General features: G+C 74.2%; 50 protein-coding genes and 1 pseudogene (2 of these 51 cut by a window edge). 26 read left to right on the plus strand and 25 right to left on the minus strand.

Annotated elements, in window-relative coordinates; genetic code table 11:
• From FXF65_RS07615 to FXF65_RS45130, 3 genes are all read left to right on the plus strand, one after another.
• Positions 1-105, plus strand: the 3' end of a protein-coding gene (locus FXF65_RS07615) for an IclR family transcriptional regulator (RefSeq protein ID WP_246198409.1). It extends 735 nt beyond the left edge of the window; only the last 105 of its 840 coding nucleotides appear in the window; its start codon lies off the left edge, out of view; it ends in the stop codon at positions 103-105.
• A 51-nt stretch (positions 106-156) separates the two neighbouring features.
• Positions 157-1,317, plus strand: a complete 1,161-nt coding sequence (locus FXF65_RS07620) for a 4-hydroxybenzoate 3-monooxygenase (RefSeq protein WP_148349021.1) — start codon at positions 157-159, stop codon at positions 1,315-1,317.
• Positions 1,318-1,437: 120 nt separating this feature from the next.
• A complete protein-coding gene (locus tag FXF65_RS45130) occupies positions 1,438-2,334 on the plus strand; it encodes a phosphatase PAP2 family protein (protein WP_342787288.1) in 897 nt (298 codons plus the stop codon).
• 26 nt (positions 2,335-2,360) lie between these two features.
• Here the strand turns inward: FXF65_RS45130 and cphA are convergent.
• Together cphA and FXF65_RS07635 are read right to left on the minus strand one after the other, a co-directional pair.
• A pseudogene (gene cphA / locus FXF65_RS07630) lies at positions 2,361-4,922 on the minus strand (cyanophycin synthetase); the annotation flags it as partial.
• A 2-nt stretch (positions 4,923-4,924) separates the two neighbouring features.
• Positions 4,925-5,764, minus strand: a complete 840-nt coding sequence (locus FXF65_RS07635) for a cyanophycinase (RefSeq protein WP_148349023.1) — start codon at positions 5,762-5,764, stop codon at positions 4,925-4,927.
• Positions 5,765-5,886: 122 nt separating this feature from the next.
• Between FXF65_RS07635 and FXF65_RS07640 the strand changes: the two genes are divergently transcribed.
• Entirely contained in the window at positions 5,887-6,552 is a 666-nt protein-coding gene (locus tag FXF65_RS07640) for a QsdR family transcriptional regulator (RefSeq protein ID WP_187412166.1), read from the plus strand.
• An 81-nt stretch (positions 6,553-6,633) separates the two neighbouring features.
• A complete protein-coding gene (locus FXF65_RS07645) occupies positions 6,634-7,992 on the plus strand; it encodes an ABC1 kinase family protein (protein ID WP_187412167.1) in 1,359 nt (452 codons plus the stop codon).
• Between the two features lie 37 nt (positions 7,993-8,029).
• Here the strand turns inward: FXF65_RS07645 and FXF65_RS07650 are convergent, their stop codons facing one another.
• Positions 8,030-8,875, minus strand: coding sequence for a siderophore-interacting protein (locus tag FXF65_RS07650; RefSeq protein ID WP_148349024.1), 846 nt, complete (start codon positions 8,873-8,875; stop codon positions 8,030-8,032).
• 169 nt (positions 8,876-9,044) lie between these two features.
• Between FXF65_RS07650 and FXF65_RS07655 the strand changes: the two genes are divergently transcribed.
• From FXF65_RS07655 to FXF65_RS07675, 5 genes are all read left to right on the plus strand, one after another.
• Positions 9,045-9,509: a nuclear transport factor 2 family protein gene (locus FXF65_RS07655; protein WP_246198410.1), complete on the plus strand. Its 465-nt coding sequence runs from the start codon at positions 9,045-9,047 to the stop codon at positions 9,507-9,509.
• 223 nt (positions 9,510-9,732) lie between these two features.
• The gene (locus tag FXF65_RS07660) at positions 9,733-11,415 is read left to right on the plus strand and encodes a thiamine pyrophosphate-binding protein (RefSeq protein WP_148349025.1); all 1,683 of its coding nucleotides are present in this window, start codon (positions 9,733-9,735) and stop codon (positions 11,413-11,415) included.
• An 81-nt stretch (positions 11,416-11,496) separates the two neighbouring features.
• Entirely contained in the window at positions 11,497-12,342 is an 846-nt protein-coding gene (locus tag FXF65_RS07665; protein WP_148349026.1) for an MIP/aquaporin family protein, read from the plus strand.
• Positions 12,343-12,370: 28 nt separating this feature from the next.
• Positions 12,371-13,888, plus strand: coding sequence for a glycerol kinase GlpK (glpK, locus tag FXF65_RS07670; protein WP_148349027.1), 1,518 nt, complete (start codon positions 12,371-12,373; stop codon positions 13,886-13,888).
• A 96-nt stretch (positions 13,889-13,984) separates the two neighbouring features.
• Entirely contained in the window at positions 13,985-14,842 is an 858-nt protein-coding gene (locus FXF65_RS07675; protein ID WP_148349028.1) for a S1 family peptidase, read from the plus strand.
• 23 nt (positions 14,843-14,865) lie between these two features.
• Here FXF65_RS07675 and FXF65_RS07680 read toward each other — a convergent pair whose 3' ends face one another.
• Entirely contained in the window at positions 14,866-15,654 is a 789-nt protein-coding gene (locus FXF65_RS07680; protein ID WP_148349029.1) for a SigB/SigF/SigG family RNA polymerase sigma factor, read from the minus strand.
• A 393-nt stretch (positions 15,655-16,047) separates the two neighbouring features.
• Between FXF65_RS07680 and FXF65_RS07685 the strand changes: the two genes are divergently transcribed.
• Positions 16,048-16,449 carry a DUF2267 domain-containing protein gene (locus FXF65_RS07685; protein WP_148349030.1) on the plus strand — a complete coding sequence of 134 codons (402 nt, stop codon included), beginning with the start codon at positions 16,048-16,050 and terminating at the stop codon, positions 16,447-16,449.
• Positions 16,450-16,467: 18 nt separating this feature from the next.
• On the opposite strand, the gene FXF65_RS07690 is transcribed toward FXF65_RS07685, so the two are convergent.
• The 3 genes from FXF65_RS07690 to FXF65_RS07700 form a co-directional block, all read right to left on the minus strand.
• Positions 16,468-17,145 (minus strand): SDR family oxidoreductase, encoded by a 678-nt coding sequence (locus FXF65_RS07690; protein ID WP_148349031.1) that lies wholly within the window; start codon positions 17,143-17,145, stop codon positions 16,468-16,470.
• A 74-nt stretch (positions 17,146-17,219) separates the two neighbouring features.
• Complete coding sequence (locus FXF65_RS07695) at positions 17,220-18,458, minus strand: glycosyltransferase (RefSeq protein ID WP_148349032.1); 1,239 nt, start codon at positions 18,456-18,458, stop codon at positions 17,220-17,222.
• A gap of 161 nt (positions 18,459-18,619) precedes the next feature.
• Positions 18,620-20,062 carry an MFS transporter gene (locus tag FXF65_RS07700; RefSeq protein ID WP_148349033.1) on the minus strand — a complete coding sequence of 481 codons (1,443 nt, stop codon included), beginning with the start codon at positions 20,060-20,062 and terminating at the stop codon, positions 18,620-18,622.
• Between the two features lie 108 nt (positions 20,063-20,170).
• On the opposite strand from FXF65_RS07700, the gene FXF65_RS07705 reads away from it, so the two are divergent.
• Complete coding sequence (locus FXF65_RS07705) at positions 20,171-21,043, plus strand: helix-turn-helix transcriptional regulator (protein ID WP_222868466.1); 873 nt, start codon at positions 20,171-20,173, stop codon at positions 21,041-21,043.
• 19 nt (positions 21,044-21,062) lie between these two features.
• Here FXF65_RS07705 and FXF65_RS44435 read toward each other — a convergent pair whose 3' ends face one another.
• Positions 21,063-21,467, minus strand: a complete 405-nt coding sequence (locus FXF65_RS44435; RefSeq protein WP_222868429.1) for a DUF6343 family protein — start codon at positions 21,465-21,467, stop codon at positions 21,063-21,065.
• Positions 21,468-21,530: 63 nt separating this feature from the next.
• Entirely contained in the window at positions 21,531-22,556 is a 1,026-nt protein-coding gene (mgrA, locus tag FXF65_RS07715; RefSeq protein WP_148349035.1) for an L-glyceraldehyde 3-phosphate reductase, read from the minus strand.
• 141 nt (positions 22,557-22,697) lie between these two features.
• Between mgrA and paaZ the strand changes: the two genes are divergently transcribed.
• Both paaZ and FXF65_RS07725 read left to right on the plus strand, forming a co-directional pair.
• Positions 22,698-24,755, plus strand: a complete 2,058-nt coding sequence (gene paaZ / locus FXF65_RS07720) for a phenylacetic acid degradation bifunctional protein PaaZ (RefSeq protein ID WP_187412168.1) — start codon at positions 22,698-22,700, stop codon at positions 24,753-24,755.
• 51 nt (positions 24,756-24,806) lie between these two features.
• Positions 24,807-25,751 carry a LysR family transcriptional regulator gene (locus FXF65_RS07725; RefSeq protein WP_148349036.1) on the plus strand — a complete coding sequence of 315 codons (945 nt, stop codon included), beginning with the start codon at positions 24,807-24,809 and terminating at the stop codon, positions 25,749-25,751.
• Here FXF65_RS07725 and FXF65_RS07730 read toward each other — a convergent pair.
• Genes FXF65_RS07730 through FXF65_RS07740 form a run of 3 tightly spaced genes read right to left on the minus strand, consistent with a single transcriptional unit; the run spans position 25,711 to position 29,560 of the window.
• Positions 25,711-26,871 carry a Glu/Leu/Phe/Val family dehydrogenase gene (locus FXF65_RS07730; protein ID WP_148349037.1) on the minus strand — a complete coding sequence of 387 codons (1,161 nt, stop codon included), beginning with the start codon at positions 26,869-26,871 and terminating at the stop codon, positions 25,711-25,713. The two genes, FXF65_RS07725 and FXF65_RS07730, sit on opposite strands and share 41 nt — an antisense overlap.
• Positions 26,864-28,018 carry an NAD(P)/FAD-dependent oxidoreductase gene (locus FXF65_RS07735; protein ID WP_148349038.1) on the minus strand — a complete coding sequence of 385 codons (1,155 nt, stop codon included), beginning with the start codon at positions 28,016-28,018 and terminating at the stop codon, positions 26,864-26,866. Before FXF65_RS07735 ends, FXF65_RS07730 begins: the two co-directional genes overlap by 8 nt.
• Before the next feature lie 9 nt (positions 28,019-28,027).
• Positions 28,028-29,560: an aldehyde dehydrogenase family protein gene (locus FXF65_RS07740; protein ID WP_148349039.1), complete on the minus strand. Its 1,533-nt coding sequence runs from the start codon at positions 29,558-29,560 to the stop codon at positions 28,028-28,030.
• A gap of 225 nt (positions 29,561-29,785) precedes the next feature.
• Here FXF65_RS07740 and FXF65_RS07745 point away from each other — a divergent pair, with 225 nt between their 5' ends.
• On the plus strand, positions 29,786-31,921 hold the full coding sequence (locus FXF65_RS07745; RefSeq protein ID WP_148349040.1) for a thiamine pyrophosphate-dependent enzyme: 2,136 nt from the start codon (positions 29,786-29,788) through the stop codon (positions 31,919-31,921).
• A gap of 89 nt (positions 31,922-32,010) precedes the next feature.
• Entirely contained in the window at positions 32,011-33,933 is a 1,923-nt protein-coding gene (locus tag FXF65_RS45805; protein WP_148349041.1) for a glycine betaine ABC transporter substrate-binding protein, read from the plus strand.
• On the opposite strand, the gene FXF65_RS07755 is transcribed toward FXF65_RS45805, so the two are convergent.
• The 4 genes from FXF65_RS07755 to FXF65_RS07770 are packed head-to-tail and all read right to left on the minus strand — an operon-like array spanning position 33,919 to position 38,624.
• Positions 33,919-34,662, minus strand: coding sequence for an ABC transporter ATP-binding protein (locus tag FXF65_RS07755; RefSeq protein WP_425458741.1), 744 nt, complete (start codon positions 34,660-34,662; stop codon positions 33,919-33,921). The genes FXF65_RS45805 and FXF65_RS07755 overlap by 15 nt on opposite strands.
• Complete coding sequence (locus FXF65_RS45145; protein WP_148349042.1) at positions 34,659-36,422, minus strand: branched-chain amino acid ABC transporter ATP-binding protein/permease; 1,764 nt, start codon at positions 36,420-36,422, stop codon at positions 34,659-34,661. Before FXF65_RS45145 ends, FXF65_RS07755 begins: the two co-directional genes overlap by 4 nt.
• Positions 36,419-37,318: a branched-chain amino acid ABC transporter permease gene (locus tag FXF65_RS07765; protein WP_148349043.1), complete on the minus strand. Its 900-nt coding sequence runs from the start codon at positions 37,316-37,318 to the stop codon at positions 36,419-36,421. The genes FXF65_RS45145 and FXF65_RS07765 overlap by 4 nt, the downstream gene beginning before the upstream one ends.
• A gap of 10 nt (positions 37,319-37,328) precedes the next feature.
• Entirely contained in the window at positions 37,329-38,624 is a 1,296-nt protein-coding gene (locus FXF65_RS07770; protein ID WP_187412169.1) for a branched-chain amino acid ABC transporter substrate-binding protein, read from the minus strand.
• Between the two features lie 156 nt (positions 38,625-38,780).
• On the opposite strand from FXF65_RS07770, the gene FXF65_RS07775 reads away from it, so the two are divergent.
• The 8 genes from FXF65_RS07775 to FXF65_RS07810 all read left to right on the plus strand — a co-directional run bounded on the left by FXF65_RS07775 (position 38,781) and on the right by FXF65_RS07810 (position 46,745).
• The gene (locus FXF65_RS07775; RefSeq protein ID WP_148349045.1) at positions 38,781-39,758 is read left to right on the plus strand and encodes an ornithine cyclodeaminase family protein; all 978 of its coding nucleotides are present in this window, start codon (positions 38,781-38,783) and stop codon (positions 39,756-39,758) included.
• Between the two features lie 82 nt (positions 39,759-39,840).
• Complete coding sequence (locus FXF65_RS07780) at positions 39,841-40,443, plus strand: helix-turn-helix domain-containing protein (protein WP_222868430.1); 603 nt, start codon at positions 39,841-39,843, stop codon at positions 40,441-40,443.
• A 61-nt stretch (positions 40,444-40,504) separates the two neighbouring features.
• Complete coding sequence (locus FXF65_RS07785) at positions 40,505-41,665, plus strand: NAD(P)/FAD-dependent oxidoreductase (RefSeq protein WP_148349047.1); 1,161 nt, start codon at positions 40,505-40,507, stop codon at positions 41,663-41,665.
• Entirely contained in the window at positions 41,662-41,964 is a 303-nt protein-coding gene (locus FXF65_RS07790; RefSeq protein ID WP_148349048.1) for a (2Fe-2S)-binding protein, read from the plus strand. The genes FXF65_RS07785 and FXF65_RS07790 overlap by 4 nt, the downstream gene beginning before the upstream one ends.
• Positions 41,961-43,391 (plus strand): FAD/NAD(P)-dependent oxidoreductase, encoded by a 1,431-nt coding sequence (locus tag FXF65_RS07795; RefSeq protein ID WP_148349049.1) that lies wholly within the window; start codon positions 41,961-41,963, stop codon positions 43,389-43,391. Before FXF65_RS07790 ends, FXF65_RS07795 begins: the two co-directional genes overlap by 4 nt.
• Positions 43,388-44,317, plus strand: a complete 930-nt coding sequence (locus FXF65_RS07800) for a dihydrodipicolinate synthase family protein (protein WP_148349050.1) — start codon at positions 43,388-43,390, stop codon at positions 44,315-44,317. The genes FXF65_RS07795 and FXF65_RS07800 overlap by 4 nt, the downstream gene beginning before the upstream one ends.
• Positions 44,317-45,318 (plus strand): proline racemase family protein, encoded by a 1,002-nt coding sequence (locus FXF65_RS07805; protein ID WP_148349051.1) that lies wholly within the window; start codon positions 44,317-44,319, stop codon positions 45,316-45,318. Before FXF65_RS07800 ends, FXF65_RS07805 begins: the two co-directional genes overlap by 1 nt.
• Positions 45,319-45,332: 14 nt before the next feature.
• Positions 45,333-46,745, plus strand: a complete 1,413-nt coding sequence (locus FXF65_RS07810; protein WP_246198411.1) for an aldehyde dehydrogenase (NADP(+)) — start codon at positions 45,333-45,335, stop codon at positions 46,743-46,745.
• A 9-nt stretch (positions 46,746-46,754) separates the two neighbouring features.
• Here FXF65_RS07810 and FXF65_RS07815 read toward each other — a convergent pair whose 3' ends face one another.
• Genes FXF65_RS07815 through FXF65_RS07825 form a run of 3 tightly spaced genes read right to left on the minus strand, consistent with a single transcriptional unit; the run spans position 46,755 to position 50,105 of the window.
• The gene (locus FXF65_RS07815) at positions 46,755-48,134 is read right to left on the minus strand and encodes an NADP-dependent succinic semialdehyde dehydrogenase (RefSeq protein ID WP_148349053.1); all 1,380 of its coding nucleotides are present in this window, start codon (positions 48,132-48,134) and stop codon (positions 46,755-46,757) included.
• A 52-nt stretch (positions 48,135-48,186) separates the two neighbouring features.
• Positions 48,187-49,218 carry a lactonase family protein gene (locus FXF65_RS07820; protein ID WP_148349054.1) on the minus strand — a complete coding sequence of 344 codons (1,032 nt, stop codon included), beginning with the start codon at positions 49,216-49,218 and terminating at the stop codon, positions 48,187-48,189.
• A 53-nt stretch (positions 49,219-49,271) separates the two neighbouring features.
• Entirely contained in the window at positions 49,272-50,105 is an 834-nt protein-coding gene (locus FXF65_RS07825; protein ID WP_148349055.1) for an acyl-CoA thioesterase, read from the minus strand.
• A 245-nt stretch (positions 50,106-50,350) separates the two neighbouring features.
• Here FXF65_RS07825 and pgi point away from each other — a divergent pair, with 245 nt between their 5' ends.
• Positions 50,351-52,009 (plus strand): glucose-6-phosphate isomerase, encoded by a 1,659-nt coding sequence (gene pgi, locus FXF65_RS07830; RefSeq protein ID WP_148349056.1) that lies wholly within the window; start codon positions 50,351-50,353, stop codon positions 52,007-52,009.
• Between the two features lie 98 nt (positions 52,010-52,107).
• Here the strand turns inward: pgi and FXF65_RS07835 are convergent, their stop codons facing one another.
• The 6 genes from FXF65_RS07835 to FXF65_RS07860 form a co-directional block, all read right to left on the minus strand.
• Positions 52,108-52,374, minus strand: a complete 267-nt coding sequence (locus FXF65_RS07835) for an EF-hand domain-containing protein (RefSeq protein ID WP_148349057.1) — start codon at positions 52,372-52,374, stop codon at positions 52,108-52,110.
• Positions 52,375-52,432: 58 nt separating this feature from the next.
• On the minus strand, positions 52,433-53,176 hold the full coding sequence (locus FXF65_RS07840; protein WP_148349058.1) for a sugar isomerase domain-containing protein: 744 nt from the start codon (positions 53,174-53,176) through the stop codon (positions 52,433-52,435).
• Positions 53,169-53,642 carry a PTS sugar transporter subunit IIA gene (locus FXF65_RS07845; RefSeq protein ID WP_148349059.1) on the minus strand — a complete coding sequence of 158 codons (474 nt, stop codon included), beginning with the start codon at positions 53,640-53,642 and terminating at the stop codon, positions 53,169-53,171. The genes FXF65_RS07840 and FXF65_RS07845 overlap by 8 nt, the downstream gene beginning before the upstream one ends.
• On the minus strand, positions 53,639-53,941 hold the full coding sequence (locus FXF65_RS07850; RefSeq protein WP_148349060.1) for a PTS sugar transporter subunit IIB: 303 nt from the start codon (positions 53,939-53,941) through the stop codon (positions 53,639-53,641). Before FXF65_RS07850 ends, FXF65_RS07845 begins: the two co-directional genes overlap by 4 nt.
• A gap of 38 nt (positions 53,942-53,979) precedes the next feature.
• Positions 53,980-55,413 carry a PTS ascorbate transporter subunit IIC gene (locus tag FXF65_RS07855; RefSeq protein WP_148349061.1) on the minus strand — a complete coding sequence of 478 codons (1,434 nt, stop codon included), beginning with the start codon at positions 55,411-55,413 and terminating at the stop codon, positions 53,980-53,982.
• A 151-nt stretch (positions 55,414-55,564) separates the two neighbouring features.
• Positions 55,565-56,296, minus strand: coding sequence for a GntR family transcriptional regulator (locus tag FXF65_RS07860; protein ID WP_148349062.1), 732 nt, complete (start codon positions 56,294-56,296; stop codon positions 55,565-55,567).
• A 127-nt stretch (positions 56,297-56,423) separates the two neighbouring features.
• On the opposite strand from FXF65_RS07860, the gene FXF65_RS07865 reads away from it, so the two are divergent.
• Positions 56,424-56,823: the beginning of a hypothetical protein gene (locus FXF65_RS07865; protein ID WP_148349063.1), read on the plus strand. Its footprint extends 926 nt past the window's final position; 400 of the gene's 1,326 nt are visible here — the first part of the coding sequence; the start codon lies at positions 56,424-56,426; its stop codon lies beyond the right edge, outside the window.

The raw sequence follows: 56,823 nt of genomic DNA on the forward strand, positions 1-56,823 counted from the left end.
CTGCCGCCGCTGACGACGGCGGTGCGCGCCCTGTCCAGGGACGTGGCGCAGCACTGGAACGGTCATCCCGACATCTTCTCCGCGGAGCGGAAGACCGGCGCCTGACCCCGGTACCGGCGCGCGCGAGCGCCGCCGGGCGGAGCATGAGGAGGTTCGATGCGTACCCAGGTCGCGATCATCGGCGGCGGCCCGGCGGGACTGCTCCTGTCCCGGCTCCTGCACCGCCAGGGGATCGACTCGGTGGTGCTGGAGAGCCGCGACCGCGACTACGTCGAGCACCGGCAGCGCGCCGGGATGCTGGAGCAGGGCACGACCGACGCGCTGCGCGAGTGCGGCGCGGGGGAGCGCCTCGACCGGGAGGGGCTCGTCCACCACGGGCTGGAGCTGCGGTTCGGCGGCGCGGGGCACCGGGTCCCGATCACCGACCTCACCGGCCGGACGGTGACCATCTACGCGCAGACCGAGATCGTCAAGGACCTCGTCGCGCTGCGGCGGGCGGACGGCGGCGACGTCCGGTTCGAGGCCGAGGTCGTCGGCCTGGACGCGTCCGCGCCCAGCGTCACCTTCCGCAGTGGGGGCCGGACGCACACTCTGGAGTGCGACTACATCGCGGGCTGCGACGGGTTCCACGGCGTCAGCCGCCCGGCCGTGCCGGGCCTGCGGACGTTCTCCCGCGAGTACCCCTTCGCCTGGCTCGGCATCCTCGCCGACGTCCCGCCGTCCACCGAGGAGCTGATCTACGCCAACCACGACCGCGGGTTCGCGCTGCACAGCCTCCGTTCGCCCAAGGTCAGCCGCCTCTACCTCCAGGTGTCCCCGGACGAGGACATCGCCGTGTGGCCCGACTCCCGCATCTGGGACGAGCTGGCGACCCGGTTCGCCACCGACGACGGCTGGACGCTCCGCGAGGGCCCAGTCACCGACAAGTCGATCACGCCGATGCGCAGCTTCGTCGCCGAGCCGATGCGGCACGACAGGCTGTTCCTCGCGGGGGACGCGGCGCACATCGTCCCGCCGACCGGGGCGAAGGGGCTGAACCTTGCGGTGTCCGACGTGATCATCCTGGCGCGGGCGCTGGCCGAGCGGTACGGGTCCGGCTCGGAGACGCTGCTGGACGGCTACTCCGCCGCGTGCCTGCGGCGCGTCTGGCGGGCCGAGCACTTCTCCTACTGGATGACGACGCTGCTGCACACCGACCCGGCCGCGAGCACGTTCGAGCGGCGGCTCCAGCGCTCCCACCTGGAGTACGTGGCCTCCTCGGCGGCGGCCGCGACGTCCCTGGCGGAGAACTACGCAGGACTGCCCATCGCGGGATGAGATGGACGTCACGCGAAATGGCAGCGTCTGAAATTCTGCCATTGCGGCAAGATCGGACTACCGTGGGCGGATGACGTTCGCCTCCCCAGCGCCGCAGGGGGCCTCCGGCCGGGCCGCGCGTTGAGCCTGCTCGACCGGCCGCGCCGGGAGCCCGCGACCCCGGCCGCGCCACGCGGACCGTCGCGTCCGCCCTGGTCGGCCCGCCTTTCGTTGGCCCGCCTCCCCTGGCTGACGCGCCTGCGCCGCGCGGACGGCGGACGGCCCCGGCCGATCCGCGAGCTGCTGCTGATCGTCGCGCTGTTCGCCGCGTACAAGCTCGGCCGCCTGTTCGCCGCCGGCCGCGTCGGGGAGGCGTTCGGCAACGCCCGCGACGTCTGGCACCTGGAGCGGACGCTGCGGCTGCCGTCCGAGACCGGCGTCCAGGACGGGCTGATGCAGAGCGACGTCCTCGTCCACGCGGCGAACTCCTACTACGCCTTCGTGCACTTCCCGGCGGCGGTGGCGTTCCTGCTGTGGATGTACCTGCGGCGGCCCGGCCACTACCGGTGGATCCGCCGCGTCCTCGTCGGGCTGACCACGGCGGCGCTCGGCCTCCACCTGCTCGTCCCGCTCGCGCCGCCGCGCATGCTCCCCTCGACCGGGCTGATCGACACGGCCGCCCGGTTCGGGCCCGCGGTGTACGGGGCGCCGCAGAGCGACACGATCGCCAACCAGTACGCGGCGATGCCGTCGCTGCACATCGGCTGGGCGGCCGTCATCGCGGTCGGGCTCGTCGTCACGTCCCGGACGCGCTGGCGGTGGCTGTGGCTCACGCACCCGGTCGTGACCGTCGCGGTCGTCGTCGCCACCGCCAACCACTACTGGCTGGACGGGGTCGTCGTGCTGGCGCTGCTCTCGGTCACCGTGCTGCTGCTCCGCCCGCCCGCCTCCGAACACGTCACCGCCTCCGCAGGGGCGGGGGACTCCGAAACCGATGGCTCCGCGCCCAGCGTCTCCAGCAGCTCCAGGACGGGCTGAAGCTTCTCGTACAGCAGCAGGACCGGCTCTCCGGGCGCGGCGATGTCCAGCGCCGCCGCCACCGCGCCCTTCAGGTCGCCCGCCGGGTGGACCCGCACGTCCGGCCTGGCCTCCCGCAGCCCCTGGACGATCAGCCGCGTCATCTCCCCGGACCGGCGTCCGCGCAGGTCCTCGTCCTCGTAGACGACGACCCGGCCGAACGTCGCGCCGAGGGCTCGCGCGGTCTCGTCGACCAGTTCGTCGGACCGGTCGCCCGGCAGCGTGACCGCCGCGACGCCGCCGCCCCGCCACCGCCGCGCGACGAGCTCCCCGACCGCGGCGACCGCCGCCGGGTTGTGCGCGTAGTCGACCAGGACGGGGTTCTCCCCGACCTGGTACACGCAGCCCCGCCCCGGGTTGAGGGTGTGCGGGTCGAACGTGCGCAGCGCCCGCGCGACGACGTCGACGGGGACGCCCAGCGCGCGGACGGCGGCGACGGCGGCGAGCGCGTCGGCGACGACGTGGGCCGCGTGCCCGCCGAACGAACCGGCGATGTCCTCCACGGGCAGGACGCGGGTCCTGCGGTCGCCGTGCGCCTCGGTCAGCCAGCCGTGCTCGGCGTAGTAGCCCACGCCGCCGTCGCGTAGATGGTCGACCAGGACGGGCGCGTCCGCCGACGGTGCGAAGTAGCGCAGTTCGGGCGCCCGCTCCCGCACCAGCGGGCGCTCGGCGAGCCGCGCCGTCGCCGGGTCGGCGGCGTTGAGCACGAGGTGCCCGCCCGGCCTCACCTCCTCGGCGACCAGCGCCTTGATCTCGGCGAGGTCGTCCACGGTCTCGGTGTCGTCCATGCCGAGGTGGTCGCGGGTGACGTTGGTGACGACGGCGACGTCCGCGCGGTCGTAGCCGAGGCCCCGCCGGACGATCCCGCCGCGCGCCGTCTCCAGCACGGCCGCGTCCACCGACCGGTCGCCGAGCACCATCTCCGCCGACCGGGGCCCGGACGCGTCCGACAGGTGGACCAGCCGCCCGCCCACGAACACGCCCTCGGTGCTGGTCATGCCGGTGCGGCGGCCGTCCAGCTCCAGCATGTGCGCGATCATCCGGACGGTCGTGGTCTTGCCGTTCGTCCCCGTCACCGACACGATCGGCACCCGCGACGGGGTCCCGGCCGGGTACATGAGGTCGATGATGTCGCCCGCGACGTCGCGTCCCGCGCCCTCGTGCGGGGCGAGGTGCATGCGCAGCCCCGGCGCGGCGTTGACCTCCAGGATCCCGGCCGCGCCGCGGTCGGCGGGCGGCGGGGAGCCGATGTCGGGCAGCCGCAGGTCGATGCCGCACACGTCCATCCCGACGGTCGCGGCGGCCCGCACGCACATCTCCGCGACCTCGGGGTGCGTCTCGTCGGTCACGTCCCGGCTCGTCCCGCCGGTGGACAGGTTCGCGTTGCGGCGCAGCCGCACCCGCTCCCCGTCCGCGGGCACCGACGCCGGGCCGTGGCCCTGCCGGGCGAGCAGGCCCAGCTCGGTCGGCCCGAGCACGAGCCGGGTCAGCGGGCGGTCGTGCCCCTCGCCGCGCGCCGGGTCGGCGTTCACCCGCGCGACCAGCGCGGCGACCGTGGCGGAGCCGTCGCCGGTGACGCACGCGGCGGCCAGCTCGGCCGCCGCGACCACCCGGCCGCCGACGACGAGGACGCGGTAGTCCCTGCCCGGGATGTAGGACTCGACGAGCACCTCGCCCTCGTCCCCGGCGGCGGACGCGAACGCCGCCACCACCTCCGCGGGCTCGGTCAGCTCGATGTGCACGCCCTCGCCCTGGTGCCCGGCCAGCGGCTTGACCACGACCGGGCCGCCGATCTCGCGCAGCACGGCCAGCGCCTCCGCCGGGGACGCCGCGACCCGCCCCTCCGGGACGGGCACGCCCGCGTCGGCGAGGACGCGGTGCGCGAGCCGCTTGTCGCCCGCGACCTCCATCCCGATCGCGGACGTGCCGTCGGTCATCGCCGCCCACACCGTCCGGCGGTGCCGGCCGTAGCCGAGGCGCAGCAGGTTCAGGGCGCCGACCCGGCGGACCGGGACGTCCCGGCGGCGCGCCGCCCGCGCCAGCGCGGACGTGCTCACCCCGAGCCGCTCGCCCTCGTGCGCGGCGCGGATCCGGGCGAGGTCGGCGGAGAGGTCGGGCGCCGTCCCGGCGAGCGCGCCGGTCACGGTGCGCAGCGCGAGCGCGATCAGCATCTCGACGACCGCGCTGCCGGACGGCTCGTCCCGCGGGCACTCCAGGATCACGTCGTACTCGGACGGCCCGCCCGCGCGCACCGTCCGGCCGAAGAACACCTCGCGGCCGATCAGCCCGGACAGCTCCAGCGTGACGTGCTCGGTGACGTGCCCGAAGTAGGTGCCGCGCGCCATCGCGGCGAGCAGCCCGCCGGGGCGGCCCGCCGAGCAGTGGTGCGTGCCGAGGCCGGGCAGCGCGTCCACCAGCCGCTCGGCGAAGCCGGGGTGGTCGGTCGTCTCGTGCCCGGTCAGGCCCTGGAGGTCGAGCCGCGCGATCGCGACGGGACGGGCCAGGTAGACGTTCGGGCCGCTCAGGCGGCGCACATGGTCGAGCCGCACGGCTAGTCCTCCTCCTGCACCGGGCCGCGCATGTCGCCGAGCGCGGGGAGCTTGTCGTTCATCTGGAACGCGCAGCCGGCGGGGAGCAGGTGCAGCGACACGTCGAGCATCGCCATCGGCTCGTCGTCGGAGGCGGCGTAGGCGATCGTGGACTGGCCCGCGTCCACGACGGTGACGACGCCGGTGCCGACGACGTCGAACCGCCCGTCGCCGACGACGATCGCGGTGTCCTCGTCGATGCCGACGCCGAGCAGCCGGGTGTCGAGCGCGATGCCGCTCATCAGCCGCGGCAGCCGCCCCCGCTCGTTGAAGTGCATGTCGATGAGGACGTTGTCGAGCAGCCCGAGCCCCGGCCCCACCTTCACGCTGGACGCGGCGACCTCGTGGCCGTGGCCGCCGAGGATCATCCAGTGGCCCATCGCGGTCGCGCCCGCGCTCGTCCCGGCGATGACGAGGCCCTCCTGGTCGAGCCGCCGCTGCAGCAGCTCGTTGGTCCTGGACCCGACGAGGGTCCGCAGCCGCGACTGGTCGCCGCCGCTGAACAGCACCCCGGTCGCCGCCTCCAGGGCCCGCAGCGTCGCCGCGTCGTCGGCCGCGGCCCGGCCGAGCAGGCGCAGCTCCCGCACCGAGGTGACGCCGAGCCTGCCGAACACGGCGCTGTACTCCTCGGCGACCTCCTCCGGCACCTCGGTGGCCGTCGTGACCACCACGATCCGCGCGTCCTCGCCGCCCGCCAGCTCGGCGAACGTCTCCAGGGGCCCGGACCCGCAGGTCCGGTTCTCCGCCCCACCGATGATCAGCAGCCGGCCCTTGCGTCCGGCCCCCCGCAGATTCTGCTTCACACCTGCTGACTACCCCTGATGACCCCGTGTAGTCCCCGAGTGACGGTGGGGCACCGACCGCTCGCGCGGGGGCGGGCGCGCCTCGCCGGAACCCCCGCGGGGCCGTGTGTCATGCTGTTCGGATGAGCGGCAGCCCCGTCGCCCCGGACCCGCCCTTACGACCCCCGTCCCCGCCGTCCGCCCGCCGGCCGGGACCCGAGACCGCGGTCGCCGCGGCGTCCGCCCGCTACCTGCGCGGCGAGCCGATCGACATGTCCGCGCTGGCCGCCGAGCTGGGCGTCGGGCGCGCCACCCTGTACCGCTGGGTGGGCGGCCGCGACCGCCTCGTCGGGACGGTCCTCGCCGAGATGACCGAGCGCACCTACCGCGTCGCGGCGCGGGGCGTCGGCGGCGCGGGGCCCGAGCGGATCCTCGCGGTGCTCGACCGGTTCATGCGCGCGGTCGTGGACGCCGAGCCGCTCAAGGCGTTCACCGCGCGCGAGCCGCGCCTCTTCCTCCGGCTCGCCACCATGCCCGGCGTGATCGAGGACCGCGCCGCCGACCTCCTCACCCGCGAGCTGCAGGCCGAGATCGACCGCGGGGCGCTGCGCGTCTCGCTGCCGACCCGGACGCTCGCGCAGGCGATCGTCCGCGTCGCCGACTCGTTCATGTACGCCCACTACCTGGGCGGGAACCGGCCGGAGATCGAGCGGGCGCTCGAGGTCGTCGAGCTGATGCTGGGCCCCTGCGGGACCACCGGACCGGACTCGCCGGGAATCTCCGGGACGTCCTGGACAGTTCTTCTTTAAGGCGGGTATTGACCATTTCGTGGCAAATCTCCGCCATGAGAGGGTGTATTGGACGCAACGTCGAACGAGGGGCGGCCGGCCGTGAACGACATCCCCCGCCGCGCGGTGACGCGGACCGCCAAGCTGGCGACCCTGCCGCTCGGCTTCGCCGGGCGCACCGCGCTCGGATTCGGCAAGCGGACGATCGGACGTCCCGCCGAGGCCGTCGCGCTGGAGGTGCAGCGCCGCACCGCCGAGCAGCTCTTCGCCGTGCTCGGCGAGCTGAAGGGCGGCGCGATGAAGGTCGGCCAGCTCCTCTCGATCTTCGAGGCCGGGCTGCCCGAGGAGGTCGCCGGGCCGTTCCGCGCCAGCCTCACCCGGCTCCAGGAGTCCGCCCCGCCGATGCCCGCCGCCACGACCCACAAGGTCCTGGCCGAGTGGCTCGGGGACGACTGGCGCGACTACTTCGACGCCTTCGACGACCGCCCGGCGGCGGCCGCGTCCATCGGGCAGGTCCACAAGGCCGTCTGGCACGACGGCCGGACGGTCGCGGTCAAGGTCCAGTACCCCGGCGCCGCCCAGGCCCTGATGAGCGACTTCAACCAGATCTCCCGGCTCAGCCGCCTGTTCACGCCGCTGTTCCCCGGCGTCGAGGTCAAGCCGGTCGTCGCCGACCTGAAGCGCCGCCTGGAGAAGGAGCTCGACTACGTCGACGAGGCCCGCGCGCAGACCGCCTTCCACGACGCCTACGCGGACGACCCCGACTTCGTCGTCCCCGCCGTGGTCGCGCAGGCGGGCAACGTCCTGATCACCGAGTGGCTGGACGGCACGCCGCTCGCCAAGGTCATCGCCGACGGCCCGCAGGACCGGCGCGACCGCGCGGGCCTGCTGCTGTTCCGCTTCCTGCTGTCCGGCCCGGCCCGCTGCGAGATGATCCACATCGATCCGCACCCGGGCAACTTCCGGCTCCTGGACGACGGGCGCCTCGGCGTCCTGGACTTCGGCGGCGCCGCCCACGTCCCCGCCGAGCTGCAGTGGTCGATCGGCCGCCTGCTCCGCATCGGCACCCTCGGCGACCCGGACGAGATCGTCGACGGGCTGCGCGCGGAGGGGTTCCTCTCGCCCGACGCCGAGGTCGACCCCGAGGAGGTCGCCGACCTCGTCGGCCCGCACGCCGCCCCGTTCGCCGTGGAGCGGTTCCGCTACTCGCGGGAGTGGATGCGCGAGCAGACCGCGCGCGGGTTCGGACTCGCCGCGGACATGCGCCCCGGCTCGCTCGCCCGCCAGTTCCGGCTGCCGCCGCAGTACCTCGCGGTCAGCCGCGCCCTGTCCGGCTGCGGCGGCGTCCTCTGCCAGCTGGAGGCCGAGGGCGCCTACCGGGCCGAGGCCGAGCGCTGGCTCCCCGGCTTCGCCGACGACGGCGGCCCCGACCTGGACGACCGGACCGAGGCCACCGCCTGAGCGGGCCTCCGTCCGGCCTCAGTCCGGTCTCACGCGATCACGCGAGGGCGCGGGCCTCTTCCTCCTCGACCGCGCGGTTCCAGTCGCGCTTGCCAGCCTGCCAGCCGTCCTCGTCGCGGCCGCGCCGCCAGTAGCCGGAGATCGACAGCCGGTCCATCGGCAGGCCCCGCTCGACCCGCAGGTGCCGCCGCAGCGCCTTGACGAAGCCCGCCTCGCCGTGGACGAAGGCGTGCACGTCCTCCGACGGGAACTCCAGCCGCTGGACGGCGTCCACCAGCAGGTCGCCGACCGCGCCGCCGCCGCGGTGCAGCCAGACGATCTCCGCGTCGCCCGGCGTCGGCAGGTCCTGCTCCTCCTCCGGCCCCGCGACCTCGACGAACACGCGGACGGGCGCGCCGTCCGGGATCCGCTCCAGGGACGCGCCGATCGCGGGCAGCGCGCTCTCGTCCCCGACCAGCAGGTGCCAGCCTGCGTCCGCGCGCGGCGCGTACGCCCCGCCGGGACCCGTGAACAGGATCTCCTCGCCCGGGCTCGCGCTCGCCGCCCACGGCCCGGCGAGCCCCTTGTCGCCGTGGTGGACGAAGTCGATGGTCAGCTCGCCGGCGCCGGCGTCCCACGCCCGGACGGTGTAGGTCCGGGTGGTCGGCCACTGCTCGCGCGGCAGCTCGGCGCGGATCCGGTCCATGTCGAACGGCTCGGGGTAGGCGGCGCCGGGCCGCGGGAACAGCAGCTTCACGTAGTGGTCGGTGAACTCGCCCGCGCCGAATCCGGCGAGGTCGGGTCCGCCGACGACCACGCGGATCATGTGCGGCGTGAGGCGCTCGGTGCGCAGCACCGTCGCCCGGTTGAGCCTGCGCCCCTTGCGCGCCGGTTCCGTCGCCATTCGGCCCTCCGCTGGTCCGGGTCCTAGTACTTAGGGAAGCCTAACCTGCAACTCGTCCGAAATGTTCCGTGAAATCGCCCACGGCGCGTCCGGAAAGCGGCGGGCGGGGCCGCGCGGCCCCGCCGCGTTACGGTCGGGTGGACGGCCCGGCGACAGGACGGTGAAACGGTTGGCGCTCATCAGGACGACGATGACGGACGAGCAGCGCAAGTCGGTGGCGCTGGAGTACCTCAAGGGCTTCGACAACGGCGGCGTGACCTCCGACGGGTCCCCGCTCCTCGACCTGTTCGCCGACGACGCGCAGGTGTATTTCCCGAAGTGGGGCCTCGCCACGGGCAAGGACGAGATCGCCCGGCTGTTCGGCGACGTCGGCGCGACGATCACCTCGATCCGGCACCACTACGCCGGGTTCAACTGGATCCTCACCGGCGCCGACACGCTCGTCTGCGAGGGCACCAGCCACGGCGAGCACCGGGACGGACCGTGGCGGGCGGGCGTCCCCGAGTGGGGCGCCGGCCGGTGGTGCGACGTGTTCGAGATCCGCGACTGGAGGATCCAGCGCGTGTTCATCTACCTCGACCCCGACTACGCGGGCGCCGACACCGCCCGCTACCCCTGGCTGGCAGACGAGTGACATGCGGCGAGCGGCGGGCGGCCTGCGCCGGGTGACACTCCGAACAGGCTCATCTGCGGTACGTTCGGGAGGCCTCGCGCGACCCCCAGCCCGTCCGCGCCGCCGGAGGAACGATGTCCGTGCCCGTCCAGTCTCCCGCCCCTGGCCGCCCCGCTCGCGGCGGCTCCGTCCCCGGTGGCGCCGTCCCCGGCGGCTCCGTCCGCGTGCTCGCGCCGGTCCGGCGATGAGGGTCGCGGAGGCCGTCGGGGAGGCCATCGCGCGGTTCGGCGCCGACACCGTGTTCGGCGTCGTCGGCAGCGGCAACTTCCACGTCACCAACGCGCTCGTCGCCAACGGGGCCCGGTTCGTCGCGGCCCGGCACGAGGGCGGCGCCGCCACGATGGCCGACGCGTACGCGCGGGTCGGCGGCGGGCTCGGCGTGGTGACGGTCCACCAGGGGCCCGGCCTCACCAACGCGGTCACCGGCCTCGCCGAGGCCGCGAAGAGCCGCACGCCGCTGCTGGTCGTCGCGGGCGAGGTCGCCGCCGCCGCGGTCCGCTCCAACTTCCGGATCGACCAGGCCGCGATCGCGGCGGCGGTCGGGGCCGTCCCCGAGCGGGTCCACTCGCCCGGCACCGCGCTCGCCGACGTGGCCCGCGCCTGCCGGACGGCGGTCGCCGAGCGCCGCACCGTCCTGCTCGGCCTGCCCCTCGACATCCAGGACGCCGAGCACCCCGGCTCCGCGGCGGAGCAGCCGCCCGTCCCGCACCGGCCGCGCCGCGCGCAGGTGCCGCCGCTGCCGGTGCCGCCGGCCGGCGCGATCGCCCGGCTCGCGGACGCGCTGCAGGACGCCGAGCGCCCGGTGTTCATCGCCGGGCGGGGCGCCCGGCTGAGCCGCGCCGCCGAGCCGCTCGCCGAGCTCGCCCGGCGCTGCGGGGCGCTGCCCGCGACGTCCGCCGTCGCGCGCGGCCTGTTCCAGGGCGACCCGTTCGCCCTGGACGTGTCCGGCGGCTTCGCCACCCCGGCCGCGGCCGGCCTGATCGCGGGCGCCGACCTCGTCGTCGGCTGGGGCTGCTCGCTCAACTCGTGGACGACCCGGCACGGCGCCCTCGTCGGGCGCGGCGCGACCGTCGTCCAGGTCGACGTCGACGCCCGCGCCCTCGGCGCGCACCGCACGGTCGACCTCGGCCTGATCGGCGACGCCGCCGAGACCGCGCGGGCCGTGTCCGCCGAGCTGGAGCGGCGGGGCCACACGTCCACCGGCTACCGCACCCCCGAGGTGGCGGAGCGGCTCGTCCGCGAAGGGCGCTGGCAGGACGTCCCCTACGAGGAGGACCCGCCCGGTGAGGACGGCCCCCGCATCGACCCCCGGACGCTGACGATCGCCCTCGACCGGATGCTGCCGTCGGAGCGGACCGTCGCCGTCGACTCGGGGAACTTCATGGGGTACCCCGCGATGTTCCTGGACGTCCCCGACTCCGACGCCCTCGTGTTCACCCAGGCGTTCCAGGCCGTCGGGCTCGGCCTCGCCACCGCGATCGGCGCGGCGGTGGCCCGTCCCGACCGGCTGACCGTCGCGGCGCTCGGCGACGGCGGCCTGCTGATGGCGGTCGCCGAGCTGGAGACGGCCGTCCGGCTCGGCCTCGGCCTGCTCGTGGTCGTCTACGACGACGAGGCGTACGGCGCCGAGGTGCACCACTTCGGGCCCGGCGGGCACCCGCTGGACACGGTCACCTTCCCGCCCGCCGACCTCGCCGCCGTCGCGCGCGGGTTCGGCTGCGCGGCGGCGACCGTCCGGGGCCCGGACGACCTCGCCGCCGTGGCGGCCTGGCTGGACGGGCCGCGCGACCGTCCGATGCTCGTGGACGCCAAGGTCGCCCGCGGCCGGGCCGCCTGGTGGCTGGAGGAGGCGTTCCGGGGACACTGATCATGTTTCCCCGCCTGCTCATGGGAACGATCAGCGGCACGATCGACTGTGGCCGCGGTCACGTATCCCGGAGGAGGACAGATGGCGCGAGTGCAGCGGCTTCCCACGCTCGCCGTCGAGATGATGGCCGAGTTCGCCGGGACCCTGATCCTGATCCTGTTCGGGGTGGGCGTGGTCGCGCAGGCCGTCGCCGCGAGCGGGCTCGGCCCCCCGCAGAGCCTCGGCGGCCACGACAGCATCGCCTGGGCGTGGGGCATCGGCGTGACGCTCGGCGTGTACGTGGCGGCGCGGCTCAGCGGCGGGCACATCAACCCCGCCGTCACCCTCTCGCTCGCGGTCTTCAAGGGCTTCCCCTGGCGGAAGGTGCTCCCGTTCTGGTTCGCGCAGTTCCTCGGGGCGTTCATCGCCGCGCTGATCGTCCGGTGGGACTACAGCGAGATCCTCCACAAGTTCGACCCGGGCCTGACGGCCAAGACGCAGTTCGTGTTCTCCACCATGCCCGGCAACGGGACCCTGCCGGTCGGCCTCTGGGGCGGGTTCCGCGACCAGGTGATCGGCACCGCGATCCTGCTGTTCCTCGTCCTCGCGCTCACCGACCTGCGCAACGCGCCGCCGCTCGCGAACATGGCGCCGCTCATCATCGGGCTCATCGTGGTCGCGATCGGGATGGCGTTCGGCTCGGACGCCGGGTACGCGATCAACCCGGCCCGTGACCTCGGCCCCCGGCTCGCCCAGTTCATCACCGGATACGACACGGCCTGGCGAGATCAGTACGGAAACCTGTATTTCTGGGTGCCGATCGTCGGACCGCTGATCGGCGGCCCGATCGGCGCCGGGCTCTACATCCTGCTCATCGGGCGCAACATCCCCGAGGACGGGGAGGGCGAGGTGCCCACGAGGCCCGAGCCGGAATACGACGTTTCCTGACGGAGATCGCGCAGAAGGGAAAGAGTCCATGGCCGACTTCGTCGGGGCGCTTGACCAGGGCACCACGAGCACCCGTTTCATGGTCTTCGACCACGGCGGCAACGAGATCGCGCGCCACCAGCTCGAACACGAGCAGGTCCTGCCTCGGGCCGGGTGGGTGGAGCACAATCCCACTGAGATCTGGGAGCGGACGCGCGCCGTCATCCAGGTGGCACTGAACAAGGCGCACCTGGGCTTCGGTGACCTCGCGGCTTTCGGGATCACCAACCAGCGTGAGACGACCGTGGTGTGGAACCGGCGGACGGGACGTCCGTACTACAACGCGATCGTCTGGCAGGACACCCGCACCGACCGCATCGCCGCCGCCCTGGAGCGCGACGGGCGCGGCGACATCATCCGGCACCGCGCCGGGCTTCCACCCGCCACGTATTTCTCCGGCGGCAAGATCCAATGGATTCTGGAGAACGTCGACGGCGTGCGCGAGGCGGCCGAGAACGGCGACGCCGTGTTCGGCAACATCGACACGTGGGTGCTGTGGAACCTGACGGGCGGCGTCGACGGGGGCGTGCACGTCACCGATCCGACCAATGCCAGCCGCACCATGCTCATGGACCTAGAGACCCTCAACTGGGATGACGAACTTCTGTCGTTCTTCGGGATTCCGCGCTCGATGCTGCCGGAGATCAAGCCGTCGTCCGCGCCTGAGCCGTACGGGGTGACGCGCCGTGACGGCCCGCTCGGCGGTGAGGTCCCGCTGACCGGCATCCTGGGCGACCAGCAGGCGGCGACGGTCGGGCAGGTGTGCTTCGCGCCGGGGGAGGCCAAGAACACCTACGGCACCGGCAATTTCCTGCTGCTCAACACGGGTGAGGAACTGGTCAGGTCCAAGGCCGGGATGCTCACGACCGTCTGCTACAAGTTCGGCGACTTCGCGCCCGTGTACGCGCTGGAGGGGTCGATCGCGGTGACGGGCTCGGCGGTGCAATGGCTGCGCGACCAACTCGGCATCATCTCCGGCGCCGCGCAAAGCGAATCACTGGCCCGCCAAGTCGACGACAACGGCGGCGTCTACTTCGTCCCCGCCTTCTCCGGCCTCTTCGCCCCCTACTGGCGCTCGGACGCACGCGGAGCCATCGTCGGACTGTCGCGCTACAACACCAACGCCCACCTCGCCCGCGCCACCCTGGAATCCATCTGCTACCAATCCCGCGACGTCGTCGAAGCCATGCGCGCCGACTCGGGTGTATCGCTGGACGTCCTCAAGGTCGACGGCGGCGTCACCGCCAACGAACTGTGCATGCAACTCCAAGCCGACATCCTCGGCGTCCCGGTGTCGCGCCCCGTCGTCGCCGAGACCACCGCCCTCGGCGCCGCCTACGCCGCCGGACTCGCCGTCGGCTTCTGGACCACCACCGACGAACTCCGCCAGAACTGGAACGAAGACAAGCGCTGGGAACCCACTTGGGACGAGGAGCAGCGCCAAAGCGGCTACGCCGGGTGGAAGAAGGCCGTGGAGCGTACCTACGGCTGGGTCGAGGTCGACTGAGCGTGGCGATCCTTCACTGAGTGTAGGCAGGTCGTCTAGAATCCGCCTGGACAGCGTCGCCCCGGCCGCTCCCGACGGCCCGCCGAGAGGATTCCCATGACCAGGCGCTTCGCCGCAGCCGTCGCCCTCGCCGCCATCGGGGCCGGGACACTCGCCGTCGTCGGACCGGCGCAGGCCGCGCCCTCGCGGACGGCATCCTCCCGGCAGGCGCCAGCGAGGGCGGAGGTCGACTTCACCGGGATCGTCGCGCTCAGCAACTGCTCGGGATCGCTCGTCCGGGGGCCGCGGTCGCGCGACACCGACGCGGCGCTCGTCCTGACGAACGGCCACTGCCTGGAGACGGGCATGCCGAAGGGCGGGCAGGTCATCGTCGACCAGGACTCGTCCAGGACGTTCACGCTCCTCGACCGGACGGGCCGGAACGACCTCGGCACCCTCCGCGCCACGAGGGTCGAGTACGCGACGATGACCGACACCGACGTCACCGTCTACCGGCTGAACACCACCTACGCCGCCATCCAGCGCAGGTACGGCGTCCCGGCGCTGCGGCTGTCGACGGCCAGGCCGCATGACGGCGCGGAGATCCGCGTGGTCTCCGGCTACTGGCGGACGATCTACGGCTGCCGCTCCGACGCGACCGTCCACCGGCTGCGCGAGGCCGGCTGGACGTGGAAGGACTCCATCCGCTACCGGCCCGAGTGCGAGACGACCCACGGCACGTCCGGCTCGCCGATCGTCGACGTCCAGACGGGGCAGGTCACCGGGATCAACAACACCGGCAACGACGACGGCGAGCGCTGCACCCTCAACAACCCGTGCGAGGTGGACCGGAGCGGCAGGGTGACCGTCCGCCGCGGCGCCCACTACGGCCAGCAGACGTACCTGCTCGCCCGCTGCCTCGGCCCGGACAGCGACGTCGTCCTGAGCAGGGACTGCGCGCTGCCCACCCCGTAACCCCGGGGCCACCCGGGTCGGTGTCAGCGGTCCGCGAGGAGCCCGGCGCGGAGCCGCTCCAGCGTGGCGCGGAGCAGCCGCGACACGTGCATCTGCGACAGGCCGATCTGCTCGGCGATCTGCGTCTGGGTCTTGTTGCCGAAGAACCGCAGCAGCAGGATCGTCCGCTCGCGCTCGGGCAGTTCGTCGATCAGCGGGGCGAGGGCGTGGCCGTCGATGAGGGCGTCGAGCGCCGGGTCTTCCCTCCCGAGGTGCTCGCCGACCGTGCCGGAGTCGCCGCTCGGCGCCCCGTCGGCCGGGGCCTCGAGCGACAGCGGGCGGTAGGCGTCGCACGCGGCGATGACCTCGGCGGTCTCCTCCTCGGTGAGGCCCATCCGCGCGGAGATCTCCGTGGTCGTGGGGGAGCGGCTGTGCTCGCGGGTGAACTCCTGGACGGTGTGCTGCAGCACCGGCCGCAGCTCCTGGATGCGGCGCGTCACCCGGACGCCCCAGGTCTTGTCCCGGAAGTGCCGCTTCACCTCGCCGGTCACCACCGGGTAGGCGTAGGTGACGAAGCGGTCGCCGATCACGGGGTCGAACCGGTTGATGGCCTTGACGAGGCCCAGGTAGGCGACCTGCTGGAGGTCGTCGAGAGGTTCCCCACGGTCGGCGTACCGGCGCGCGACGCCCCTGACGAGCGGGGCGTGGATGTCGACGATCCGGGCTCGGAGACGCTCGCGTGCGGGGTCGCCGTCGCGGAGCTCGTTCATCTCCGCGAGGAGCGTCTCGGTCTGGCCGTCGTCGAACCGTCCGGTGGACTGCGCCGACGTCATGCGGGGTCGTCTCCCTTCGGACGAGACCGGGCGAGCCGGGGGGCGATCGCTCGGTCCCGTCCCTCTACCCTCCGATCGGCCCGTCACACGGACGCTCCGCCGAGGAGGCGCGGAAGGCGCGGGGGAGAGGTGGGGAAACGTGGCGCGGCCCAGGCTCGCAGCTGGGAGCACATGGCGCCGAGCCGACGAGTGGGCCGCGAGATGACTCTGCCCATCCCGCCTTCTCGGTAAACCGATAGGTGTCTGAAGTGTCGCGCCCCGGCAAGGCGACCTGACCGGCCGGGCCAGGGTGATCCAAGGACCCGGACGTTTTCGGCGGAACGTTAATAACCGGGCATTTCGGGAAGCTCCAGCAGTTCAGGCTGGACAGGCGGGATGGGAAGGAGTGTCCACATGAGGCACGAAGCGTTCATCGGCCAGGTGCAGGACCGTGCCCGCCTCTCCGGGCACGGCGAGGCGGAACGGGCGACCCGCGCGGTGCTGGAGACGCTCGGCGAGCGGATCCCGGAGGGGCTCGCCGACAACCTCGCGGCGCAGCTGCCGCACGAGATCGGCGAGCATCTGCGCCGCACCGAGGTCTACGGCGGGGCCGGGTCGGGCGAGCGGTTCGACCGGCACGACTTCATCGAGCGGGTCGCCGCCCGGTCGGGGACGGACGAGCCGCGCTCGGCGTACCTGGCGCGGGTCGTGCTGGAGGTGACCGACGAGGCCACGCAGGGAGGCGTCACGCGGAAGGTCCGCGAGAGCCTCCCCGCCGACATCAGGAGCCTGGTGACGGCCGGACACACCGGCTGACACCCACAACGCGCGAGATCACGGCCACGAGGGCTCGCGGGACGGGCAGACCACCATCTCCCGCGTCTCGCAGCCGTCCGGCCGGGACAGCGCGAACGCGATCGCGGCCGCCACGTCTTCCGGCCGGTCGAGCGGGACGTCCGCGCCGGGCCGGTCGCGTTCGGCGCGGCCCTCGTAGAAGGCGGTGTCCATGCCGCCCGGGACGATCATCGTGACGGCGACCTTCCCGGCCAGCTCGGCGGCGAGGGCGCGGGTGAACCCGACGACGCCGAACTCGGCCGCGCAGTACGCCGTCGCGTCCCGCGCCGCCCGGAGCCCGAGCGTGGACGCGACGGTGACGATCCGTCCGGGCGGCTCGTTCTCCAGGTAGGGGAGCGCGGCGCGGATGACGGCGGCCGTGCCGAGCAGGTTCACCTGGACGACCCGCTCCCAGTCCTCGGCGGGGACCTCGCACAGCGTCCCGTAGGCGTCGATGCCCGCGGCCGTCACGACGGCGTTCAGCCCTCCGGCGGCGCGGGCGAGGCCGTGCACGGCGCGCTCGGCGCAGCGGCGGTCGGCGAGGTCGGCCTGCATGTGCTCGACGTCGTCCTTCGGCGGATGCCGGTCGAGGACGAGCGGGCGCCCCCCGTCGGCGGCCACCCGCCGCGCGACCGCCGCGCCCAGCCCGCTGGCGCCTCCGGTGATGAGGACGTTCATACCGCGTCTCCCTTCGTCGTGGACGGCAGGCGCGCACTCGGGCGCCTTTGGGGGGAGTTCGTGGGGCGTACCGGTCATGCCGCGACGTCGCTGAGCGCGGCGGCGTCCCGGTAGACGGCGACGGTCCGGGCGGCGACGCGGGACCACGCGTAGTGGACGCGCGCCCGGTCCCTTCCGGCAAGCCCCATCTGCGCGCGCCGCGCCGGGTCCGTGAGCAGCGCGCGGATCGCGACGGCCGCGGCCTCCGGCTCGCGCGGCGGGACGAGGACGCCGGTGATGCCGTCCACGACCGTGTCGAGGTGGCCGCCGACGGCGCTCGCCACGACGGGCGCGCCGCAGGCCATGGCCTCCAGCGGCACCATGCCGAACGGCTCGTACCAGGGCAGTGCGACGACGAGGCTGGCCGAGCGGAGCAGCGGCGGCACCTCGGTGTGCCCGACCCGGCCGGGGAAGCGGACCCGGCCCGCGACCCCCGCGTCCCGCGCGATCCGCCGCAGCCGGTGGACTCCGGGGTCGCCGTCCACGCGTGCGGGGGGCGGGCCGCCCGCGACGATCAGCTCGGCGTCCGGCAGGTGGGCCAGTGCCCGGACGGCGGTGTCCACGCCCTTCCGCTCGACGAGCCGCGACAGCACGACCAGCCGATACCGCCCGCCGCCGTCGGCCTCGCGGCACTCGTCGCCGTCCGGGGTGAACAGGCCGACGTCGACGCCGCACGGCACCACCCGGACGCGGCCCGGCGGCACGCCGATCGCGGCCAGCTCGGAGACCTCGTCCGAGCAGGTGGCGATCACCCTGTCCGCGGCGCGCCCGATCGCCCGCTCCAGCCGCACCCGGGACGCCGGGCTGGTGTCGCCCGCGCCCCGGTGGCGGCGCATCACGGTGCCGAGCGCGTGGTAGGACTGCACGACCGGCACGCGCCGCGACCCGGCCGCCTGCGCGGCCTGGATCGCGGCGAGCCCGCTCATCCAGTGGTGGGCGTGCACGACGTCCGGCGGGTCGGTGGCCCACCGGCGCTCCAGGTGCCGCCCGAAGTCGTGCATCCAGGGGAGCAGCGCGTCCTTCGCGATCCGCTCCGCCGGGCCCGCGGGGACGTGCTCCACGGTCACGCCGGGCGCGAGCCGCACCCGCTCGGACCGCGCCGGCGCGTCCCGCCGCGTGTACACGGTGACGTAATGGCCTTGCCGTCCCAGCTCGGCGGCCAACTCGGCGACGAACACGCTTTGCGCGCCGTCGGCTCCGGAGCGCCCTCTCCCCGCCGGTCCGCCTCCGGCGGCGAGTGGGCTGGCGTGTTCGGAGACCATCGCGATCCTCATCGCACTACCTCCTGGAGATCTCACCGCCATTCACACAGGAAGCGGGGGGATGAAGCGGATTCGACATTGCCTGTGTCGATCGTCCTAAACGCCGGAGTCCCGAAAGCCCGCTGGTGAACGGCGTGTCAGGCGGCGGGCGTATCGGCGTCAGGCGGTCGGCGTCAGGCGGCGGGCGCCGCCGTCCGGCCGCGCGCCAGCCGCAGCGCGCACACCGCGCCGAAGAGCGCCGCCCCGGCGAGGGCCCAGCCCGTGCCGTACTCGGCGTGCCGGGTCGAGGCGCCGGACTCCGCCAGCGTGAGGAACAGCGTCCCGATGGTGGCGATGCCGACGACCTGGGCGATCTGCATGAGCGTGAGCAGCAGGCCGCTGGCGTCCGCCGCGTCCTCGGGGGCGACGTGCCGCAGCGCGGTCGTCATGATGATCGGCATCACGCCGAGCCCGAACCCGATGACCATGGTGAGCAGCTCGTAGGGGAGTCCGCCGCCGGCGAGCGGGCCGACGCACAGGTAGCCCACGGCCGCGATGGCGAACCCGGCCGGGACGGCGGGCCGGTGCCAGCGCGCGGGCAGCCGCTGCCAGTTGAGCCCGACCAGGGCGAACGCGGCGACGCACGGCACGAAGGCGAGGCCGGACTCGACCGGCGACAGCCGCAGGTCGCCCTGGAGGTGCAGCGTGGTGGTGAACAGGAACGAGCCCCAGCTCCCCGGCCCGAACAGCATGGCGACGCACGCGGGCACGAGCAGCGGAGCGCGGAGCACGCGCGGGGAGATCAGCGGGCGTCCGCCGGTGGCGGCGACGCGGCGCTCGACGGCGACGAAGGCGGCGAGGAACATGGCGCTCGCGGCGAGCGAGGCCCAGCCCCACAGCGGCCAGCCGAGCTCGTGCCCCATGATCAGCGGGACGACGAACAGCAGCACCGCCGGGGCGAGGGTGAGCAGGCCGGGCAGGTCCAGCTCGGCCCGCAGGCCCGTGGTCCGGGGCGGGACGTCGTCGGCGGGCAGCGTGCGCGGCGACGCGAGCAGCAGCGCGACGCCGATCGGGACGTTCACGAGGAACACCGTCCGCCAGCCGGTGCCGAACAGGTCGGCGCTGACCAGCAGGCCGCCCGCCGCCTGGCCGACGACGACGCCGCCCGCGATGACCGCGGAGTACACACCGAGCGCGCGCGCCCGTGCCGCGCCGGTGAAGTTCCGCTGGATCATCGACATCACCTGGGGCGTCAGCAGCGCCGCGCCGATGCCCTGGAGGAACCGGAACACCACCAGGGCGCCCGTGGTCGGCGCCAGCCCGCAGGCCAGGGACGCGACCGTGAACCCGACGAGCCCGGCGTGGTACATCCGGCGGTGCCCGGCGATGTCGCCGAGCCGCGCGCCGGTGATCAGCAGCACGGCGTAGGAGATGATGTAGCCCGCGACGACGAGCTGCAGCCCGGAGCCGGAGGCGTGCAGGTCGGCGCGCAGCGTCGGGAGCGCGACGTTGACGATGCTCACGTCCAGGATGGCCATGAACTGGCCGAGCAGGATGACGGCCAGCGCGAGGCGGCCGGGTCCGTTCCGCGTCCCCCGTTCGGGAACAATCCCGCGCAGATCGGTTGCTTGTGTCATGGGTACGATCTTTGCGGGCAACGGGTACCGGTAACGAGAGCCTGGTGATACTGGTACTGACAGCACCTGGCAACGACGGCGGACCGGATGCATCCTGGGGGCGTGACGATGACCACCGCGCAGACCACCACCGCGCCGCGCCGCAGGACGGAGCTGGCCGCGTTCCTGCGCAGCAGGCGCGAGCGGATCACGCCCGAGGACGTCGGGATGCCGCCCGGCCCGCGCCGCCGCACCCCCGGCCTGCGCCGCGAGGAGGTCGCACAGCTCGCCGGGGTCGGCGTCACCTGGTACACGTGGCTGGAGCAGGGCCGTCCGATCAACGCGAGCACCCAGGTGCTGGACGCGGTGGCCCGCACCCTCCGGCTCGACGGCGCCGAGCGCGAGCACCTGTACCGGCTCGCCGACATCCCCGAGGCGACCGTGGACGAGGAGGCCGACACCCTGCCCGCCGAGGTCCAGGGCATCCTGGACGCGCTCGTCCCGATGCCCGCCGCGGTGGCGAACGGCCGGTCCGACATCCTCGCCTGGAACGCCGCCTACGCGGCGATCTTCCCGCACATCGTGGCGGCGCGGCCGTGCGAGCGGAACTCGCTGTGGATGGTGTTCACCCTGCCGCCGTGCTGCAACCCGGTCGTGAACCTGGAGGAGGCCGCGCCCGGCCACGTCGCGGTGTTCCGGCACCGGTACAGCCGGCACCTGGGCGAGCCGGGCTGGAAGGAGCTGGTCCGGCGGCTCCAGGAGGCCAGCCCCCAGTTCGCCCGGCTGTGGGCGTCGCACGACGTGGCTCTGCCGGGGCAGAGCGACAAGGTGTTCCGGCACCACGCCGTCGGCGTGATCCGGACCCGCACCACGAACATGGAGATCACGGCGTCCCCGGACGCGCGGCTCGTCGTGTACACGCCGACCGACGAGGAGAGCCGCGAGCGGATCGGGTGGCTGATCGCCAACCCGGACGCCGCCGCCGTCGACCACTCCCACTGAGCGCCCGGCCGCCGCGCCGTCAGGTGCGGGACCGGCGCGCGATCACGACCAGGTCGAGCGCGGCGATCAGGGCCACGCCCGCGCAGATCGCCGCCGCGGCCCAGGCGCCGTCGCCGCCGCCGGACTGCGCCCGCACGGCGAACAGGACGGCGGCCGCGGCCGTCCCGACCAGCGCGATCCCGGACAGGATCGCGCGCAGCCGCAGCGGGCTCCGGGCGGTCAGCGGCTCGCGGCCGCTCGGCTGCCCGTGCGGGTATGGGCCGTGCGAGCCGGGGCCGTGCCAGTCCGGGTCGCGCCACTCGGAGTACTCCGGCCCGGGTTCGCCGCGGCCCCGGTCGTCCCGGCCCCGCTCGTCCCCGCCGGGCTCGTCCCGCTCGGGTTCCGGTCGCTCGGGCTCGTCCATGGGCTGCTCGTGCCCCGTCACGCCCGGACGATGCGTCCGGCACCGCGTCCGGCACCGCGTCCGAGACCCGCCTGAAACCGCAGGTCACCCCGCGCTGGACGCCGCCCAGATGTTGATCCCCGCCTCGACCGCGTCCCGGTCGATCGCGGCGAGCTCGTCCGCGCTGAGCTCCGGCGCGTCGAGCGCGGCGAGGTTCTCCTCCAGTTGTGCGACGCTGCTTGCGCCGATCAACGCGGAGGTGACGCGGCCGTCCCGCAGCGCCCAGGCGAGGGCGAGCTGCGCGAGCGACTGGCCCCGCCCCTTGGCGATCTCGTTCAGCGTGCGGACGTGCCGGACGTTCTCCTCGCTGAGCAGGTCGGCGGAGAACGACGTCCCCTTGCTGGCCCGCGACCCGGCCGGGACGCCGTCGAGGTACTTGTCGGTCAGCATCCCCTGCGCCAGCGGCGAGAACGCGATGCAGCCCGCGCCCTCCCGTTCGAGCGTGTCGAGCAGGCCGCCCTCGATCCAGCGGTTCAGCATCGAGTAGGACGGCTGGTGGATCAGCAGCGGCGTCCCCATGTCCCGCAGGATGGCGGCGGCCTCGGCGGTGCGCTCCGGCGAGTACGACGAGATCCCCGCGTACAGCGCCTTCCCGGACCGGACGGCCCGGTCGAGCGCCCCCATCGTCTCCTTAAGCGGCGTGTCCGGGTCGAACCGGTGGCTGTAGAAGACGTCGACGTAGTCGACGCCCATCCGCCGCAGCGACTGGTCGAGGCTGGCGAGCAGGTACTTGCGGGACCCCCACTCGCCGTACGGGCCCGGCCACATGTCGTACCCGGCCTTCGTCGAGATGACGATCTCGTCCCGGTAGGGCGTGAAATCTTCCCGGAAGATCCGGCCGAAGTTGGTCTCGGCGGAGCCGTACGGCGGGCCGTAGTTGTTGGCCAGGTCGAAATGCGTGACGCCGAGGTCGAACGCGCGCCGCAGGATCGCCCGCTGGACGTCCAGCGGCCGGTCGTCGCCGAAGTTGTGCCACAGGCCGAGCGAGATCGCCGGGAGCCGCAGCCCGCTGCGCCCGCACCGCCGGTAGGTCGCCCGCTCGTATCGTCCGCCGTCCGCCGCATAGGTCATGGTCGGGAGTATTCCAGGGCGGGCCGGGCACGGCGCCGCGCGGGCGTCCGGGGCGGCGCGAGTACACAAAGGATCCGGTCGGCGGCTGTCATCTCTGCCATGCGTGAACGGGGCGCGGAAGTGGCAAGGTTACTCAGAGATATGGACGAGGAGGTCCCTGTGGTCGCGCTGCGCAGTTACGTGTCGGGTTCCTGGCATGCTCCGGAGGACGAGGGGGCGCCGCTGCACGACGCCGTCACGGGCGAGGAGGTCGCCAGGATCTCCTCGGCGGGGATCGACCTCGGCGCCGCGCTGGAGCACGGCCGCCGGGCGGGCGGCCCGGTACTGCGCGAGCTGACCTTCCACCAGCGCGCGTCCCTGCTCAAGGCACTGGCCTCCCACCTGCGGGAGCACCGCGAGGAGCTGTACGCGCTGTCGGCCCGGACGGGCGCGACCCTCGGCGACTCGAAGTTCGACGTGGACGGCGGCATCGGCGTCCTGTTCGGCTTCGCGAGCAAGGGCAAGCGGGAGCTGCCGAACGACACGCTCCTCGTCGAGGGGAACGTGGAGCCGCTCGGCAAGGGCGGGACGTTCGTCGGCCAGCACCTGTGCACCCCGTCGCGCGGCGTCGCGGTGCAGATCAACGCGTTCAACTTCCCGGTGTGGGGGCCGCTGGAGAAGCTCGCCCCGGCGTTCCTCGCGGGCGTGCCGAGCCTGATCAAGCCCGCGAGCCAGACCGCGTACCTGACGGCCCGGCTGGTCGAGCTGATCGTCGAGTCCGGGATCCTGCCGGAGGGGACGGTCCAGATGGTCTGCGGCGAGCCGCGCGACCTGCTCGACCACCTCACCGAGCAGGACATCGTGGCGTTCACCGGGTCGGCGTCCACCGCTCGGCTGCTGCGCACGCACCCGGTGGTCGTGGCGAACGCGGTCCGGTTCAACGCGGAGGCCGACTCGCTGAACTGCTCCATCCTCGGCCCGGACGCGACGCCCGGCAGCGTCGAGTTCGACCTCTTCGTGAAGCAGCTCGTCAGCGAGATGACGGTGAAGGCGGGGCAGAAGTGCACGGCGATCCGCCGCGCGCTCGTCCCGGCCGGGCTGGTCGACGAGGTCGCCGAGGCGGCCCGCGAGCGGCTGGCGCGGATCACGATCGGGAACCCGGCCGACCCCGACGTCCGGATGGGCGCGCTCGCCACCCTCGACCAGCGCGAGGAGGTCCGCCGCTCGCTGAAGGCGCTGCTGGACGCGGGCCGCGTCGTCGCGGGCGACCCCGACCGCGTCGAGGTCGTCGGCGCGGACGCCGAGCGCGGCGCGTTCATGTCGCCCGTCCTGCTCCGCGCGGACGACCCCGGCCGCGCCGAGCCGCACGAGGTGGAGGCGTTCGGGCCGGTCAGCACGCTGCTGCCGTACGAGGGGGCCGAGCAGGCGGTGGAGCTCGCCGTCCGGGGGCGCGGCAGCCTCGCCGGGTCGATCGTGACCGGCGACCACGACTTCGCGCGGCAGGTGGTGCTCGGCGCCGCGCCGTGGCACGGGCGGCTGCTCGTGCTGAACGCCGAGGACGCGAAGGAGTCCACCGGGCACGGGTCGCCGCTGCCCCAGCTCGTCCACGGCGGGCCGGGACGCGCGGGCGGCGGGGAGGAGATGGGCGGGATCCGCGGGGTCGTCCACCACATGCGGCGCACCGCCGTCCAGGCCGGGCCCGCGATGCTCACCTCGATCACCGGCCGCTGGGTGCCCGGCACCGACCGGACGGTCACCGACGAGCACCCGTTCCGCAAGCACCTGGAGGACCTGCGCGTCGGCGACACCGCCGTCGGCGGCCCGCGCGTCGTCACGCTCGACGACGTCGAGCACTTCGCCGAGTTCACCGGCGACACCTTCTACGCCCACACGGACGAGGACGCCGCCCGCGCCAACCCGTTCTTCGGCGGCCGGGTCGCGCACGGCTACCTGGTCGTGTCGTTCGCGGCGGGGCTGTTCGTCGAGCCGTCGCCGGGGCCCGTCCTCGCCAACTACGGCCTGGAGAACCTGCGGTTCCTCACCCCGGTCAAGCCGGGCGACGAGCTGACCGTCACGCTGACCGCCAAGCAGATCACGCCGCGGGACGGCGCCGACTACGGCGAGGTCCGCTGGGACACCGACGTCACCAACCAGGAGGGCGCCTCGGTCGCCAAATACGACGTGCTGACCCTGGTGGCCAAGAGGCCCAAGCACGACTGACACTAGAAGGGACGTCCAGCGGGGGAGGCGTCGCCAGAACGGGGTGCGCCCATGATCAGTCCCCTGCACATCCAGACGGTGCGCGAGGTCGTCCGCACCGGCTCCTTCGCGGACGCCGCCCGCAACCTCGGGTACACGGCGTCCGCGGTCTCCCAGCAGATCGCCGCGCTGGAGCGGGCCTGCGGCCTGGTGCTGTTCGAGCGCCGGGCCCGCAGCGTCCGGCCGACCAGCGCCGCGTTCCTCGTGGTCAGCAAGGGCAACGACGTGCTGTCCGCGCTCGACACCCTCGAACGGGAGCTGCGGACGGTCGCCGTCGGCGAGCGCGGCGCGCTGCAGCTCGGCAGCTTCCCGACCGCCAGCGCCCGCATCCTGCCGCGGGTGCTGGCGGAGCTGTCCCGCGTCCGGCCCGGCATCGAGATCAAGCTGTCGGAGGGAGAGCCCGACGAGCTGCTCCCCGAACTCCTCGACGGCGACCTCGACCTCCAGCTCGTCTACCGGTACGACCTGTTCCCCCGCACCTGGCCCGCCCAGATCGTGGAGACGCCGGTGATGGACGAGAACCTCGTCCTGTGCGTGCCGGAGGAGCATCCGCTCGCCGGTGGACGCACCGTGCGGCTCCGCGACCTCACCTCGGAGACGTGGATCGCGAGCCGCCCGGAGAGCTCCGGCGCGCAGGCGCTGTTACGGCTGTGCAGCACCGCCGGGTTCACGCCGAACATCGCGTTCCGCAGCAACGACTACGCGGTGGTGTGCGGGCTCGTCGGGTGCGGGCTCGGGATCGCGCTCGTCCCCGCGCTCGGCTGCGTGCCCGCGCCGGGGCTGCGGACGCTGAAGCTGAGCCGCCGGAGCCCGCAGCGGCACGTCACCGTCCTGCGCCGGACGACGAACACGAACCCGCTGGTCAAGGACGCGATGCGCGGCCTCGCCGAGGTCGCGCGGACGGTCGGGGCGCAGATCAGCGGGGCGACCGGTCCGCGCGCGGAAGGCGGCCCTTGAGGTCCATCGCCGCCCGCACCCGCCGCTGCGCCAGTTCGACGGCCGCCCGGTGCGTGGTCGTGCCCTGGGCGCGGGCGGCCGCGAGGACCGTCCGCGTGTTCTCCCGTGTCTTCGCCGAGACGGCGGCGAACACCGCGTCCGGGTCGGGACGGAACGGCGAGTAGCGGGCGTCCATCGCGAACCCGGCCGCGACGACCCCGCCCGCGTTGGCGACGAAATCGGGCACGACCGTGATCCCGCGCGCGGCGAGCACGTCCTGCGCGGCCGGGCCGGTGGGCAGGTTCGCGCCCTCCACGACGATGCGCGCGCCGATGTCGGCGGCGACGCGCTCGTCGATGACGTCCTGCGTCGCGGCCGGGACGAGCACGTCCGCCGGGACGAGCAGCTCCGCGCCCACGTCCAGCAGCCGCCCGCCGTACTCCTCGACCGCGGCGTCCCCGACCTCGGCGCGCAGGTCGAGCAGGCGGGCGACGTCCAGGCCGTCCGGGTCGTGCAGCGCCCCGCGCGCGGTGGACACCGCGACGACGGACGCGCCCAGCTCGGCGAGCCGCCGCGCCGCCGCGTGCCCGACCGCGCCGAACCCCTGCACCGCGACCCGCGCGCCGCGCAGGGACGTCCCGGCGTGCCGCGCGGCGGCGTCGGCGGCCTCCGCGACGCCGAAGCCGGTGACGCCCAGCTCGTCGTAGGGCATCCCGCCGAGCGCGTGCGGCGTGCCGACGGCCGCGCCCCGGTCCGCCAGCTCGTCCTGGACGATCGCCGCGTCCCGCTCCGTCAGCCCCATGTCGAGCCCCGCGACGTACTGGCTCGGGATCTCCCGCGACAGCGCCCGGACGAACGACCGCAGCACCGCCTCCCGGTCCGGCGCGGCCGGGTCGGCCATGATCCCGGCCTTCGCGCCGCCGAAGAACAGGTCGACGCCCGCCCACTTGTACGTCATGACCCGCGCGAGGCGCGCCACCTCCGCGACCGTCACGGACGGGCTCATCCGCATGCCGCCCTTGCCCATGCCGCGCGCGGTGTTGTCGATGACGAGGACGCCGCGCATGCCCGTCCGCGAGTCGGAGACGCAGACGACCCGCTCGGGGCCCCACTCGTCCATCAAGGCCAGCACGTCAGACACGGTTCAGCTCCGGACGGAGCCCGTCGCCGGTGAACCGCGCGGCGTGCAGCGGGCCGACGTCGACGAACGGCTCGCGGCCCAGGTACAGGTCGCGGACGACCTCGCCCACCGCCGGGCCTTGCAGGAACCCGTGCCCGGAGAAGCCCGTCGCGTACAGGAACCGGGAGACCGCGGCGTCCTCCCCGATGAGCGCGTTGTGGTCGGGCGTCACCTCGTACAGGCCCGCCCAGCCGCCGGTGAGCCCGACGTCGAGAAGGGACGGCGCGCGGGACGCGATCGCCGCGGTGAGGCGGGGGAGCCAGGCGTCCGAGCGGTCCAGCGCGAAGCCGGGCTCCTCGTCCGGGTCGGACATGCCGAGCATCAGCCCCTCGCCCTCGCCGTGGAAGTAGAACGTCGTCGTGAAGTCGATCGTCATCGGGACGGGACGCGGCAGCCCCGGGATCGGCTCGGTGAACACGATCTGGCGGCGCAGCGGCTCGACCGGCAGGTCGACCCCGGCCATCCGGCCGACCGCCGCCGACCACGGCCCGGCCGCGCACACCACGGCGGAGGTCGCGATCCGGCCGCGCGACGTCTCGACGGCCGTGACCTCGCCGCCGCCGGTCTCGATGCCGAGCACCTCGCAGTGCGTGCGGATCGTCGCGCCGTGCCGCCGCGCGCCCGTCGCGTACCCGAGGACGACCGACTCGGGCGTGCAGTGCCCGTCGTCGGGGGAGAAGGCGGCGCCGAGCAGCCCGCCCGTGTCGATCAGCGGGGACAGCCGCCGCGCCTCCGCCGCGGAGACCATCCGGCTCGGCACGCCCAGCTCGTTCTGCAGCGCGACGCCCGCCTCGAACGACGCGACGTCCTCGGGACGCGACAGCAGGAACAGGTAGCCGACCCGGCGCAGGTCGATCTCCTGCCCGGGACGTTCCCCGAACCGTCCGAACGCCTCCAGGCTGCGGGCGCCGAGCCGGATGTTGACCTCGTCGGAGAACTGCGCCCGCACCCCGCCCGCGGCCTTGCACGTCGAACCGGAGCCCAGCTCGTCGCGCTCCACGAGGACGACGCCGCGCACCCCAGCCTCCGCGAGGTGGAACGCGATGCTCGTGCCCATCACCCCGCCGCCGATGACGACGACCTCCGCCTCCACCCCGGCCGCCTCCATCCTGGCCGCCTAGAGCCGGAAGCCCGGATCGGGGACGATCTCCAGGACGTCCATCTGCGCCTTCTGCAGGCGTCCGGAGTAGTCCCAGTTCATCGACTGCCAGCGGGTGAACTGGTCCAGCACCCACATTCCCGACTGGCGGCTGCCGTTGCCGGAGCGTCCGTTCCCGCCGAACGGCAGGTGCGCCTCCGCGCCGGACGTCGAGTTGTTCACGCTCACCATCCCCGCCGAGATCCGGCGGCGGAACGCGAAGACCTTCGCCGGGTCCGTCGTGTAGATGGACGCGGACAGGCCGTAGCCGGGAGCGTTCGCCAGCTCGATCGCCTCGTCCAGCGTCCGGTAGGAGGCGACGCCGATGATCGGGCCGAAGGTCTCGTTCATGAACAGCTCGTCGGCGGGGCCGACGCCGTCCACGACCACCGGGTGGTAGTACAGCCCGGCGTCGGCGTCGCCGGTGAACCCGTCGCGCGGCGCGGCGGCCGTGATCCGGCCGGTCGAGCCGTGGATGGAGTGGTGGGGCCCGATCCAGCCGAGGACCTTCTCGAACCCGTCCGCGAACCGCTCGTCGATCATCGGGCCGTACAGGACGTCGCCGGACGGGTCGCCCACCGCGGCGGCGCCGACGGCCTCGTCCAGGAGCCGGACGAACTCGCCGTGGACCGACTCGTGGACGATCGCCGTCCCGAGCGACGTGCAGCGCTGCCCGGCCGTCCCGAACCCGGAGAACAGGGCGCCCTCGACGGCGAGCGGCAGGTCGGCGTCCTCGGTGACGACCATCGGGTTCTTGCCGCCGAGCTCCAGGCACGGCGACTGGAGGTGCCGCCCGCACAGCTCCCCGATCCGCGACCCGACCTCGGTGGAGCCGGTGAACCCGACCTTGTCGACCAGGCCGCGGCCGAGCGCCTGCTCCAGGCCGCGGAACGTCTCGGGGCCGTCCGCGTAGACGACGTTGAGGACGCCGTCCGGCAGCCCCGCGTGCGCGCACAGCTCGTAGAACGCGTCGGCGCAGGCCGCCGCGTACTCGGCGGGCTTCCACACGACCGCGTTCCCGCAGAGCAGGGCCGGGACGATGTACCAGGACGGCACGGCCACCGGGAAGTTCCCCGCCGTGATGACGGCGACGACGCCGACCGGGTCGCGGAAGGTGAAGAGCTGCTTGTCCGGCATCTCCGACGGGACGGTCTGCCCGTAGAGGCGGCGCCCCTCGCCGAGGAAGAACGCGCACGTGTCCGCGATCTCCTGCACCTCGCCGAGCGCCTCCGCGTACGGCTTGCCGACCTCGCGGGTCACGACGCGGGCGAGGGCCTCCTTGCTGGCCTCGACGAGGCGGCCGAGCGCGGCGACGGCCTGGCCGCGGACGGGCGGCGGGACGTCCCGCCACGCGTCCTGCGCCTCTCGGGCGGCCTCGCAGGCGCGGACGAGGTCGTCCGCGTCCGCGAGGGACACCTCGGCCACGACCTCGGACGTCCGGGACGGGTCGGTGGAACGGTACGGGCGCGGACCCGCCGGGACGCGGGCGCCGCCGATGACGGAGGAGAGCACGGTCTCAGGGTGAACAGGGCCGGGCGTCCGCGCCAAGATCGGGCAGAGCGCGGCTTCCTTACCGCGAGCCCAAGCCCACCTGACGCTCCCTCGTTCAGGCCGTTCCAGAAGGGCGTTAAGGGTTTCTTGGTGAAGCGCCAACCGGTTCGCGGGCTCGGCTAGGTCGACCCGGGGCACGGCGGCGTCCGATGCTCGAACGGCGTCCTCGTCCACGCAGGAGACCGCATGTCCGAGCCCGCCGACGTCCACTTCCTTGAGACGGTCGCGTCCCTGACACCGCCGGCCGAGCCCGCGCCGCCCGGCCCGGTGGACGACGCGCGCCTGCTGGAGCTGTTCGACGCCCAGATCGGCAGCCGCCACCTCGACCTCGCCGCCCGCCGGCTCAGGTCGCGGGGACGCGGCTACTACACGATCGGGTCGGCGGGGCACGAGGGGAACGCGGCCGTCGCCGCCGCGCTGCGGCCGGACGACCCGGCGCTGCTGCACTACCGGTCCGGCGCGTTCTTCCTGGAGCGGGCCCGCCAGGTCCCCGGCGGCGATCCGCTGCGCGACGTGCTGCTGGGCCTGGTCGCCGCCGCCGAGGAGCCCATCGCGGGCGGCCGCCACAAGGTGTTCGGGAGCCACCGGCTGCACGTGATCCCGCAGACGTCCACGATCGCCTCGCACCTGCCGCGCGCGCTGGGCGTGGCGTTCGCGATCGAGCGCGCGGCGCGGCTCGGCCTCGGCACGCCGTGGCCGAGCGACGCGGTCGCCGTGTGCGGGTTCGGGGACGCGTCCGCCAATCACTCGACCGCCGCGGGCGCGATCAACGCGGCGGTGAACTGCGGCTACCAGGGGCTTCCGCTGCCGCTGCTGCTGGTCTGCGAGGACAACGGGATCGGGATCAGCGTCCGGACGCCGCCCGGCTGGATCCAGGCCGCATACGGGTCGCGTCCGGGGCTCGCCTACTTCCACGCTGACGGCTGCGATCTCGACGACGCCTGCGCCGTGTCGGCGGCGGCGGTCGCGTGGGTGCGGGAGCGGCGGCGTCCCGCGTTTCTGCACTTGCGGACCGTCCGGCTGATGGGGCACGCCGGGTCGGACGTCGAGTCGTCCTACCGGACGCCCGCCGAGTTGGCGGCCGACCTAGAGCGTGACCCACTGGTCCGGACGGCGCGGCTGCTCGTCGCGCGCGGCGCCGCGACGCCCGCCGAGGTCGTCGACCGGTACGAGGCGAAGCGCGCGGAGGTGATGGCGCTCGCCGCGAAGGTCGCGGACGCGCCGCGGCTCGCGTCCGCCGCCGAGGTGATGGCGCCGCTCGCCGCCGCGTCCACGCCGCCGGACGAGACGCGGGGGAGCGGGGAGCCGGTCACGGTCGCGCAGGCGGTCAACCGGACGCTCGGCGACCTTCTGGACGAGCGGCCCGGCCTGCTCGTCTTCGGCGAGGACGTCGCCCGCAAGGGCGGCGTCTACGGCGTCACGCGCGGGCTGCTGAGGCGGGCGGGCGCGGCGCGGGTGTTCGACACGATCCTGGACGAGCAGTCCGTGCTCGGGCTGGCGCTCGGGTTCGGCCTCGCCGGGATGCTGCCCGTGCCGGAGATCCAGTACCTCGCCTACCTGCACAACGCCGCCGACCAGATCCGCGGGGAGGCGGCGACGCTGCCGTTCTTCTCGCGCGGGCGGTACCGCAACCCGATGGTCGTCCGCGTCCCCGGCTACGCCTACCAGAAGGGGTTCGGCGGGCACTTCCACAACGACAACGCCGTGGCCGCGCTCCGCGACATTCCGGGGCTCGTGATCGCCTCTCCGGCCCGTCCGGACGACGCGGCGGGGATGCTGCGCGCCTGCGCCGACTCCGCCGAGACCGACGGACGGGTGTGCGTGTTCCTGGAGCCGATCGCGCTGTACCACGTCCGCGACCTGCACGAAGAGGGCGACGGCGGCTGGCTGGCGCCCGCCGGGGGCACGGTCCCGATCGGCCGGGCGCGCACCTACGGGGACGGCCGCGACCTCACCATCGCCACGTTCGCGAACGGGCTGCGGATGAGCCTGCGCGCCGCGCGGCGGCTGGCGCGGGCAGGCGTCCGGTGCCGCGTCCTCGACCTGCGCTGGCTCGCGCCGCTGCCCGTCGGCGACCTGCTGCGCGAGGCGCGCGCCACCGGGACCGTCCTGGTCGCGGACGAGACGCGCCGGACGGGCGGCGTGTCCGAGGCCGTCCTGACCGCGCTCGCCGACGCCGGGTTCCGGGGCCGGGCCGCCCGCGTCGCGAGCGCGGACAGCTTCGTCCCGCTCGGCGACGCCGCCTACCACGTCCTGCTCTCGGAGTCCACGATCGAGGACGCTGCGCTGCGGCTCGTCCGCGGGGAGGCTGGCGGAGACTGAACTCCGCGGCGTCGCACGATGTTTCGCGGAACCGCTTCGTCCTGTTTCGTGTCGAATCGTGACACGTCCGAGCGAAAGGCGGCCCCGCGGTGGCCATCGAACCCCTCCGGCCGGACGACCCGGCGGCGATCGGCGGATACGAACTCCTGGGACGGCTCGGCGAGGGCGGCCAGGGCGTCGTCTACCTGGCGCGCTGGCCGGGCGCGTCCGGCGGGCCGGTCGCCCTCAAGACGCCGCACGGCGGGCGGGCCGCCGACCTGTCGGAGATCACGCTCGTCCGGCAGGTCGCGCGGTTCTGCACGGCCCGCGTCCTGGACGCCGGGACGGACGGCGACCGCCCCTACATCGTCAGCGAGTACGTCGACGGGCCGTCGCTGAAGGCCGCCGTCGAGGACGGCGGCCCGCTGTCCGGCGTCGAACTGGAGCGGCTCGCGGTCGGGACGATGGTCGCGCTCGCCGCGACGCACGCGGCGGACGTCGTCCACCGCGACTTCACGCCGGGCAACGTCCTGCTCGCCCCGGACGGCCCCCGCGTCGTGGACTTCGGCGTCGCGCGGGCGCTCGGCCCGTCCGGCCGGGGCGCGCCCGGGTCGTCCGGGACGCCCGCGTTCATGGCGCCGGAGCAGGCGGCGGGCGGCGAGGTCGGCGCGGCGGCGGACGTGTTCGCCTGGGCGGTCACGATGGCCTACGCCGCGCTCGGCCCGGCCGTGCTCGGCGAGGACGGGCCGGGCAGCGCGTTCGGCCGCCTGCTGCGGCTGGAGCGGTGCCTCGCGGACCTGCCTGGATGGCTGGCGGAGATCGTCGCGCCGTGCCTCGCCGAGGATCCCGCGAGCCGTCCGGCGGCGCGCGACGTCCTGGTCAGGCTGCTCGGCTACGGCGAACGGACCGCCGAGCCCCCGGAGGGCGGGACGACCCGCCGGGACCGGGGCCTCGTGCCGGAGGGCGCGCACCCGCGCTCCCCGACCATCGGACGCGGGGACGCGGAGCCGTCCGACCGCGCGGAGCGGCACCCGGGCCCGGCGTCGGGACGCACGGTGATCTCGGCCTGGCGCCGCCGCCGGGTGCTGATCGTCGGTACCGCGCTGGCCTTGTCGGGCGCCCTGGCCGCCGCCGCCGTGGCCGCCGCGTCGTGGCCCGAGCGGAAGCGCCCCACCGCGCCCGTCACGGCGCCCGTCACGGCGCCCGCGCGGCCGCTGACCGTCGGGTCCGCGAACTTCCCGGAGAGCGTCCTGCTCGGCGAGATCTACGCGCAGGCGCTGGAGGCCCGGGGCCGGAAGGTCGTCCGCAGGCACGCAATCGGCTCCCGCGAGGCGTACTTCCCGCTCGTGCGGAGCGGCGAGGTCGACGTCGTCCCCGAGTACAACGGGGCGCTCGCGTCCTACCTGGGCGCGGTCGACCTCGGCGCGCGCACTCCCGCGACGACGAAGTCGGTGAACGCCGCGCTGCGCCGCAAACTGCCTCCGGGCCTGCGGTTACTCGCCTCGTCGAAGGCCGAGGACAAGGACGCCGTCGTCGTGACCCGCCGGACGGCGCGCCGATACGGGCTGACCTCCCTCGCCGACCTCGCGGACGCGGCGGACGAGTTCGTCCTCGGCGGCACCCCCGAGGCCCAGACCCGCCGCCAGGGACTGATCGGCCTCCGGGCCGTCTACGGGGCCGGGTTCAAGGGCTTCCAGCCGTTCCGGCAGGAGGACTTCGGCACGATGGCCGACCTCCTCGACCGGGGATCCCTCCAGGCCGCGCAGATGTTCACCACCGACCCGCTGCTCCGCTCGCACGGCTTCACCGTCCTCAGCGACCCGGAGCACCTGTTCGGCGCCCAGAACGTGACGCCCCTCGTCGCGGACCGCCGGGTGGACGCGGCGGCCCGCGCCGCGCTCGACGCCGTCTCGGCCGAGCTGACCACCGAGGACCTCCGCTACATGAACGCGCGGGTCGCGGTCGACAAGGACGAGGTCGAGGACGTCGCCAAGGCGTGGCTCGTCCAGAACGGGCTGCTACGCGGAGGATGAGGGGTCGATCGCGGGGTCGCCGCCGAGGTAGGCGGCCCGCACCCGGTCGTCGCTCGCGAGGTCGGCCGCCGGGCCGTCCAGCACGATCCGGCCCGTCTCCAGGACGTACGCGCGGTCGGCGAGGCGCAGCGTCTGGTGCGCGTTCTGCTCGACGATCAGGACGGTCGCGCCGCCGTCCCGGATCTCCCGGACGACGCGGAGCACCTGCTGCGCCATCTGCGGGGCGAGGCCCATCGTCGGCTCGTCCAGCGCCAGCAGGCGGGGACGCAGCATCAGGGCCCGCCCGATCGCGAGCATCTGCTGCTCGCCGCCCGACAGCAGGCCCGCGAGCTGCCCGCGCCGCTCGCCGAGCCGCGGGAACATCTCGTACACCTCCTCGCGGCGGGCCGCGACCCCGGCCCGGTCGCGCCGGTTGAGGTACCCGCCGAGCAGCAGGTTCTCCGCGACGTTCAGCGCCGGGAACACGCGCCGCCCCTCCGGGACGTGCCCCAGCCCCGCCGCGACGATCCGGTGCGCGGGGAGCCGGGTGATGTCGCGGCCGTCGAACTCGACGCGTCCCGACCGGGCCCGGTGCAGCCCGGTGAGCGTCCGCAGCGTGGTCGTCTTGCCCGCGCCGTTGCTGCCGAGCAGCGCGACGATCTCGCCCTCCGCCACCTCGAACGAGATCCCGGTGAGGGCCTCCACCTGCCCGTACCGGCTGTGCAGCCCGCTCACCCGCAGCAGCGTCACCGCAGCACCTCCGTGACGAGGTCGGTCTCCGGATCGTCCGGGACGCCGAGGTAGGCGGCGATGACCCGCTGGTCCTCCTGGATCTCGGCGGGCGGGCCCTCGGCGATCATCCGGCCGTACTCCAGCACCGTCACCCGGTCGGAGATCGACATCACCAGCGCGACGTCGTGCTCGATCAGCACGACGGCGGCGCCGAGCGCGCTGATCCGCGCGATCAGCTCCATCAGGGCGCGCTTCTCGGTCGGGTTCGCGCCCGCGGCGGGCTCGTCCAGCAGCAGGACGCGCGGGTCCCCGGCGAGCGCCCGCGCGATCTCCAGGCGGCGCCGGTCGCCGTAGGACAGTCCGCCCGCCGGACGGTCGGCGGCGTCGAGCAGCCCGGTGAACTCCAGGCAGCGGCGGACGGTGCCGAGGTCGGCGCGCGACAGCGGCCGCAGCAGCCCCCGGTCCCGCGCGAACCGGCCGATCAGCACGTTCTCCGCGACGGTCATGTCGTCGAACAGCCGGATGCTCTGGAACGTGCGGGCGAGCCCGGCGGCGGCGACCCGGTGCGGGGCCCGGCCGACGACGTCCCGGCCCGCGAGCACGACCGTCCCGGCGGACGGCGCGATCATCCCAGTGACGCAGTTGAACGCCGTCGTCTTGCCCGCGCCGTTCGGCCCGATCACGCTGACCACCTGGCCGGCGGCGGCGCGCAGGTCGAGGCCGTCCACGGCGGTGACGCCGCCGAACGACCGGGACAGGCCCGTCACCTCCAGCAGCGTGCCCTCCGCCGCCGGGAGTTCGGGCGCGGGCCCGGCGGCGGCGGGCAGCCGCAGCCTTCGCGGCCGGTACGGCCACACGCCCTGCGGCCGCAGCAGCACGATCAGGATCAGCAGCAGCGCGAAGAACAGCCCCCGGTACTCCTGGACGGTCCGCAGCACCTCCGGCAGCGCGATGATCACGATGGCGCCGACCATCACCCCGGGACGGCTGCCCATCCCGCCGATGATCACCACGAGGAGGATCATCAGCGAGGTCAGGAACGTGAAGCTGGACGGGTCCACGGTGCCGAGCTGCGCCGCGTTCAGCGGCCCGGCGGTCGCGCCCGCCGTCGCGCCGAGCACGTAGGCGAGCAGCTTCACCCGCCGGGCGGGCACCCCGACCGCCTCGGCGGCCGTGTCGTCCGACCGGATGGCGCGCCAGGCGTAGGCGAGCCGGGACCGGGCGAGCAGCGCCGTCGCGGCCAGCACGACGACGAAGAACGCGAGCGCCAGGTAGAAGAAGTCCCGGGGCGTGACGATCTCCCGGCCGCCGACCGTCACCGGCGGGATGCCGGTCAGCCCGTTCGGCCCGCCGGTCGTCTCCAGGTTGATCACCGTGATCCGGATGATCTCCCCGAAGCCGAGCGTGACGATGGCGAGGTAGTCGCTGCGCAGCCGCAGCGTCGGATACCCGATCACCACCCCGGCCGCCGCCGCGGCGGCCACCGCGACCGGCAGCGTCAGCCAGAAGTTCCACTCCTGCTTCACCATCAGCAGCCCGGACGTGTACGCGCCGATCGCGAAGAACGCGGCGAAGCCGAGGTCGAGCAGCCCGGCGTAGCCGACGACGATGTTGATCCCGAGGCCGAGGATCGCGTAGATGAGGATCGTCCCGGCGACGGTGAGCGCGTAGTCGTCCATCGTCGCGCCCGCGACGAGCGCGACCACGACGAGCAGCGGCCAGCCGCCGAACCGGGCCGCCGCCTCGGCCCGCGCGGGTACCACCAGGCGGCTCCTCATGCCCGCTCCACGACGCGCTCGCCGAACAGGCCGGTGGGTCTCAGCGCCAGCACCGCGATCAGCAGTCCAAAGATGATCACGTCCGTCCAGCGGGACGAGACGTACCCCGCCGAGAACGACTGGACGAGCCCGATCGCGACGCCCGCGACCATCGTCCCCGGCAGGTTCCCGATGCCGCCGAGCACGGCGGCGGTGAACGCGCGCAGCCCGATCAGGAACCCCATGCCGAAGCTGATCTGCACGTAGTACAGCCCGTACATGACGCCCGCCGCGCCCGCCAGCATCGAGCCGATGAAGAACGTCGTGAGGATGAGCCGCTCGACGTTGATGCCTTGCAGGCGGGCGGCGTCCCGGTCCATGGCGAGGGCGCGCATCGCGGTGCCCGTCACGGTCCGCGTCACGAACAGCCACAGGCCCGCCATCAGCACGACCGAGAGGAGGACGAGCGTGAGCTGCCCCCACGTGACGTGGACGGCGCCGCTGAAGATCCGGCCGCCGTCCAGGGCGTGCGGGTACGACTTGAACCGCGCGTCGGTCAGCACCTTGACGCCCTCCTCCAGCGCGAGCGACACTCCGATCGCCGCGATCAGGATCGCCAGGCGCGGTGACGACAGCAGCGGCACGTAGGCGACCTTCGCGATGCCGGTGCCGACGACTCCCGTGGTCAGGGCGCCGACGACGACCGCCGCGATGATCGCGGGCAGTGCCGTCCCGCCGGTGACGCCGAGCGTGGTCAGCGTCCCGAAACCGGCGAACGCGCCGATCATGAACACGTCGCCGTGCGCGAAGTTGATCAGCCGGACCACGCCGTAGATCATCGAGTAGCCGAGCGCGATCAGCGCGAGGAACGCCCCGATCGTCAGGCCGTTCACCAGGTACTGGACGAACTCGCTCATGGGTCCCCGCTCATGAGGTCTTGGCGTCCACCCAGGTGCCGCCGGTCTTGTCCAGCTTCTTGTAGGCGGTGAACGCGCCGGACTGGACCTGGACGGTGATGTACAGCGGGTCGGTCCGGTCGCCCTTCTGGTCGAAGGTGATCGGCCCGGTGATGCCCGGGAAGTCCTTGATCTTGTGGAGGGCGGCGATGAGGTCCTCGCCGTCCGTCGACCCGGCGTCGCCGACCGCCTTCGCGATGACCTTCACCGCGTCGTACTCGTACACCGAGAACGGCCCCGGGTCGGCGTTGTTCGCCGCCTTGTAGGCCGACACGAACCCGGCCGCGGCGGGCAGGTCCTTGGCCAGCGGGGCGGTGGTCGCGATGTAGCCGTCCGCCGCCGAGCCCGCCGTCTTCAGGACGGTCGAGTCGGTCGTCGCGTCCCCGCCCATCAGCGTGAACTTCAGCCCGAGCTGCTTGCGCTGCTTCATCAGCAGGCCCGCCTCGGCGAAGTATCCGGTGAAGTACAGGACGTCCGGCTTCGTCGAGGCCACCCTCGTCAGGACGGGGCTGTAGTCGGACTGGCCGGGCTGCAGCGCGTCCTCGTAGACGACCTGCCCGCCCGCCTGCTTGACCGAGTTCGCCGCCGCGTCCGCGAGGCCCTTGGCGTAGGTGGTGTTGTCGTGCAGGAGCGCGACGCGCTTGGCGCCGAGCGGGCCGGTCATGAACTTCGCGGCGACGAGGCCCTGGTTGTCGTCGCGCCCGCAGGTGCGGAACACCTTGCCCTTGCCGGTGTCGGTGAGCGACGGGTTGGTGGAGGCGTCCATCACGAACGGGACGCTCCGCCGCCCGTAGATCGGGATCGCGGGCACCGCCGCGCCGGAGCAGTAGCCGCCCGCGACCGCCACGACCTTGCTGTTCAGCAGCTTCTGCGCGGCCTGCGCGCCCTGCTGGGCGCTGCACTGGTCGTCGGCCTCCACGATGTCGATCTTGCGGCCCTTGACCCCGCCCGCCTTGTTGATCTCGGCGGCGGCGACCTTGGCGGCGGCGAGGATGTCCTGCCCCGCCGAGGCCGAGTCGCCGCTCAGCGGCGCGGGAACGCCGATCTTGATCGGCCCCGACCCGTCCGACCCACCCGAGTCCCCGCACCCCGCGCCGAGCGGAACCAGCAGGAGACCGACCCCGACCGCCGCGACGCCGCGAAACCGACGTCCGCGCCGCCGGGGAGGGTGTCGGGGAACCGATCGGGCCTCCAGCCCGGCGGGCTGGGGGACGCCCCCTGGACCCTCGGGCCGGTGGCCCGAAGATCCTCGCTTCGCTGCGGTCATCGGGCCTCCGTCGCTCGCGGGCGGGATGGTGAAAGCGTGAAACGTCGGCGCACCTGCGTCGAGACGACCAAGCATGCGATCTCATGTAGTGATCGATAAGAACCGCTTGCCCTTCCGCGCTGGACGGAGCGGGAGCGTCCTCGGGAGGATCGTCGGATGCCCGAAGTGCTGCTGCTCTCCGCCGCCGACGTGCGCGCGGTGTTCGACCTGCCTTCGGCGATCGCCTCGCAGCGCGCCGCGTTCCGCGCGCTCGGCCGCCGGGAGGCGCGGCTCGCGCCGCGGCTCCTCCTGGACGGCCCGGACGGCGACGTCGCGTTCTGCTACGTCTCCCGGATGCCCGGCACGGGCGCGGTGTCCAAGTTCGGCAGCGTGCACCCGGACAACGCGGCGCGCGGCCTGCCGACCGTGTCGGCGCTCGTGATCGTCCAGGACCCGGAGGACGGGCGGCCCGTCGCGATCATCGAGGGGGAGTCGGTGACGACGCTGCGCACGTCCGCGGCGAGCGCGGTCGCCGCCGACCACCTCGCGGCGCCGGACGCGTCCCGTCTCGCCGTGATCGGCTGCGGTCCGCAGGGACGCGCGCACGTCCGGGCGATGGCGGAGGTCAGGCCGGTCGAGCGGGTCGCGCTGGCCTGCCGCCACCCGGAGACCTGCGACATCGCCGCCGGGCTCGCGGACGAGCTGGGCCTGCCGGTAGTGGCGGCGCCGTCCGTCCGGGACGCCGTGGAGGGCGCGCAGATCGTGGTCACCGCGACGACGAGTGCGGAGCCGGTCGTCGGCGGAGCGTGGCTCGACTCCGGCTGCACCGTCCTGAGCGTCGGCTCGTTCGCCCCGGACCGGGTGGAGGTGGAGGACGACGTCCTCACCCGGGCCGCGTCGATCGTGGTGGACGACGTGCCGTCCGCGCTGGACCACGCCGGTCCGGTCGTGGCGGCGATCCGCGCGGGACGGCTCAGCCCAGAGCGGGTGCAACCCCTGGGCCCCATCGTCGCGGGCCTCGCCGACGGGCGCGAGTCGGCCGAGGACATCGTGTTCTACAACAGCGTCGGCGTCGGCGTGCAGGACACGGCGGCGGCGTCCGTCATCGTCGAGCGCGCCCGCGATCTCGGCGCGGGGCGGCACGCGGACCTCTGACCGTCCCGCCGCCCGCTAGGATGGTTCGGTATACCGAACGCTGGACGAGAGGGCGGGGACCGTGGGCGCGTCAGGGGAATCGGTGCGGGACGTGCTGGCCGGAAACCTGCGGCGGGCCCGGCTGGCGCGCGGCCTGTCGCTGTCCGAGCTGTCCCGCCGGTCGAAGATCGGCAAGGCGACGCTGTCGCAGTTGGAGGCCGGGGCCGGGAACCCGACGATCGAGACGGTGTTCAGCCTGTCGCGGGCCCTCGAAGTGCCGATCTCCGACCTGCTCGACCACCGCGAGCCGACCGGGCCGACCGTGGTCCGCGCGGCGGACGTCGAGGTGCTGCGCGGCGCGGGCGTCGACCTGCGCCCGCTGCGCGGCATCGAGTCCGGCGGCGCGATCTTCGAGGTGTACGACCAGCAGGTCAGGGCCGGATGCCGGCAGGACTCGCTCGGCCACGTCGGGACGGAGCACACGATCGTCCAGGCCGGGCGCCTCGGCGTAACGGTCGACGGCACGGACGTCGAACTCGGTCCCGGCGACTACGTGGGCTTCGACGCCCGGCTGCCGCACGCCTACACCGCCCCGGACGGCCCCGTCCGGTCGGTGCTGCTCCTGGAATACCGCTCCGACCAGCGCCTTCACGCCGCCTCCGACGCGCCGCCGCATCTGGTCCAGCCGGAGGACGAGGCGCGTTGACAGGGGGCGGGCGGCGGTCCTAGTCTCAAAGCGTTCGGTTTAACGAACGATCGGAGGGGCGATGACGCGGGTCGTGGTGCTGGGCGCCGGGATCGTCGGCGCCGCCTGCGCCCGCGAGCTGACCGCCGCCGGATGCGCGGTGACCGTCGTCGAGCGGGCGCGTCCCGCCGCCGCGACCACGGCGCACGGCGAGGGCAACATCCTCGTTTCCGACAAGGAGCCCGGTCCCGAACTGGAGCTGGCGCGGCTGTCGCTCCGGCTCTGGCCGCGCCTCCTGGAAGCGCTTCCCGATCCCGAAGCGGTCGAATGGGAGGCCAAAGGCGGGATCGTCGTCGCGACCACGCCGGAGGGCGCCGCAGCCCTGCGCGCCTTCGCCGCGGGCCAGCGTGCCGCCGGGATCACCGCCGCCGAACTGGACGCCGCCGCCTTCGCCGACGCCGAGCCGCACGCGGTGAAGGACGTCGCCGCCGCCGTCCACTACCCCGAGGACGCGCAGGTCCAGCCCGCCGCCGCGGCCACCGCGCTGCTCGGCGCCGCCGTCCGGGCCGGGGCCGTGCTGCGCACCGGCTGCGAGGTGACCGGCGCCGTCACACGAAAGGGCCGGATCACCGGCGTGCGCACCACCGGCGGGACGGTCGGCGCCGACGCCGTCGTCAACGCCGCCGGGCCGTGGTCGGGCGAGGTCGCGGCGCGGCTCGGCGTCCGGCTGGACGTCCGGCCCCGGCGCGGCGAGGTGCTCGTCACGGCGCCGCTGCCGCCGACCGTCTTCCACAAGGTCTACGACGCCGACTACGTGGGCGCGGTCGGCAGCGGCGAGGCGGGGCTCCAGGCGTCCGCCGTGGTCGAGTCGACCCGCGCCGGGACGGTCCTGATCGGCTCGACGCGCCGCCGCGCCGGGTTCAACGACCGGATCCGCCCCGGCGTGCTGTCGGTGCTCGCGGCGAGGGCGCTGCGCCTGTTCCCGTCGCTGGCCGGGGTCCCGGTGATGCGCGCCTACGGCGGGTTCCGCCCGTACGTCGCCGACCACCTCCCCGTGATCGGCCCCGACCCGGAGCTGGCCGGCCTCTGGCACGCCACCGGCCACGAGGGCGCCGGGATCGGGCTCTCCGCCGGGACCGCCGCCGTCCTGCGCGACCTGATGCTCGGCCGCGAACCGGAGATCGACGCCGCGCCGTTCCGCGTCGACCGGCCCGCCGTCCGCCCGGAGGGACGCGCCGCATGAGGCTCGTGGACGACGACCCGGCGGGACGGCGCGACGTCCCGCTGCGGATCACCGTGGACGGCGAGCCGGTCGCCGGGATCACGGGCCAGACCATCGCGGGCGTGCTGCTCGCGTCCGGCCACCGCGCTTGGCGGACGGGCCCGTCCGGCGCCCCGCGCGGCGTGTTCTGCGGCATCGGCGTGTGCTTCGACTGCCTGGTGACCGTGAACGGCGTCCGCGACGTCCGCGCCTGCGCCCGCCGCGCCCACGAGGGTGACACCGTGACGACCCAGTCCCGCGCGCAAGGAGACCTTCGATGACGAGGCGTGTCGTGGTCGTCGGGGCGGGGCCCGCGGGGCTTGGGGCGGCGGCGGGGGCGTTGCGGGCCGGGGCGGCGGTGACGCTGCTCGACGCCGCCGAGAACCCGGGCGGCCAGTACCACCGGATGCTTCCCGGCGCCTTCGCCGCCGCCGACCCCGGACGCCTCCACCACGGGTGGCGCGGCTTCGAGCGCCTCCGCGACCACGTGCTCGGGCACGCGCGGTGCGACTGGTGGCCGGAGAGCGCGGTCTGGGCCGTCGAGCGTCCCGACCGGGGCGTCCCGCACGTCCACGTGCTGCGCGGCGAGGCCGACGGAGCGGGGCGGGCGCGGCACGTGCTCGTGCCCGACGCGCTCGTCCTCGCGCCGGGCGCGCACGACCGCGTGCTGCCGTTCCCCGGCTGGGAACTCCCCGGAGTCCACACCGCCGGGGCGGCGCAGGCCCTCGTCAAGGGCGAGCGGCTCGTCATCGGCGACAGCGTGCTGATCGCCGGGACCGGGCCGTTCCTGCTCCCGGTCGCCGCGTCGCTGCTGGACGCGGGCGCCGCCGTCCACGGCGTGCTGGAGGCCAACACCGCGTCGACCGTGGCGCGGGGCTGGGGACGCCGCCCGTGGGAGCTTCCCGCCGAGTCCGGCAAGGCCGGTGAGCTGGCCGGATACCTCGGCCTGCTCGCCCGCCGCCGGGTCCCCTACCGGACGGGCCGCGCCGTCGTCGAGGCGCGCGGCGACGGCCGCGTCGAGGAGGCGGTTACGGCGCGGCTGCGTCCCGACTGGTCCGTCGTGCCCGGCACCGAGCGGACGATCGCCGTCGACGCCCTCTGCGTCACCCACGGCTTCAGCCCGCGCCTCGAACTCCCCGTCGCCGCCGGGTGCGCGCTCCGCGACGGCGCGTTCACCGAGGTGGACGCCGACCAGCGGACCAGCGTCCCCGGCGTCCACGCCGCCGGGGAGATCACCGGCATCGCCGGGGCGCAGGCCGCCCGCACCGAGGGCCTCCTCGCCGGATGGATCGCCGGGGGAGGAGCCCCGGACGCCCCCGAGGCGGTCCGGACGCGCCGCAGCCGCGACCGGGCCCGCGCGTTCGCCGCGCGGCTCGCCGCCGCGCATCCGATCGGCGCGGCGTGGCCCGGCTGGCTCCGCCCGGAGACCGTCGTGTGCCGCTGCGAGGAGACGACGTACGGTGCGCTGCTGAGCGCGGGCGGCGACCCGTCCCGCAACTCGGCGCACGCGGTCAGGCTCGGCACCCGCGCGGGCCTCGGCCCCTGCCAGGGGCGCATCTGCGGCCCGACGGTCGCCGAGTTGCTGCCGGACGCGGGCGGGAACCCGCACCACCGCCCGGTCGCCCAGCCGATCCGGCTAGGCGAACTGGCCCAGCCACCGGTCGAGAACCCGATCGAGAACACCGACAGGAAAGAGAGCGCCCGATGAGCGACACGCAGCCCACCGGCCTCGGCGGCGTCATCGTGGCCACGGCCCTGCCCTACCGCGCGGACGCGGCCGCGCCCGCCGGGCTCGCCGTCGACTACGACGCCTACGCCGAGCACTGCCGCTGGGTGGTCGGCAGCGGCTGCCGCGGCGTCGGCCCGAACGGCTCCCTCGGCGAGTACTCGTCGCTGACCGACGCGGAGCGCCGCCGCGTCGCCCGCACCGCCGTGGAGGCGGTCGGCGGGGACGGCGTGGTCGTCGCCGGGGTGCACGCCCCCGGCTCCCACCAGGCGCGGCACTGGGCCGAGATCGCCGCCGAGGACGGCGCGGACGGCGTCCTCTGCCTCCCCCCGACCATGTACCGGGCCAACCGGGCCGAGATCGTCGCGCACTTCGAGGCCGTCGCGTCCGTGGGTCTTCCGGTCATGGTCTACAACAACCCGATCGACACCAAGGTCGACCTCACCCCCGGCCTGCTCGCGGAGATCGCGCGGATCGACGGGGTCGTGGCGGTCAAGGAGTTCTCCGGGGACGTCCGCCGCGTCCTGGAGATAGGGGAGAAGGCGCCGGGGCTGGAGGTGGTCGCGGGCGCGGACGACGTCGTCCTCGAATCGCTGCTGATGGGCGCGACCGGATGGTTCGCGGGCTTCCCCAACGTGTTCCCCGCCGAGTCGGCCCTGCTCTACGACCTTGCGACCGGCGGCAGGCTGGAGGAGGCCCGCGCCCTGTACGAGCCGCTCGTCGCGGCGTTCCGCTGGGACTCGCGCACCGAGTTCGTCCAGGCGATCAAGCTCGGGATGGACCTCGTGGGCCGGTACGGCGGGGCGTGCCGCCCGCCGCGCGGGCCGCTCACCGCCGAGCAGCGCGCCGCCGTCGCCGACGACATGGCCCGCGCCGTCGCGGCCCTCGACCGGCGGCGGGCCGCCTGATGCGCTCGGTCCGCACGATCAGCGCCGTCGACTCCCACACCGAGGGCAACCCGGCCCGGATCGTCACCGGCGGCGTCGCGCCGATCCCCGGCGACACGATGGCCGCGAAGCGCCTGCACGCGATCGAGCACCTGGACGGCCTGCGCAGCTTCCTCATGGACGAGCCGCGCGGCCACGCCGCGATGAGCGGCGCGATCCTCCAGGAGCCCACCCGTCCGGACGCCGACTGGGGCGTCGTCTACATCGAGGCGTCCGGCTTCCTGCCGATGTGCGGGCACGGCACGATCGCGCTGGCGACCGTCCTGGTCGAGACGGGGATGGTCGAGGTCACCGAGCCGGAGACGGTCGTCCGGCTGGACGCGCCCGCCGGGCTCGTCGAGGCGAGGGTCGCGGTCCGCGACGGGCGCGCGGAGAGCGCCACGGTGCGCATGGTGCCGTCCTTCCTGCTCGAACGCGACGCCGTCGTGGACGTCCCCGGGCTCGGCGAGGTCCGCTACGACATGGCCTACGGCGGCAACTTCTACGCGATCACCGAGCTGGACGCCCTCGGCCTGCCGTTCGACCGGTCCCGCAAGGACGACATCGTCCGGGCCGGGCTCGCGATCATGGCAGCGATCAACGAGCGGAACCCGCCGCGGCACCCCGAGGACCCGGGCGTCGGCGGGACCAAGCACGTCCAGTTCCTCGCGCCGGGCTCGGACGCGAAGCACTCCCGCAACGCCATGGCGATCCACCCGGGCTGGTTCGACCGGTCGCCGTGCGGCACCGGCACCTGCGCGCGCATGGCGCAGCTGCACGCCCGCGGCGACCTGCCCCTGGACACCCGGTTCGTGAACGAGTCGTTCATCGGGACCCGCTTCCACGGCAGGCTCGCCGGCACGACCGAGGTCGGCGGGCTCCCCGCCGTCGTCCCGGAGATCTCCGGCCGCGCCTGGATCACCGGCACCGCGAACTACCTCCTCGACCCCGCCGACCCGTTCCCCGAGGGCTTCACCTTCTGATGACTCCCACTTCCATGACGGCCGTCGACTCGGCCGTGGACGCCGCCGTGTCGGCCGCGCCCGGCTGGGCCGCCGCCCCGCCCGAGACCCGCGCCGCCGCCCTGACATCGGTCGCCGCCGCCCTGGAGGGCGCCAGGGCCGACCTCGTCGCCCTCGCGGACGAAGAGACGCGCCTCGGCGAGGCCCGGCTGAACGGCGAGCTGACGCGCACGACGTTCCAGCTCGCGATGTTCGCCGACGCGGTGCGCGCGGGCGCCTTCCACGACGCGCGCATCGACCGTCCCGACCCGGACCGGCCCAACGGCCCGCGCCCCGACCTGCGCCGCTGCCGGATGGCCGTCGGTCCCGTGCTCGTGTTCGCGGCGAGCAACTTCCCGTTCGCGTTCAGCGTCGCGGGCGGCGACACCGCGTCCGCGTGGGCGGCCGGCTGCCCGGTCGTGGTCAAGGCCCATCCCGGGCATCCGCGCCTGTCCCGCCGGACGGCCGAGGCGATCCGCGCCGCCGGGCTCCCGGACGGGGTGTTCGGCCTCGTCGAGGACGCGGGCGAGGGCGAGGGCGAGGACGCGGGCGTCGCGGCCCTGCGGCATCCCGGCGTCGCCGCCGCCGCGTTCACCGGCTCGCAGCGCGGCGGGCTGGCGCTCGCGAAGATCGCCGCCGAACGTCCCGTGCCGATCCCGTTCTTCGCGGAGATGGGCAGCGTCAACCCGTCCGTGGTGACGCCCCGCGCCGCGCAGACGCGCGGTGACGAGATCGTCCAGGGTTACGCGGCGTCGCTCACCCTGGGCGCGGGACAGTTCTGCACCAACCCCGGCCTGTTGTTCGCGCCCGCCGGGCTGGTGGACCGGATCGCGCGGCGCGTGCGAGACGTCCCTGACGCGCCGATGCTGAACGACCGCATCGGCTCCGCGTTCGTGGCCGGGGCGGACGCGCTGGCGGCCCGCCCCGGCGTCCGGCGGCTGGTCTGGCCGGACGACCCGTCGTCCACCGCGCCGCGCCTCCTCGCCACCGACCTGGACGCCTTCGACGCCGCTGCCGCCGAGGAGTGCTTCGGCCCGCTCGGGCTGGTCGTCGCCTACGAGCGGCTGTCCGACCTGCCCGGCGTCCTCGCCGCGCTGCCGGGCCAGCTCACCGCGTCGCTGCACGCCGAACCTGACGAGGCCGCCGACCTCGCCGCGTCGGCGGCCGTGCTCGCGGGACGCGCCGGACGTGTCCTGTGGAACCAGTGGCCGACCGGCGTCTCCGTCACCAACGCGATGCAGCACGGCGGCCCGTACCCGGCGACGACCGCGCCGTCCACCACCTCGGTCGGAACGGCCGCGATCGAGCGGTTCCTGCGTCCCGTCGCCTTCCAGGGCTGGCCGCAGGAACTCCTGCCGCCCCCGCTCCGCGACGACAACCCGTGGAACGTCCCGCAGGACGTCCGATAGGAGAAAGAGTCAGCCGACCCAGACCGTCTTGGCGTTGCAGAAGGCGTGCATGCCCTCCGCGGACAGTTCGCGCCCGTAGCCGGAGCGCTTCGTCCCACCGAACGGCAGCTCCGGATAGGACGTCGTCATCCCGTTGATGAACACCTGCCCGGCGTCGAGTTCCCGGACGAACCGCTCCCGCTCGTCGTCGTCGCGCGTCCAGGCGTTGGAGCCGAGCCCGAAGCCCGTCGCGTTCGCGACCTCGACCGCCTCCGACACCCCGCGCACGCGGAACAGCGACGCGACCGGCGCGAACACCTCCTCGTGGTACATCCGCATCTCCGGCGTCACCCCGGACACGACGGTCGGCGGGTAGAACCAGCCGGGGCCGTCCGGGCGCTCGCCGCCGCACAGCACCTCCGCGCCCTTGGAGACCGCGTCCGCGACCAGTTCCTCGGTCTCGGCGCGGGCCCGCTCGCTGACGAGGGGGCCGATGTCGGTGGCGTCGTCCAGCGGGTCGCCGACCTTCTTCGCGCGCATGTCCGCGACGAACCGCCGCTCGAACTCGTCCGCGCAGCCGATGTCCACGATGAACCGCTTCGCGGAGATGCAGCTCTGCCCGTTGTTGAGGCACCGGGACTCCGCCGCCGTCCTCGCCGCGGCCTCGATGTCGGCGGACGGCATCACCACGAACGGGTCGCTGCCGCCGAGTTCCAGCACCGTCGTCTTGACCTCGCTCCCGGCGATCGACGCGACGGACCGCCCGGCGGGCTCGCTGCCGGTGAGCGTCGCCGCCTTCACCCGCGGGTCCCGCAGCACCTGCTCGACCTGCGACGACCCGATCAGCAGCGTTTGGAAGGCGCCCTCGGGGAACCCGGCGCGGTGGAACAGGTCCTCCAGGAACAGCGCCGTCTGCGGGACGTTCGACGCGTGCTTCAGCAGCCCGACGTTCCCCGCCATCAGCCCCGGCGCGGCGAACCTGACCACCTGCCAGAGCGGGAAGTTCCACGGCATGACCGCGAGGACCGGCCCGAGCGGCTCGTAGCGGACGTAGGCGTCCCGCGCGTCCACGTCGCGGGGGTCGGCGGGACGCCGGTCGGCGAGGAACTCCGCCGCGTGCTCCGCGTAGAACCGGCACGCCTTCGCGCACTTGCGCGCCTCCGACCCGGCGGCCTTCAGCGTCTTGCCCATCTCGGTGGTCATGATCACGGCGATCTGCTCGGCCTCCCGGTCGAGGATGTCCGCCGCCGCGTTCATCCATTCCGCGCGCCGGTCGAGCGCGGTCGTCCGGTAGGAGGCGAACGTCTGCGCGGCCCGGGCGATGCGCCGGTCGACCTCCTCGCCGGTCAGCGCGTCGAAGGTCTTCTCCACCTCGCCCGTCGCGGGGTTGGTCGTCGCGATCGTCGTCATGCCGGGGAGGTGCCCGTGGCGCCGACCAGGAAACGCCGGGCAGGAAACGCGGTCAGGCGGGGATCACGCAGACGGGCGACGGCACCGCCAGCGGCGGACCGGCGGGAACGGGCACGCCGTCCGCGCCGATCCGGAACGTCGCGACCGTGTCGTCGTGCTCGTTGGCCACGTGCATCCAGGCGTCATCGACGTGCAGATCGACGTGCAGGTCGCGGGGGCCGCGCCCGCCGGACGGGACGTCCGCGACCGCGGCGAGCGCGGCGCCGTCGTCCAGCACCCGGTGGGCGGTCACCACGTCCGCGCCGCGCGTGGACGTGTACACGAACCGCCCGCCGCCGCCGAGCTTGATCGCCGCGGGCAGCGGCGTGCCGCTCACCGGACCGGCCGTCACGGGGGTCTCCGCGACGACCTCCAGCCGCGCGTACCCGTCCACCGGCCGCAGCACGAGGACGGTCGCGGCCAGCTCGGTCACCACGTGCACGTACCCGCCCGGATGGACGACCAGGTGCCGCGGCCCGGACCCCGGCGGAACGGGCGTCTCGCCGGTGAGGCGCAGCGCGCCGTCCTCGATCCGGAACGACCGGACGAGGTCGGCGCCGAGGTCGGTGGTCAGGACGGTCCCGTCCGGCGCGGACGCGCTCGCGTGGGCGTGCGGCCCCTCCTGCCGGTCCGCGCGCGGCCCGCTCCCGTGCCCTTCCGCGACGGCGGGCTCGCCCGCGAACGCGCCGTCCGGGCCCAGCGGGACGGCCCGGACCGTCCCAGAGCCGTAGTCCGCGACGACCAGGTGCCCCGCGCCAGGCGGCACGTGCAGGTGGCACGGCAGTGCTCCCGCAGCGCGGCTCCCGATCTCGCGGAGCCGCCCGCCGGACGCGCCGAACGCGACGACGCCGCCCTCGTTCTCCTCCCGCACCGCGTAGAGGACGTCCCCGCCGGGACCCGCGGCTAGATACGACGGGCTCACCGCCTCGGCGGCGAGCAGGGGAGCGGTCAGGACGCCGTCGTCCCGCCGCGTGACCCGGTAGATCCCGGCGCCGCGACCGGCCTCACCGGTGTAGGTGCCCACCCAGAACGCCCGCTCGCCCACCAGAACTCCCCTCACGCCCGAGACAGAGAGGTGAGCCTAGCGCGAGCGGAGGGTCACTCCGCTGGCCGAGCCGGCGTCGCGGGACGGAGGAGCGCCTCCTGCTGGACGGACGCGAGAAGCGTCCCGTGCGCGGTGTGGAGGGTGCCCCGGGCGAGGCCGCGGGCGCCGTGGTTCGTCACCGGGTCCACCTTGTAGAGCAGCCACCGGTCGACGCGCGGCGGACGGTGGAACCACACCGCGTGGTCCAGCGACACCGCCGTGGCCAACTCGCGCGGCGAGCCCGGCGCGCGGGCACCGCTGACGACCGCCATGTCCGACAGGTAGGCGATCAGGCAGGCGTGCATGACCGGGTCGTCGCCGACCGGGTCCGCCGCGCGGATCCAGAACGGGTGGCTGAGCGGGAACTCGCCCTCGTTCGGCGGGTTCACCAGGCGGACGTCGAAGCCGAACGGGCGTCCGAAGAACTCCGGCGGGTCCAGGGCGGTCAGGCCCTCCGGGCCGGGCGCGCCGGACGGCGGCTCCTCCTGCCAGTCGAACCCGTCCTCCGGGTCGTGGAACGAGGCGATCAGCTCCAGGATCGGCTTGCCGCCCTGGCTCGCCGTCACGTGCCGGGTGGAGAAGGACCGGCCGTCCCGCGTGCGGGCGACCTCGAACGTCAGCGGCTCGTCCGGCGTGCCGGGGCGGATGAAGTAGGCGTGCAGCGAGTGCGGCGGCCGCCCGTCCGCCGTCAGGCACGCGGCGCGCAGGCTCTGCGCGGCGACCTGGCCGCCGAACAGCCGGGGCCGCCCCACCGACCGGGACGTGGTGACGAACACGTCCTCGCCGAGCGGCGCGAGGTCGAACAGCCGCGCGAGCCCGGAGGGGGCCTCGGAAGGGACGTCGCTCATCGGGAACCTCCTGCGCCTGCCGCCGTGCCCGGTCGTGGCGCGACCCTACCGGCGCGCCCGCGGCGGGCCCCGCGGCGGGCCCCGCATCGGGTGGGACGCCTGCGCGTCCGGGCGGCGCCCTGATACGGTCACGCGCGGTCGACCTATGATCGCCGGCAGGGGACGGCGGGCGCCCGGGGGACGCGGCGCCCGTCCTCGCTCCGTGAGGGGACGGGCCCCGCCGTGCGAGGAGATGAGAGAAGGCAATGGCTGATATCACCGAGTCGCCGGAGTGGTCCGCGCTGGCCGACCACCAGGCGGCGCTCGCCGGGCGGCACCTGCGCGAGCTGTTCGCGGACGACCCGGGCCGCGCCGACCGCATGACGGTGACCGCGGGGGACCTGTACCTGGACTACTCCAAGCACCGCGCCGACGCCGACACGGTGCGGCTGCTCGTCGCGCTCGCCGAGCGGGCCGGGCTGCGCGGACGGATCGACGCGATGTTCGCCGGGGAGCACATCAACGTCAGCGAGGACCGGGCCGTCCTGCACACGGCGCTGCGGCTGCCGCCCGGCGAGGCGCTCGCCGTCGACGGCCAGGACGTGGCGGGCGACGTGCACGCCGTCCTCGACAAGATGGCCGACTTCGCCGGGCGCGTCCGCGGGGGCGAGTGGACGGGCTTCACCGGCAAGACCATCACGACCGTCGTGAACATCGGCATCGGCGGCTCCGACCTCGGCCCCGCCATGGCCTACGAGGCGCTGCACGACTACGCCGACGCGGGCATCTCGTGCCGGTTCGTGTCGAACATCGACCCGGCCGACATCGTCGGGAAGCTCGCCGGCCTCGACCCCGAGCGGACGCTGTTCGTCGTCGCCTCGAAGACGTTCGGGACGCTGGAGACGCTCACCAACGCCAAGGCCGCCCGGCGGTGGCTGGTCGACGGGCTCGGCGCCGACGAGGCCGTGTCCCGGCACTTCGTCGCGGTGTCGACCAACGCGGAGCGGGTCGCGGACTTCGGCATCGACACCGCCAACATGTTCGGCTTCTGGGACTGGGTCGGCGGGCGCTACTCCTTCGACGGCGCCATCGGCCTGTCCCTGATGATCGCGATCGGCGGCGAGGCGTTCCGCGAGATGCTCGCCGGGTTCCGCGAGATCGACGAGCACTTCCGCAGCGCGCCGTTCGAGGCGAACATGCCGGTGCTGATGGGCCTGCTCGGCGTCTGGTACACCGACTTCTTCGGCGCGCAGACCCGGGCCGTGCTGCCTTACAGCCAGCGCCTCGCGCGCTTCCCCGCCTACCTCCAGCAGCTCACGATGGAGTCGAACGGCAAGTCGGTGCGGGCGGACGGCGCGCCCGTCGTCGCGCAGACCGGCGAGATCTTCTGGGGCGAGCCCGGCACCAACGGGCAGCACGCCTTCTACCAGTTGCTGCACCAGGGGACGCGGCTCGTCCCGGCCGACTTCATCGGCTTCGCCGAGCCGTTCGCCGAGCCCGCCCTCGACGGCGCCGCCGACGCCTCCACCGGGATGCACGACCTGCTCACCGCGAACCTGCTCGCGCAGACGTCCGCGCTCGCGTTCGGCAAGACCGCCGAGGAGATCGCGGCGGAGGGGACGCCGGCGGCGGTCGTCCCGCACAAGGTGATGCCGGGCAACCGTCCGACCAGCACGATCCTCGTGCCGAAGCTCACGCCGAAGACGCTCGGCTCGCTCGTCGCCCTTTACGAGCACATCGTCTTCGTCGAGGGGACGATCTGGGGCATCGACTCCTTCGACCAGTGGGGCGTCGAGCTGGGCAAGGTCATGGCCATGGACCTCGCGCCCGCGCTGACCTCGGCGGAGCCGCCGTCGCAGGCGCCGGACCCGTCGACCGCCGCGCTCGTCCGCCGGTACCGCGAACTGCGCGGCCGCCGCGTCTGACCCGCGAACGACGTCTGACCCCGCGAACGACGTCTGACGCCCGCGAACGGCAAGGGGCCCGCCGGTCGGAACCGGCGGGCCCTTCGCGTGCGAGTCGGTCAGGCGTGTGCCACGGGACCGTCGGCGACGGGGCCGCCGGCCCAGCCCTGGGTCTCCATGATGGCGCGGAACTCCTCGTAGGAGATGAACCCGTCGAGGTTGGTGTCGGCCTTCTCGAACCTGTCCTGGGTCTCGGAGCGCGTCCAGGAGAGGCCGAGCTCCTCCAGGACGAGCGTGAACTCCATCAGGTCGAGCTTCTGGTCTCCGCCGAGGTCCGCGCGCCTGAACACGGTGGGAAGGTCGTCCCCGGTCGGTCGTGTCGTCATCTCGCTCCCCGTTCTGGTCCGATGAGCGGCATCCTGCCACAGCGGGAGCCGTTCCGCGCTAAGCGTCGCCGGTCAGCTCGGGGATGCGGTGCCGGTAGCGCTCCAGCAGCGCGATGTTCACCTCGTCGCCGCCCGGAACGTTCGCGCTCGTCCAGCGGGGCAGCTCCACGCCGCCCGCCGCGGCGAGGTCGTCGAGCGCGGCGAGCACCCGCGACCAGGCGTACGCGGCGAGGATCGTGGACGCCGCCGCCGTGCGCGGCGCCGCCGCCGGGTGGACGACGTCGCCCGGCGGGACGCGCGTGTCCAGCACGATCGCGGCGTGGTCGGCGAGCGTCGTCGCGGTCCGCGCGGCCGCGCCCTCCGCCGCCCGCGCCGACGTCACCGCGACGACCGGCACCCCGCGCGCCGCGCACTCGGCGGCGACCTCGACCGGGTACGGGTTGCGCCCGCTGGTGGAGAACACGACCGCCACGTCCGGCGGGGCGGGCGCGGCGGCCTCCACCACGGCGCGCCCGACCCCGGCGCGGCGCTCGACGCGGGTGCTGCGGACGGCGTGGTCCAGCGGGAACACGCCGGGGTCCCAGATCGGGCGGACGGCGGCGAGCCCGCCCGCCCGGTAGAACGTCTCGAACACCATGGCCAGGGAGTGCCCCGCCCCGGCGACGTGGACGATCCCGTCCGCCTCGACCGACGCCAGCAGCAGCGCGGCGGCGTCGTCGATCGCCTCGCCGGAGGCGGCGTCGAGATCGTCCAGCAGCGTCCGCACCCGGCTGGAGAACTCGGACCGGGTGCCCTCAAGCATCGGGGACGGCCTCCTTCAGGACGCGGGCCAGGTCCTGCTCGTCCGACGCGCCGCGGAGCCGGTCGGCCAGCCCGCCGGACAGCGCGCGGGCCAGCGCGGACAGCGTCCCGACGTGGACGTCGGGGTCGGGCGTGCAGAACGCGAGGAGCAGGTCGACGGGGTCGTTGTCAGGGTGCCCGAACCCGACGGGCGACGCCAGCCGGGTCACGCCGACGCCGACCGCGAGCCCGCCCTCCTCCGGACGGGCGTGGACGAGCGCGAGCCCCTTCGTCAGCACGATGTAGGGGCCGTTCTCCTCCACCACCCGGACGCACGCCTCCGGGTAGCCCTCGCCCGCCGCGCCGGCGGCGACCAGCGCGGCCGCCGCCGCCCGGACGGCCTCCCGCCAGTCGTCCGCCGCCACCGCGTCCGTCGCGGTCACCACGGGCGCCTGCCGGGAGACCGAAGCCTCAGCACGGTCCGTCATGACAGCCAGCCCTGGTCGGTCAGGCGGTCACGGAGCTGCGCCTCCAGGCCGTCCTTGTCCAGGAAGTCGCTGACCGTGATCACCACGGGCGCCAGCTCGGAGATCTCGCTGGTGTGCATGCCCTGGCCGATCACCACGTCGGGCGTCATCCCGCGCGCCGTGGACACGTCGGTGTTCTCCACCCGGGCGTCCACGCCGAGCGAGCGGAGCGCGTCCTCGGCGGTCATCTTCAGCATCAGGCTGGAGCCCATCCCGACGCCGCAGACGGCGAGGACCTCCAGTCGCCGGTCCAATGCCATGTCGCTCCTTCCTTGTCGCGATGCGTCACGTAGGTGCGTCACGCCTCGGCGGGCGCGCTCTCGGGCGCCGCCGTGTCGCCGGGCTCGTCCGTCCTGCGCTTCTCGGCGCGGCCGAGCAGCACCAGCGTTCCCACCATGGCGGCGAGCGCGACGGCGGGCACGAGCCAGATCGAGTTCCCGCCGACGACCGGGTCGGCCGCCTTCAGCAGCCACGCGATCGCGTACCAGTCCGGGTCGGCGAGGGTCGCCAGCTCGGGCGCGGTCCGGTCGAACAGGTCCCAGGTGACGGCCTGCCCGACGGCGAGGACCAGGCCGGTGATCACGCCGCCGAGGACGGCGCCGCGCCAGCCCGCCACCACGTTGCCGAACAGCGCGGCGGCGCCGCCGACGAAGAACAGCATGATCATGGGCGGGGCGAGGGTGAACCAGCCCGCCGCGGCGAACACCCCGAGGCAGACCAGGAACACGCCGGTGGACGCCACGAACCCGACCATCACGGCGGTCGGCGCGACGGGGAACACGGTCGGCGCGTCCAGCGCGGGACGGGTCCCCGGGATCACCCGGTCGCTGAACCCCTTGAAGGCGGGGACGATCTCGCCGAGGAACATCCGCACGCCGAACAGCAGGATCGCGATGCCGCCCGCGAACCGCAGGCCGACGAGCAGCGCCCACACCCAGGGGGACAGCTTGGCGTCCATCTCGGCGGCGGACTTGCTCACCACCGCGTGGTCGGCGAGCGCCACCCCGATCAGCATGATCACCGAGATGATCAGCGCGGTGCTGACGTTGACGTCCTTGAAGAACGACAGCTGGCGGGGCAGCTTCAGCTTCTCGGTGTCGTGCTTCTCCCGGCTGCCGAGCGGGCGGGCCGCGTAGCCGGTGATCAGGCAGGCGAGCGAGCTGGTGTGCGCGTAGCCGAACCGGTCGTCCGGCATGACGCGGCGCATCAGCGGGCGCATCCACAGCGGCTGGAGCGTCCAGTACGCGGCGACGAACCCGGCGCCGCACAGCACCAGCGTGAACTGGTCGGCGCCCGGCGCGATCGTGACCAGCGACGCGACCGTCACCGTGCTGACCCAGAACATCAGGTGCCCGGTCAGGTAGAGGTAGCGGGCGGCCGGGAACAGCCGGACCACCAGGACATGGACGAGGAACGCGGCCGTGATGACGAGCGCGATCGTCCCGCCCTGGTCGGTGAGGAAGTCGGCGAGGCTCCGGTCCGCCTTCGGCGGCGTCGTGCCCATCGCGCTCGCGAGGACGGTCTGGAAGCTCGTCAGCCCGCCCGTGAACACCTCGACGCCGATGAACAGGATGACGACGCCGATGGTGGCGCGCAGCGCGCCGGCGAAGACGTCCTCGAACCGCTTGCGCTGCAGCACCAGGCCGACGAGGGTGATGAGCCCGATGAGGATGGGCACCTGGCCGAAGACGTTGTCCGCCAGGAAGGTGAGGATGTCCTTGATGACGTCCATGGGTGAAAAGCCTCACTTCTCGGGGGTGGGTCGTGCGCTGTCGCCCCCGTCAGCGCGGTTGGACGGTCGTGCGTCCGGGCGGCGCGTCCGGAGCCTGCCGGGCCGCCGGTCCGTCGGGTGGTGATCCGTCGGGTGGTGAGTGGCCGGTCGTTCAGTGGGTGGGTGGTCGCAGGTCCAGTTCCAGCCGGTACCGGTCGCCCCGGTACAGGGAGCGGACGTATTCCAGGGGACGGCCGCCCTCGTCCCGCGTGACCCGTTCGAACAGGAACGCCGGCGTGTGCACCGGGACGTCCAGCTCGGCCGCCTCCTCGGCGGTGGTCACGGTCGGCTCGATCGTCTCGGTGCCCGAGGCGATCTCGACGCCGCTAGCGCGCAGCAGGTCGTAGAAGGAGCGCCCTTCCAGGTCGTGCCGGCGCAGTCCGGGCATCAGCGCGCGCGGCAGGTACAGCGTCTCGATGGCCATGGAGGCGCCGTCCGCGAGCCGGAGCCGGCGAATGGTAAATACCTCTTCGACGGGTGAGAGGGCCAGCCGCCTGCCGATCCGCGCCCCCGCGGTCTCGGTGCGGAACGACAGGACCCGGCCGCCCGGCTTCATCCCGCGCCTGATCATGTCCTCGGTGAACGAGGTCATGGTCAGCGACACGGCGATCCGGGGTTCGGCCACGTAGGTGCCGCTCCCGTGCCGCCGGTCGAGCAGGCCCTCGGCGACGAGGCCGTCGATGGCCTGGCGCAGGGTGGGCCGGGACACGCCGAGCTCTTCGGCCAGCTTCCGCTCGGACGGCAGGGCGTCCCCGACGTCGAGCCCGTCCAGCATCGTGAGGAGCTCGCGGCGGACCGCCTGCCGTTTCGTGCTCCCGGACCGGGTTTCACCGGTGGATGTCATGCCGCTCACCCCCTTCGATGCTCTTCCTGCTGTTGCACACCGTATGTCCCATTATGGCGACTGGTCAATACCACTTTGGCGATGTTTGCCGTGGTCGTGGCGCGGAGGGCCGACCTACCGTCGCCGAATGAGACACCTCGCACGACGCGCCATCGCGCTGACGCTCCCATTGGTACTTCCCGCGGCTCTGTGCGCCGTCCCCGCGCGCGCCGCCCCGCCGGGCGCGCGCGACGGCTGGCGACTGGTCGCCGCCGAGCCCTTCAACCGCCGGATCGACGACGCCGAGCACCCGTGGCGGCCGGACGGCGACGGCCCGTCCAGCCCGTACAACGTGGACATGTACGACAACGACGGCGCCTACTTCGACACCGTCGGCGGCCCGGCGTTCCGCACGCAGCTCGCCAGGATGCGGACCTACCGCAAGGCGTTCACTTTCGGCGAACACGGCTGGCTGACCGCCGAGCTCGCCGCCCGCGACGCGGACGGCGACGGCAGGCCGGACGCGCCGCCCGCGCTCACGTCCCGGA

Source organism: Actinomadura syzygii (genome assembly GCF_008085905.1).
GTDB lineage: Bacteria > Actinomycetota > Actinomycetes > Streptosporangiales > Streptosporangiaceae > Spirillospora > Spirillospora syzygii.

Coding starts and splice junctions, on each gene's coding strand:
- FXF65_RS07650 (WP_148349024.1), bottom strand. CDS start 8,875: ATGGCGACGGAACCGGCGCGCAAGGGGCGCAGGCTCAACCGGGCGACG.
- glpK (WP_148349027.1), top strand. CDS start 12,371: ATGGCCGACTTCGTCGGGGCGCTTGACCAGGGCACCACGAGCACCCGT.
- FXF65_RS07725 (WP_148349036.1), top strand. CDS start 24,807: ATGATCAGTCCCCTGCACATCCAGACGGTGCGCGAGGTCGTCCGCACC.
- FXF65_RS07845 (WP_148349059.1), bottom strand. CDS start 53,642: ATGACGGACCGTGCTGAGGCTTCGGTCTCCCGGCAGGCGCCCGTGGTG.
- FXF65_RS07660 (WP_148349025.1), top strand. CDS start 9,733: ATGAGGGTCGCGGAGGCCGTCGGGGAGGCCATCGCGCGGTTCGGCGCC.
- FXF65_RS07735 (WP_148349038.1), bottom strand. CDS start 28,018: ATGGAGGCGGCCGGGGTGGAGGCGGAGGTCGTCGTCATCGGCGGCGGG.
- FXF65_RS07700 (WP_148349033.1), bottom strand. CDS start 20,062: ATGACACAAGCAACCGATCTGCGCGGGATTGTTCCCGAACGGGGGACG.
- FXF65_RS07770 (WP_187412169.1), bottom strand. CDS start 38,624: ATGACCGCAGCGAAGCGAGGATCTTCGGGCCACCGGCCCGAGGGTCCA.
- FXF65_RS07690 (WP_148349031.1), bottom strand. CDS start 17,145: ATGAACGTCCTCATCACCGGAGGCGCCAGCGGGCTGGGCGCGGCGGTC.
- FXF65_RS07685 (WP_148349030.1), top strand. CDS start 16,048: ATGAGGCACGAAGCGTTCATCGGCCAGGTGCAGGACCGTGCCCGCCTC.
- FXF65_RS07795 (WP_148349049.1), top strand. CDS start 41,961: ATGACGAGGCGTGTCGTGGTCGTCGGGGCGGGGCCCGCGGGGCTTGGG.
- FXF65_RS07775 (WP_148349045.1), top strand. CDS start 38,781: ATGCCCGAAGTGCTGCTGCTCTCCGCCGCCGACGTGCGCGCGGTGTTC.
- FXF65_RS07815 (WP_148349053.1), bottom strand. CDS start 48,134: ATGACGACGATCGCGACGACCAACCCCGCGACGGGCGAGGTGGAGAAG.
- FXF65_RS07790 (WP_148349048.1), top strand. CDS start 41,662: ATGAGGCTCGTGGACGACGACCCGGCGGGACGGCGCGACGTCCCGCTG.
- FXF65_RS07850 (WP_148349060.1), bottom strand. CDS start 53,941: ATGGCATTGGACCGGCGACTGGAGGTCCTCGCCGTCTGCGGCGTCGGG.
- FXF65_RS07800 (WP_148349050.1), top strand. CDS start 43,388: ATGAGCGACACGCAGCCCACCGGCCTCGGCGGCGTCATCGTGGCCACG.
- pgi (WP_148349056.1), top strand. CDS start 50,351: ATGGCTGATATCACCGAGTCGCCGGAGTGGTCCGCGCTGGCCGACCAC.
- FXF65_RS07695 (WP_148349032.1), bottom strand. CDS start 18,458: ATGAGGATCGCGATGGTCTCCGAACACGCCAGCCCACTCGCCGCCGGA.
- FXF65_RS07705 (WP_222868466.1), top strand. CDS start 20,171: ATGACCACCGCGCAGACCACCACCGCGCCGCGCCGCAGGACGGAGCTG.
- FXF65_RS07640 (WP_187412166.1), top strand. CDS start 5,887: ATGAGCGGCAGCCCCGTCGCCCCGGACCCGCCCTTACGACCCCCGTCC.
- FXF65_RS07680 (WP_148349029.1), bottom strand. CDS start 15,654: ATGACGTCGGCGCAGTCCACCGGACGGTTCGACGACGGCCAGACCGAG.
- FXF65_RS07810 (WP_246198411.1), top strand. CDS start 45,333: ATGACGGCCGTCGACTCGGCCGTGGACGCCGCCGTGTCGGCCGCGCCC.
- FXF65_RS07620 (WP_148349021.1), top strand. CDS start 157: ATGCGTACCCAGGTCGCGATCATCGGCGGCGGCCCGGCGGGACTGCTC.
- FXF65_RS07840 (WP_148349058.1), bottom strand. CDS start 53,176: ATGCTTGAGGGCACCCGGTCCGAGTTCTCCAGCCGGGTGCGGACGCTG.
- FXF65_RS07825 (WP_148349055.1), bottom strand. CDS start 50,105: ATGAGCGACGTCCCTTCCGAGGCCCCCTCCGGGCTCGCGCGGCTGTTC.
- FXF65_RS07765 (WP_148349043.1), bottom strand. CDS start 37,318: ATGAGCGAGTTCGTCCAGTACCTGGTGAACGGCCTGACGATCGGGGCG.
- mgrA (WP_148349035.1), bottom strand. CDS start 22,556: ATGACCTATGCGGCGGACGGCGGACGATACGAGCGGGCGACCTACCGG.
- FXF65_RS07745 (WP_148349040.1), top strand. CDS start 29,786: ATGTCCGAGCCCGCCGACGTCCACTTCCTTGAGACGGTCGCGTCCCTG.
- FXF65_RS07835 (WP_148349057.1), bottom strand. CDS start 52,374: ATGACGACACGACCGACCGGGGACGACCTTCCCACCGTGTTCAGGCGC.
- FXF65_RS07855 (WP_148349061.1), bottom strand. CDS start 55,413: ATGGACGTCATCAAGGACATCCTCACCTTCCTGGCGGACAACGTCTTC.
- FXF65_RS07785 (WP_148349047.1), top strand. CDS start 40,505: ATGACGCGGGTCGTGGTGCTGGGCGCCGGGATCGTCGGCGCCGCCTGC.
- FXF65_RS45145 (WP_148349042.1), bottom strand. CDS start 36,422: ATGAGGAGCCGCCTGGTGGTACCCGCGCGGGCCGAGGCGGCGGCCCGG.
- FXF65_RS07860 (WP_148349062.1), bottom strand. CDS start 56,296: ATGACATCCACCGGTGAAACCCGGTCCGGGAGCACGAAACGGCAGGCG.
- FXF65_RS07665 (WP_148349026.1), top strand. CDS start 11,497: ATGGCGCGAGTGCAGCGGCTTCCCACGCTCGCCGTCGAGATGATGGCC.
- FXF65_RS07805 (WP_148349051.1), top strand. CDS start 44,317: ATGCGCTCGGTCCGCACGATCAGCGCCGTCGACTCCCACACCGAGGGC.
- FXF65_RS07675 (WP_148349028.1), top strand. CDS start 13,985: ATGACCAGGCGCTTCGCCGCAGCCGTCGCCCTCGCCGCCATCGGGGCC.
- paaZ (WP_187412168.1), top strand. CDS start 22,698: ATGGACGAGGAGGTCCCTGTGGTCGCGCTGCGCAGTTACGTGTCGGGT.